The 41,714-nt window shown below is 40.2% G+C and carries 30 protein-coding genes and 1 pseudogene; 11 read left to right on the top strand and 20 right to left on the bottom strand.

What is annotated here, in order from left to right; genetic code table 11:
- A partial coding sequence (locus tag HWQ37_RS05350) for an eCIS core domain-containing protein (protein ID WP_292744661.1) occupies positions 1-1,689 on the bottom strand: 1,689 nt, incomplete at its 3' end.
- A 334-nt stretch (positions 1,690-2,023) separates the two neighbouring features.
- Between HWQ37_RS05350 and HWQ37_RS05345 the strand changes: the two are divergent.
- From HWQ37_RS05345 to HWQ37_RS05335, 3 genes and pseudogenes are all read left to right on the top strand, one after another.
- A pseudogene (locus HWQ37_RS05345) lies at positions 2,024-2,176 on the top strand (IS630 family transposase); the annotation flags it as partial.
- A 465-nt stretch (positions 2,177-2,641) separates the two neighbouring features.
- On the top strand, positions 2,642-4,366 hold the full coding sequence (locus tag HWQ37_RS05340; protein ID WP_292744660.1) for an ABC1 kinase family protein: 1,725 nt from the start codon (positions 2,642-2,644) through the stop codon (positions 4,364-4,366).
- A gap of 29 nt (positions 4,367-4,395) precedes the next feature.
- Positions 4,396-4,770: a hypothetical protein gene (locus tag HWQ37_RS05335; RefSeq protein ID WP_292744658.1), complete on the top strand. Its 375-nt coding sequence runs from the start codon at positions 4,396-4,398 to the stop codon at positions 4,768-4,770.
- Between the two features lie 225 nt (positions 4,771-4,995).
- Here HWQ37_RS05335 and HWQ37_RS05330 read toward each other — a convergent pair whose 3' ends face one another.
- The 8 genes from HWQ37_RS05330 to HWQ37_RS05295 form a co-directional block, all read right to left on the bottom strand.
- On the bottom strand, positions 4,996-6,024 hold the full coding sequence (locus tag HWQ37_RS05330) for an Npun_R2821/Npun_R2822 family protein (protein WP_292744656.1): 1,029 nt from the start codon (positions 6,022-6,024) through the stop codon (positions 4,996-4,998).
- A 16-nt stretch (positions 6,025-6,040) separates the two neighbouring features.
- The gene (locus HWQ37_RS05325; RefSeq protein ID WP_292744654.1) at positions 6,041-6,931 is read right to left on the bottom strand and encodes an Npun_R2821/Npun_R2822 family protein; all 891 of its coding nucleotides are present in this window, start codon (positions 6,929-6,931) and stop codon (positions 6,041-6,043) included.
- Positions 6,932-6,934: 3 nt separating this feature from the next.
- Positions 6,935-7,915, bottom strand: a complete 981-nt coding sequence (locus HWQ37_RS05320; protein WP_292744652.1) for an Npun_R2821/Npun_R2822 family protein — start codon at positions 7,913-7,915, stop codon at positions 6,935-6,937.
- 3 nt (positions 7,916-7,918) lie between these two features.
- Positions 7,919-8,878 (bottom strand): glycosyltransferase family 10 domain-containing protein, encoded by a 960-nt coding sequence (locus HWQ37_RS05315; protein WP_292744650.1) that lies wholly within the window; start codon positions 8,876-8,878, stop codon positions 7,919-7,921.
- Positions 8,879-8,921: 43 nt separating this feature from the next.
- A complete protein-coding gene (locus HWQ37_RS05310) occupies positions 8,922-10,139 on the bottom strand; it encodes a glycosyltransferase family 4 protein (RefSeq protein ID WP_292744648.1) in 1,218 nt (405 codons plus the stop codon).
- Between the two features lie 67 nt (positions 10,140-10,206).
- Positions 10,207-12,447: an ATP-binding cassette domain-containing protein gene (locus tag HWQ37_RS05305; protein ID WP_292744646.1), complete on the bottom strand. Its 2,241-nt coding sequence runs from the start codon at positions 12,445-12,447 to the stop codon at positions 10,207-10,209.
- A 40-nt stretch (positions 12,448-12,487) separates the two neighbouring features.
- On the bottom strand, positions 12,488-13,651 hold the full coding sequence (locus tag HWQ37_RS05300; protein ID WP_292744644.1) for a glycosyltransferase family 4 protein: 1,164 nt from the start codon (positions 13,649-13,651) through the stop codon (positions 12,488-12,490).
- A 105-nt stretch (positions 13,652-13,756) separates the two neighbouring features.
- Positions 13,757-15,121 (bottom strand): glycosyltransferase, encoded by a 1,365-nt coding sequence (locus tag HWQ37_RS05295; protein WP_292744642.1) that lies wholly within the window; start codon positions 15,119-15,121, stop codon positions 13,757-13,759.
- Between the two features lie 416 nt (positions 15,122-15,537).
- Between HWQ37_RS05295 and gloB the strand changes: the two genes are divergently transcribed.
- The 5 genes from gloB to dnaB all read left to right on the top strand — a co-directional run bounded on the left by gloB (position 15,538) and on the right by dnaB (position 20,623).
- A complete protein-coding gene (gene gloB, locus HWQ37_RS05290; RefSeq protein ID WP_292744640.1) occupies positions 15,538-16,311 on the top strand; it encodes a hydroxyacylglutathione hydrolase in 774 nt (257 codons plus the stop codon).
- A gap of 428 nt (positions 16,312-16,739) precedes the next feature.
- The gene (rplI, locus tag HWQ37_RS05285) at positions 16,740-17,198 is read left to right on the top strand and encodes a 50S ribosomal protein L9 (RefSeq protein ID WP_292744638.1); all 459 of its coding nucleotides are present in this window, start codon (positions 16,740-16,742) and stop codon (positions 17,196-17,198) included.
- 112 nt (positions 17,199-17,310) lie between these two features.
- The gene (locus HWQ37_RS05280) at positions 17,311-17,520 is read left to right on the top strand and encodes a hypothetical protein (RefSeq protein ID WP_292744636.1); all 210 of its coding nucleotides are present in this window, start codon (positions 17,311-17,313) and stop codon (positions 17,518-17,520) included.
- Positions 17,520-17,951 carry a hypothetical protein gene (locus HWQ37_RS05275; RefSeq protein ID WP_292744634.1) on the top strand — a complete coding sequence of 144 codons (432 nt, stop codon included), beginning with the start codon at positions 17,520-17,522 and terminating at the stop codon, positions 17,949-17,951. The genes HWQ37_RS05280 and HWQ37_RS05275 overlap by 1 nt, the downstream gene beginning before the upstream one ends.
- 116 nt (positions 17,952-18,067) lie before the next feature.
- Entirely contained in the window at positions 18,068-20,623 is a 2,556-nt protein-coding gene (gene dnaB / locus HWQ37_RS05270) for a replicative DNA helicase (protein ID WP_292744632.1), read from the top strand.
- Between the two features lie 364 nt (positions 20,624-20,987).
- Here dnaB and HWQ37_RS05265 read toward each other — a convergent pair whose 3' ends face one another.
- On the bottom strand, positions 20,988-21,182 hold the full coding sequence (locus HWQ37_RS05265) for a hypothetical protein (protein ID WP_292744630.1): 195 nt from the start codon (positions 21,180-21,182) through the stop codon (positions 20,988-20,990).
- Between the two features lies 1 nt (position 21,183).
- Here HWQ37_RS05265 and HWQ37_RS05260 point away from each other — a divergent pair, with 1 nt between their 5' ends.
- Positions 21,184-23,427: a C2 family cysteine protease gene (locus tag HWQ37_RS05260; RefSeq protein WP_292744628.1), complete on the top strand. Its 2,244-nt coding sequence runs from the start codon at positions 21,184-21,186 to the stop codon at positions 23,425-23,427.
- A 164-nt stretch (positions 23,428-23,591) separates the two neighbouring features.
- Here HWQ37_RS05260 and HWQ37_RS05255 read toward each other — a convergent pair whose 3' ends face one another.
- The 3 genes from HWQ37_RS05255 to HWQ37_RS05245 all read right to left on the bottom strand — a co-directional run bounded on the left by HWQ37_RS05255 (position 23,592) and on the right by HWQ37_RS05245 (position 25,212).
- Positions 23,592-24,113 carry an FKBP-type peptidyl-prolyl cis-trans isomerase gene (locus HWQ37_RS05255; protein WP_292744626.1) on the bottom strand — a complete coding sequence of 174 codons (522 nt, stop codon included), beginning with the start codon at positions 24,111-24,113 and terminating at the stop codon, positions 23,592-23,594.
- Between the two features lie 78 nt (positions 24,114-24,191).
- Positions 24,192-24,515, bottom strand: coding sequence for a phasin family protein (locus HWQ37_RS05250; protein WP_094352173.1), 324 nt, complete (start codon positions 24,513-24,515; stop codon positions 24,192-24,194).
- 286 nt (positions 24,516-24,801) lie between these two features.
- Entirely contained in the window at positions 24,802-25,212 is a 411-nt protein-coding gene (locus HWQ37_RS05245) for a 2TM domain-containing protein (protein ID WP_292744624.1), read from the bottom strand.
- 519 nt (positions 25,213-25,731) lie between these two features.
- On the opposite strand from HWQ37_RS05245, the gene HWQ37_RS05240 reads away from it, so the two are divergent.
- The gene (locus HWQ37_RS05240) at positions 25,732-26,616 is read left to right on the top strand and encodes a ParA family protein (protein ID WP_292744622.1); all 885 of its coding nucleotides are present in this window, start codon (positions 25,732-25,734) and stop codon (positions 26,614-26,616) included.
- Positions 26,617-27,151: 535 nt separating this feature from the next.
- On the top strand, positions 27,152-30,535 hold the full coding sequence (locus HWQ37_RS05235; protein ID WP_292744620.1) for an EAL domain-containing protein: 3,384 nt from the start codon (positions 27,152-27,154) through the stop codon (positions 30,533-30,535).
- A 74-nt stretch (positions 30,536-30,609) separates the two neighbouring features.
- On the opposite strand, the gene HWQ37_RS05230 is transcribed toward HWQ37_RS05235, so the two are convergent.
- From HWQ37_RS05230 to arsM, 7 genes are all read right to left on the bottom strand, one after another.
- The gene (locus HWQ37_RS05230) at positions 30,610-31,761 is read right to left on the bottom strand and encodes a histidine decarboxylase (protein WP_292744618.1); all 1,152 of its coding nucleotides are present in this window, start codon (positions 31,759-31,761) and stop codon (positions 30,610-30,612) included.
- Positions 31,762-32,202: 441 nt separating this feature from the next.
- Positions 32,203-35,085, bottom strand: coding sequence for an isoleucine--tRNA ligase (gene ileS, locus HWQ37_RS05225; protein ID WP_292744662.1), 2,883 nt, complete (start codon positions 35,083-35,085; stop codon positions 32,203-32,205).
- 233 nt (positions 35,086-35,318) lie between these two features.
- Positions 35,319-36,239: a 50S ribosomal protein L11 methyltransferase gene (prmA, locus tag HWQ37_RS05220; protein ID WP_292744616.1), complete on the bottom strand. Its 921-nt coding sequence runs from the start codon at positions 36,237-36,239 to the stop codon at positions 35,319-35,321.
- A gap of 199 nt (positions 36,240-36,438) precedes the next feature.
- Entirely contained in the window at positions 36,439-38,019 is a 1,581-nt protein-coding gene (gene serA, locus HWQ37_RS05215; RefSeq protein ID WP_292744614.1) for a phosphoglycerate dehydrogenase, read from the bottom strand.
- A gap of 566 nt (positions 38,020-38,585) precedes the next feature.
- Positions 38,586-39,575 carry an arsenosugar biosynthesis radical SAM (seleno)protein ArsS gene (gene arsS / locus HWQ37_RS05210; protein ID WP_292744612.1) on the bottom strand — a complete coding sequence of 330 codons (990 nt, stop codon included), beginning with the start codon at positions 39,573-39,575 and terminating at the stop codon, positions 38,586-38,588.
- 43 nt (positions 39,576-39,618) lie between these two features.
- Entirely contained in the window at positions 39,619-40,149 is a 531-nt protein-coding gene (locus tag HWQ37_RS05205; RefSeq protein WP_292744610.1) for an inorganic phosphate transporter, read from the bottom strand.
- Positions 40,150-40,446: 297 nt separating this feature from the next.
- Positions 40,447-41,415: an arsenosugar biosynthesis arsenite methyltransferase ArsM gene (gene arsM / locus HWQ37_RS05200; RefSeq protein ID WP_292744607.1), complete on the bottom strand. Its 969-nt coding sequence runs from the start codon at positions 41,413-41,415 to the stop codon at positions 40,447-40,449.
- Positions 41,416-41,714 lie beyond the last annotated feature (299 nt).

Here is a 41,714-nt window from a genome sequence, read left to right as displayed (position 1 = left end):
CAATCCAGAATCATTCAAAAGTTTCTCAAGTTGTGGCTGAGATTTCTTTAATAATTCTTCTAATTTCTTGAGATCATCGGAAGCAATGTTTTGAGTCTGACCTGTCTCAATCCGTCCAGTCCAACTGGATTTTTTACCCATTTTACCCATTAGAGTATCAAGCTCTGCCTGGGTTATTGATTTATTACCTTTGTTCAGTATTTTTCCAATTTTTTTTCTATATTCTAGTAGTTGCTCTTGATTCGCTTGCTGTTCTGGATTAAGTTTACCCAATCCAGAATCATTCAAAAGATCCTTAAGTTGTGGCTGAGATTTATTTAATAATTCTTCTAGTCGCTTGAACTCATCAGGAGCAATGGTTTGGATATTACCTGTCTCGATCTGTTCAGTCCACCTGTATTTTTTACCCATTAGAGCATCAAGCTCTGCTTGGGTTATTGGTTTATTATCTTTGTTCAGTGTTTTTCCAAGTTTTGTTCTATATTCTAGTAGTTGCTCTCTATTCGCTTGCTGTTCTGGATTAAGTTTACCCAATCCAGAATCATTCAAAAGTTTCTCAAGTTGTGGCTGAGATTTCTTTAATAATCCTTCTAATTGATTGAGATCATCGGGAGTAATGTTTTTAATCTGACCTGACTCAATCCGTCCAGCCCACCTGGATTTTTTACCCATTAAAGCATCAAGCTGTGCTTGGGTTATTGATTGACCACCTTTGTTCAGTGTTGTTCCAAGTTTTTTTCTATATTCTAGTAGTTTTTCTTTGTTCGCTTGCTGTTCTGGATTAAGTAACTTTGTTTTTTTTCTCGTCTGTTCATTACCAAAGCTCTGACTTCGACTTCTTTTGTGATTTGAGGATAAATCTGGTTCCTCACTATCAACATCCATTTTTTCTTCTTGTTCTTGCTTAACACGCTGTACGACTTGGGAACTGACGTTGGAAACAGACCCTTTGAGTTGTATATCTGGGTTAGATTCTCCTTGGCGAAAAAACACATCTTGTCCTGTAGTAAACGCTTTCGCCTGGATTGATTGATTCAATTGGTGAGATTGAGCATCTCCAAACCCTTGTTCTACTGATTTGCGAATATTATCTGTTAACACCTCTTCCCTACCAAGAGCTTGTTGTATAGATGCTTCTAAATCAGGTGCAGCCGTCATTCCGTTTCCACTATGTTTTCGTCGTTGAATTATCGGGTGAGGTTGCAGTTCTTGTGATGGCATTGTCTGACGGTGAATAGGCCGCCTGAGCAAATTCGTTTTTTGGGTTTGTATTTCTTGTTGATGCCCCTGCGTAGGCGTTCGCGTAGCGTCTCGTAGAGAAGCCCGTCGGATAGATCGCTGCAATGTGTTATCCTTCATGCGTTGGATTATCGAGAGCGTCTGCTCTGACATAGGTGCATTCAGACATTGCACCACTTGACGCGCTACGGTATCCGCTTCCTGCTCGTACTTATCCTCTGGTTCCCCAATTCTCAGCTTTGCCTGGATTACCTTTTTTGGGGGTGGCATCAAAGGGGTTTCTAACAAGTTCGTTTTTCTTTGAAGTCGTCTCTCAATCTGTTCCGGTTGCTGAAGGGATGTTGGTATTGAGTGTTGAATAATCGGCGCAAAGGGTCTTGATGACAAGTGAGATGTTCTCGGCATTTCGCTCTTTGTTGAAGCCGTTTTTTGTGTTATTTGGAATGTCATAATGATTTTTCCTTTTCCCCAACTCTCATCACCCACTTGCTTGACAAAACCATCGTCCTTTAATACATACTGCTATTATTAGGACTCATATCTGATTTTTGAACAAGATTTCAGATAAAACCTTGATAGAACGGGCTTTTCAGTCTCAGTATGTTTTCAGAAATCAAATCGGAGTCCCATACACTGATACTATAATTAACCCGAATTTTACCATTTCATGGCAACATTGCGATTTCATGAAAGCGTTAACAACTGCGATCGCTTCGGTGTTCACCCCAGTTTACACCAGCAGAGGATGCTGACTTTTCCCGTTAGTCTCGAAAAGCTTGCTGACTCTCCTCAACTAAATTTAATAGAAATTCTCTGGCGTTTTATGAAATATGAATGCATAGAAATAGATGTATACTCTAGTTAGTCAAATTTAGTTAACTATGTTGAAAAAGTCATTCGAGATTTTGGAGAAAAATATGTAATTAATTTTGCATAGGTACTTATCACTAGTTTCTCAGCTTTTTGAGTCCCTCAATATTGATCTTGACAAAACCTAAAAAACCTTAACTTGTCACGAATCCCAAGACAGTAATAGTACTACTGATACATGTAAATGCTAGTAAATAAAGTTACTTAACTATCGCATTTATTCAAATTTGTATACATCAGATATAAGTAAATAAATATTTATTGTTTATATAAAAATAAATTAAAGTTAAGAAAAGATAAAATCATCAAAAAGATGGATAATTAGTTGTAGTTTTATAAAGTATAATTAAGAAAAAGATAAACAAATCTAGGCAGTAACAAATGCTAAAATCACCTCGAACACTATCCGCAAAGGGTAGAGTTCTAGTTGTTTTAGATAAAAGATTACCGCAATCCTAAACTTGCAACTAACTTGTGGGTTAGGAGAAAAACAATCATTGTAAATATTTCAGTTGAAGAGGCAAAAAAAGGCGTGGGTCAGTATCAACCTGCTCAACTAAAACTCTATAATCCAGATGCGATCGCTCGCTACTATAGTTACCGTCCTTGGCTAGCTTGGGGGCGAGTGCTGAGAATTATCTCCTCCTTTGCAGGATTTATATTCAGTCTGAAGTGGGACGAATGGCAAGATAAAGTTGAGCAGAACAAGGGTAAACGAGCGATCCAGTTGCGAGAACTGCTCACCCGCCTCGGCCCGACATTTATTAAAGTTGGTCAAGCCCTCTCTACTAGGCCTGACCTAATACGCAAAGATTTCTTAGAAGAACTGATCAAATTACAAGACCAGTTACCACCTTTCGATAATGCGATCGCTTACCAGATTATCGAAACAGAACTAGGTCGTCCAATTCACGAAAGCTTTAGCGAACTATCACCTCACCCAGTCGCTGCTGCTAGTTTAGGTCAAGTATACCGGGGTCGTTTGGTTAGCGGTGAAGAAGTCGCCGTGAAGGTGCAACGCCCCAACTTACACCCGGTAATTACACGCGACCTATATCTGATGCGTTGGGCAGCAGGTTGGCTAGCTCCTTGGTTGCCTTTAAATCTCGGTCACGACCTCACTTTAATTGTGGACGAGTTTGGCACAAAGTTATTTGAAGAAATTGACTATATTAATGAAGGCCGCAACGCCGAAAAATTTGCTAGCAATTTCCGCAACGACCTACAAGTAAAAGTTCCAGGTATTTACTGGCGTTACACCAATACCCACGTTTTAACCCTGGAATGGATTGACGGCTTCAAGCTGACGGATACTCAACGCATCCGCGAAGCAGGTGTAGACCCAGAAGCGATTATCCAAATTGGCGTGACATCAGGATTGCAACAGCTTTTAGAATATGGCTTTTTCCATGCTGACCCTCATCCCGGCAATTTGTTTGCTGTACCCGATGGTCGTATGGCTTATATTGACTTCGGCATGATGGATCAGTTGGAAGAAAGCACCAAAGAAACACTGGTAGATGCACTAGTGCATTTGGTGAATAAAGATTATACCGACTTAGCCGAAGACTTTGTAAAACTAGGGTTTCTGACTCCAGACACGGATATTTGTCCGATAGTGCCAGCATTAGAAGCTGTACTAGGAAACGCTATTGGTAAAAATGTCAAGGATTTTAACTTCAAAACGATTACCGATGAGTTTTCGGAACTGATGTATGAATATCCTTTCCGAGTGCCGGCGAAGTTTGCTTTGATTATTCGTTCCTTGGTGACTCAAGAAGGTATTGCCCTAAGCCTTAACCCCGATTTCAAAATTGTGGAAGTGGGTTATCCCTATATAGCGCGGCGGTTGCTGACAGGAGAATCGCCGGAATTAAGACGACGATTATTGAATGTGCTGTTTAAAGATGGTAAATTTCAGTGGCAACGGTTAGAAAATTTAATTGCGATCGCTCGTAGTGATAACAACTTTGATGTATTGCCCACAGCCCAGATGGGGTTCCAGTACTTAATGTCCGAAGAAGGCAAGTTTCTGAGGCGACAGCTAGTACTTGCTCTCACCGAAGATGACCGCCTCCACACCGAAGATGTCCAACGCCTGTGGAACCTGGTTAAAGATGACTTAAAACCGGATCGTTTATTAAATGTAGCGATCGGTATTTTAACAGAGTTATCCAGAGAAGGCGCAGCCGCTATCCTGCCAAAAGCAACATTACTTGAGTCTTTTGCTGAGAACCAGTCAACAAATAAAAAGTAAAAAATCTTTAATAGAAATTAGGAGTTTTGATGTACTATTTTCCTGAGCAACCGCCTTACTTTCTCTTACTTGTTGGCTTTTTGATAGCATTAACATCTGGTTTGGCATTATCTGGCACTTTAAAAGTAATTGTGCAGAACTGGCCAAGCGAGCGATCAGAAAATACTAAACCACGTTCCTCACTGAAACAATTACTTGTACCATTTATCGGCATAACTGCTGGTACTTGTCTATTTTTATCTTCCGGCTTAGAGATATTTGGCTTTCCCTCATCCTTGGCTTTAGGAGTCGGTCTACCAATTAGTCTGTTTACTTGTTTACTAGTTTGGTTGCAGTTGGGAAGTATGATGACCTTTATAGAACGCGAAGGTATGCAATCTTTAGATTTAGATTCTTTTTCTTAGAAAAGAGTAGGGAATCAATAATTTAAAATTAAAGAGAGCTTTAGAGGATGTTTGAAAAGTTCTTTGCTTAGTAGCAAAACGTTTTAGATCCCCCTAAATCCCCCTTAAAAAGGGGGACTTTGATTCCGGTTCCCCCCTTTTTAAGGGGGGCTAGGGGGGATCAATAAGTGCTTCAAATCACAGTAAACTACTTTTAAAACATCCTCTCAGACTCTTCTTTTATTTCTATTGAGCAATTTTATGCTTGAAGTTGCGATACTTTAGCTTAATATTGTTAATTCTTTGCTGAATAAAACTACTAGTGGACTTTTGCAGAAGCGTTAGTTTGCTTGGACGCTTAAAGCTTTGAGGACGTTTTTCAGGTGATTTTAGATAGCGATAATATAAGAAAACATCGCGGTAAGCAATATCCACATCTTCACCCCCACAAAGCCTCGTAAAAGCTGAAGAAGATACACTCATATAGTGTAAATACGTCAACTTCTGCCCTTGGTCGTAAAGAATATTATCTACAACATCGAATTTAGAAGTCCAATGGCAACCAGTCGCTTTCGGGTGACAGGCGTAATTGTAGTAAGAAATTCCACTACGTAAAACTAAATAGTTGAGAACTGTCTGATCGGAATCTGCCCATGCTAGTGCATCAGCTTCACCTGCTTCTAAGTTTGCTAGTAAATTTGCTAAATTAGCATCATTAAAAACACCCTTTTTAGAAGCAAACCAACCAGAACAAAAGATTTGATTCCTAATATCTTTTACAGGAAAAATTTCTCCTAGCTTATCTTCTGTCCAGTTGAAAATATAATTCAAATCGGATCTATATTGAAAGTCATTCGTAATCCAATCATATTCATCCAACTTTTGATAAACATCATCGAGTGATTTCATCAACAAGGTATCTCCATCAAAGAAGATAAACTTGTCAAATGGGCCATCTAGACAGCAAAGTTTTCGATGTCTTTCTATGCGATAATTCTCTGGCAAACCATATTCTCGCCATCGCTTTAACGCCCTTGGGTGAGCTTTCCAGATACGAGAGCCAAAGTCCTCCCAGTGGGCTATGGAATCAGAATTGTCAAATAAAGTAACATTATCTCTAGATGCAATCTCTAGCTTTACTTTATCTAGTTGGTCATTATATGGAATTACACAAACAGGGATTTCTCTACCAGCATTAGCTTCTATGCTGTTGAGCAAAGCAACTAGTTGGTCATAGACAACATCATTCGCTAGGGTGTAAATACCATCAATCATTGGAATACTCCTAATATTAAGTACGGGCAGCAACAAAGGGAAATAAACGACGAGTCAGTTTGGGAATGAAGGCAAATTTACCCTCATGAAGATAGCGATAGTGTTCCCACAATTGCCAATAGGGACTACCAGTTTTCATCCGTGTACCAGCCCAGTGGAGATATTTGAGTCGTTGTCCTCGGTCATAGAGGGCATAATCTTGCTGTTGGAAATTTCGTGAACCTGCCCAACTACCAGGCCCTCCCCCAGGAATTTTGACGAGATTTCCACGTTTAGAGATTAGTTTGAGAACAAGATAATTTAGAATTGGTTGGTCTGTAACTCCTTCAGAAAAATCGAAATATTCCCGATGTGCTGCACACTCGCGTAAAGCTTCATCCATTTGTTCTTCGGTAATAATTCCTTTTCTCGAAGCCCAAAAACCACTGTTGAAAACATCTTGAAGTTGGGCATCGGAAAAAATTTGCTGTTCTTTCACAAATGGAGAAAAAATATTTCGCAGTTTTTCATTAGCATGATGGTAATCACAACAGAAGAAATCGACTTCTGAAAGTTTGTCTAAATTGTCGGCAATTTTTTCAAAAACGACAATATCCGTATCAATATAAATAAATTCATCTAAAGGCCCAAACCACGCCACCAGTTTACGCATTTTATTAGGTAAGGCGAGAAAATCTCGGTCAAAAATTTCTCCGATGCGTTTGGTAAAGGTATCAATAAGTTCTAAATCTGGGAAAATTTGGACATTGTGTAAAGTAGCAAGCTGTTCTGCTACCTTGTGGTAATTCTCATTAAAAGGTATGAGATAAATGCTAACTTCTTGGTCATAGTAACGAATGCTATTGAGGAGAGCAATAGCATTATCGATAACGCGGTCATTGGCAACTATATAAATGCCCCTAGTCATAAATTATCCTTGTTTAATTAACTTAAGTTTTTGCAAAGCTCTGGTAAGTAAATTTGGTGCTGGAGCGTCATGATAATTTCTCGGAGGAGTATTAAAAACTGGACGCTTTTCTGGTTCGTGTAAGTAACGATAATAGAGAAATAACTCTCGATAAGGAAACTCAATATTTTCTCCCGCACAGACAGCTTGATTAACATTAGGAGGAATCCCAATGTAATGGAGATAAGTTAGTCGATTACCGCGATCGTAAAGAATATGTTCTCGTTCCTCGAAGTGTTTTGAGCTAGCAGAACATCCAGTTTTTTCATTATCTGGCAGTTGGCGAGCAAAGTTATAAATAGGAAGATTAGACCTCATTACCATATAGTTAATTAATGGTTGTTCGCCAGCACCATCATACAAAATTTCTGATTCACCATTTTGTAAATATGATCTGAGCAAATCTCTTTTTTCTGAGTTAAATATTCCCGCTTTTGCGCCATAAAAGCCCGAGCAAAATATTTCCGAATCAATGCGTTTTTGCTCAAAAACTTTTAGTAATTTGGGAGAATTAACATTATATATTTTACTAACGTCTGTAAATTGGAAATCGTAGACAACAAAATCATAACTATCTAGCTTTTCAAACACTGCTGCTAGTGAGTTCATCACCAAGGTGTCTGCATCTAAATAGATAAACTTCTCAAATGGCCCATCAAAAGCGCAAAAACGACGGTGAGCGCCATAAAGACGGGATTTACTTCGATTCAATCGTTCTGGGGCTGCTGCCAGCATAAATTGATCCCAGGTGTCGATTGATTCTCGATCTTCGTAAAGAAATACATTCGGGCGTTTAGCTATTTCGTCAGCAATTCGTTGGGTGCGATCGTCGAAAGGATAGATACAAACAGGAGTTTCTGGGCCTAAGATAACATCAATACTGTTGAGCAAAGCCACCAGTTGATCGAAAACATAATCATTGCCAAGGGTACAAATACCATTCATAATTTATGAGTGTTGATCGACAAAGTTTGATAACCAGTTAAGCAAGTTTAATTTGTGTAAAATGATTTGACGAGCTTCTGCGATCGCATCTTTGGCAGCATACCAAGCATCAGGTGTAGCTGTCACTTCTTGGATGTAGGCAATGCCTTTTTCATCTAAACTGGGCAACCGTAAAAAACTACCCGGTGGCAATAATTTATCAGCAGCCGGGCCACCATAATAAATTGGTAAACACCAAGCAAGTAAACTATCCCAAAGTTTCTCACTCACATACCAATTATTATCAGCGTAGTTTTCAATTGCCAAATTGTAATAGTATGGTGCCATGCCATACCATTTGTTACCTAGTTCTCCCGAACTGTTCGCCCATTCTGGTAAGTTACGCCCATACAAATCAAATTTCATCCCACTAGATTGTAAAGATTGTAAAAAATCTAAACGTTGGCGATGATTGGCTGTGCGGCTAATTCCCGAAGTAATCCAACTACATGGGGCAACCTTTTCAGGCGGTGGCATTTCATTTAAATCTTGAAATGAATTTGAGTGATACCAAATAGCGGGCATATAGTCAGGAATGGGAGCAAAATCATCGGGGCCAGAAACATAACCGCAATACTTCTGGGCTTCTTGATAATTATGATTAGTTATTTTTACAACCTCATCTAAAGGCGGTTCTCTGAGTAAATAAATAATCCGCTCTTTATTCACACCACGCAGTAGAGATTCAAAATTTACTACTGGTGTTTGCTGCTGTTTGCGAAAACTATCTAACCAAGATTTTTGCGGCGGAGGTTGAGGAAAATCAAATTGATATAGCAACATAAAATCTGGCTTTTGTGCCATTTTCAACATTTGCATATTCTTCCAAACACCAAAGTAGTGTGGAGTTTGTTGCCATAACCAATCTTTGTTTTTAGCAAGCCCTGAATAGCTGCTAATCATGCCAACAGTTTTAAGAGTCATAAATCGTATTTATTCGGTTAGTTGTCAGTTAATTTGTCTACCGTTACCCTAAAATTGGTGGACGTTGTTCTTCTTCGACGTAGCTTAATATTTTGGTAATTCTATGCTCCCAAGAAAACTGCTGGGCAAAATCTATACTAGCTGCATAACCCTCTATTTTTCTGGGATAAGTTTCTAAAGTATGTTGAATAGATTGGGCAAGTTTATGTGGGTTATCTGGTATACACCAATTGGCAATTAAAGGTGATGTTTTGAATTCCATTAAAGGTGGAATCTCAGTTGCAACGATAGGAGTACCAGCAGCCATATACTGAAAAAACTTAACTGGATTCGTGAAATCTGCTGATTTTCCAGCGCAGTGAGGATGAACCAAAATATCAGCTGCTTGAAACAAGCTGACTAATCGTTCTCGTGGAAGTATCCAGCCTAAGAATTTAACGTTTTCGACATTTTTATCTCTGGCTATTTGTTGATATGCTTGTACTTGTGCTTCTGTTCCTCCTGTGATGATAAACTGAATTTCTGTTAATTCTTTAGCAGAATCAATTAAAAGATCGACTCCTTTAAAAGGATACAAAGCACCTGAATAGACAACTAAATGCTTACGTCCATTTATCAGCAATTCTTGCCGCCACCTTTCGGCTGATTCGGGCTGTCTGATTGAAAATGATTGATTGAATCCGTTATGTAGCCAAACTACTTTTTCCGGTGGCATTCCATTTTCTATTAGGCTTTGCCGGATGGGTTCTGATTGAGTTATGGCTATTTTAAAATAGGGACTGTGAATGATCTCCGGCTCAAATTTTCGGTCTTGAAAGTAGTGACGTTCATAAATTGTAGGAACTTTATTTTTGACTGCGGCTTTCACAAAGTTCCAATCTCGCGTATGGACAACTTTAGTATGAGGTAGGATATGAACTGGTAAATAATATTTGGTTACGACTGTACTAGAGTTAGTAAATTTACCACCGATTCGATCGATAGGCCAAGGCATTGGCAATGCCGCAATTTTAAGCTTTTCTTGCACATCGTAAAATTCGATAAATTCTCTGTCGGGTCTTTTGGGTTGATAAGGATAAATTAACGATAGTAGATTAGTAGAATAATTTTTTTTATCTTGATAAATTAAAACTGAGGAGTAGCCTAAGTTAGCTGCTGCATTGGCACAAAGAACATCATGAATTTCATGTGCTGTGTCCGGCTTTAATGATAGCTCTCCGGTGTAAAAAATATATTGATTTTTCTTTGAAGAATTTACCATTTTTTTGGGGATGATAGGTTTTTCAAGATTGTGGTATAAGTATTTTTGTTCCTAACATTAACTAAAATTAAACTTTATTTTCAAAAAGTTTTAATACATCTAATAGGTAAATAGCAGATTCATAAGATTCTGCAATTAATAGATTTTGTTTTTGGGGTTCCGATTCTAATTTATCGGCTAGCAAGCGCAGAGAGCTAATTAGAGGATAGAGACGTGTGCGAAACTCATCTGAGATATGACTATAGTTTTGATACTGGTTATTTTCATTTTGATTTTGGTCTATATCTGACGATGATTGCCAGTTAATTTTCAGGTTAACTACATCGCTGAATAGATCGATGGCGTTGAGAACTCTTAAGGCTGAGTTGTATGATTGGTCAATTAATTCCTGGCGCTCTTGGGAATTGTCTACTAAATCGTCAACTAATAGTCCGAGGAAACCAATCATTGAGTTAAGCCTTGTACGCAGTTCGTGAGAAATGCGGTTAAAGCTAGGATTAGTTTTGGTAGAAGTTTCAGTCTGAGCGGCAAATTGCATTGAGTAGAGGCGTGAGTAGTAACCACCTTTTTTTAAAAGTGTTTCATGGGTTCCCACTTCCACCACCTGTCCTTGATCTAATACGGCAATTTGATCGGCTTTTTGGACTGTGGAAAGGCGGTGAGCAATTACCAGGGTGGTGCGATCGCGGCTCAGATCGTCGAGTGCAGCTTGTACTAAACGCTCGGAAACGGTATCTAAAGCGCTGGTGGCTTCATCTAAAATCAAAATTTCAGGATTTTGCAGCAGGGCGCGAGCGATCGCTAATCTTTGCCTTTGTCCACCAGATAACATAACGCCGCGATCGCCAATTTGACTGTCGAATCCTTGAGGTAATTTATCAATAAATTCATAAGCATTGGCTCGTTTGGCTGCTGAGATAATTTCATCTTCTGTAGCTTCCGGCCTTCCATAAGCAATGTTATTTCGCACCGAGTCATTAAAGAGAAATGTATCTTGACTGACAATTCCCATGTGTGTTCTGAGAGATTTGATATCAAAATCACGCAGGTCTGTGCCATCGATGGAGATAGTTCCAGATGTCGGATCGTAAAATCTGGGTAAGAGGTCAGCTAAGGTGGACTTACCAGCACCAGAACCGCCTACCAAGGCAAGAGTTGTAGCCCGGGGTAAAAATAAACTTACATCTTTTAGGACTAACTTTTCATGACTGGGGTAGGCAAAGGAAAGTGAATTAAAACGTATTCCTTCTTTTAATTGTGTGTAGATAATATTACCGTTTTTCATGAACGGCTTGCGATCGCGACTTAAAAACTCAGTCACTATTTCTACGCTAGTAGCACTATTGGCAAAGCTACTACGAAGACTATTTAACTGAGAGACTAAAGGCAACAGTCGCAGTAAAACTAATAAATATGTCAGTAGTACTGTAGAAATGAAAGAAACCTGGTTGGCAAAGAAAGTTTTACTTAAGAATACAATCATCAGTAAGGCAATAACTCCCATCACCTCACTTATCGGCCCGATCGCTTGCGAGTTTACCTGAGATTCAAAATCTGCTTTCTCGCGATCGCGGATTAATTTGGTAATCTTTTGATATTCTGTGTCTTCATTGGCAGTTGACTTTACCAAACGAATTCCGTTCAATGTTTCTAAAACACTGATGGAATAAGATGTAGACATTTCTGAGAGTTGTTGACCAAATTTTTTCGCTCTACTAATTGTGTATTGATTGATTAATGTGATAAAACCCAACAAAATTGTTGCTGCGATCGTTAGCTGCCAAGAAATTGCTAATAATAAGCCAACGAAAACTAAAATTGTAATTATTAAAATAATTAAATTGATGATAGTCCCGATAGCGCTAGAAGTACGGGCAGTTTCCGAACCAAGGCGATTAATAATATCGCCTACTTTCATTTTGGAATAATAATCTATATCAATATCTAGTAATAACTGTAAACTAGCTTCTCGAATATCCGCGTTTAATCTCCGAGTAAAAATACTCGATGCCAAAATACTACAATAACTAGATAAGTTTTTTAAGAAAATTATAAATATAATTGTTCCAGCCATTCCCAGATTTCGATAATTTTCGGGAAGATTATCAAATGGAAACATTACAGCTTTGAGAATCGGAGGAAAACCAGTTAAATCTACTGGTTGTCCGACAATTCTCAAAATTACTGGCACAATCAAAGTCACACCGACACCATTAAATAAAGCACCAGAAAATCCCAACAGCATCGTTAGGAAAATTAAACCTGGATAGGGTTTGGCGAATCTTAGTATTAGTTTTCTGGTAGACATTGGGTATTCTATGCCAATTTAATTTAATTATTAATATTATTCACAACTGAGCAATTACTGACTTGAGCGTAGAAGCCATAGCCTCTATACTATAGTGTTCCACACATCTTTCTCTTGCCTTGATAGCTTTCTGATTTGCTGAATCTAAATTCTGAAAAATCACTTGAATTTGTTCAGCAATTTGTTCAGGACAACCAGGCTCGACTAAATAACCAGTATCACCTAAAATTTGGGGAATATCTCCAACGCGCGTTGATAATACAGGTTTAGCCATTGCCATCCCATCTGTCAACTTCAAGGGAAATTGAGCGCGAGTTTCTGGAGTATCTCGTTGGGGAACAACTACAATGTGAGCAGCTGCAACCAAATCAGGCATAATGTCGGCTGGATACTTGGGTAATTTGATAATCCAACGCCCCCATTTTTGTTGAAGTTGTTTATCATAATCATCATAAGGACTACCACCGACAATTACTAGTCTCAAGTCTGGTTGATCGAGTTTATCGAGCGCGATGAGAACATCTTCTAAACCTTTATAAGGTCTTGGCGCACCGGGAAACATTAAAATTCGATATTCAGATAAACCATAACGATCTCTACTGGACTCAGGATCGTATTGAGTGGGATCGAATAAGGAAATATCTTTACCATTCGGAACAAATGTACCACCAAAACGCTGCTGTAAAAATTTAGTATGCACTGTCACAGCATCAGCGTGACTTACCAAACCTTCCATCCATTTCACATATAAAGTATGATGAGGATTTTTGAGTGCGCCCTGTGGTTTCAACAAGTCCCTAACTAATTCTTTGGGTGTAGGATGATAATGCCAGTTATCACCGCCATGCCAGCTGAGTTCCCAATCATCTATGTCTAAAATTAATGGCTTTCTAGTGAATATTTTCTTTAATAGTCCAACTCCAAAACTTGCTATTTGTGGTTTTATAGCATAAATTATATCGCCACTTATTTTTGGTAAAAATTTTTGGATTTCTCCAAAAAACTCTGGAAAGTCTTTGCCTGGTAAGTTATAAACGTTGAATTCGGATGGTAAATTTAAATAGAAGTTATTTCCAAATAAAAAACCCATAATTTCAACTTCATACCCTAACTGATTGAGAGCTTTTGCTATCAAGTATGCACGCAGAATTGCTGCACTTGATAAATCTGAAACCAACAAGGATACTTTAGAAAATTTTTTCATTTTATACTGATTCCCAAGATTTGTCAGATATTGCTAAATCTGAAAATATTAATTTAATTTGTTTTGTCTGAGTTGGAGCAACTAAAGAAATTAGGTGTTAATCCATCAAGAAACAAAATTTTTCTGAGGAATTTTTAGTATTTCATGGTAAAGTGTCACCATCTCTGAGGCAACAGTATCCATTGTACGTACTGGCTGGATACCTTGACGTAATTTAGCGAGTAAATCGGGGTCTTTGGCTAAAGTTGCGATCGCATCAGCCCATGCTTGGACATCTTTGGCTGGAACTAACCAACCATCGATGCCGTGACGGACTAACTCAGCAATTCCTCCTAAATTTGAACCTAGTACGGGAATGCCCATAGCTTGCGCTTCTAAGGCAACTATCGGCCCAGTTTCTAACCACTGCGATGGTATTGCTAGGATATCGAAACCGGCTAATGCCTCTGGTACTGCTTCGCGTGAAAGTGGTTCAGCAATCCGAATCCGACTATCGCAAGCAGCGATCGCCATGACTTTTTCACGATTGGCAGCACCGTATTTTCCCGGATGAGTAGCGTGAAGAATTAACTCCACAGCTACATCATTCGGGAGACTATGTACGGCTTCTACTAAAACTTGTACCCCTTTAGTTTCTTGCCAGCGACCTAAAAAGCCGATTTTTAATGTAGAGTTTTGTAATTTGTTTGGTGTTATTTCACGTTTGAAAGTGTTAGCAACACCTTGCCGAGAGACAGTAAGTTTTTCGGGAGGAACGTTGTTTGCAACAAAAGCATTGTATTGCCAATTACTCGTTACAACAATGCGATCGGCTAGTTTTGCTAGTTGCATCAAATTGCGTCGATGTTGAGACACTAAGGTAGGAATACCAAGAGTTTTACCAAGTAGACGCAGCTTGAAACTTTTAGAGGTAAGTAATTTTGTTTCTGCTGCTATGCCAACATCCAAAGGAACTTTACCTAAAGCCTTGAGTATCCAAGGTGATACTTGTTTTGCTACTCCCAAACATTGACTACAATTAACAGAGTCAATCAGCCCATTGCAAGGTTCTTCACCCCAGCGCATCATCGTACCACGCAGACATATAGGCTCAGGTATGTGGACGGTGACTACAGTAGCCATCCCTAATTGGCGGGCAAGAGCAAGATGATGTAAACCGCAGTCAAATCGCCATGAATGTTGATGGTATACATCGGCTCGATTGTTTTCTAGCCAATTAGCAAAAGTTTTAAAGCCGCCGTGGGGTAACTGTTTGTGTACCTCTATCTTACTGGGGTTAGGAAAAACAGGATAACGATAAACTGAGATGCCATTGTATTCGTAGGTATCTTCTTCTGTACCTTGTTTAGGAGCAGCAACAATACCTTCAAGTCCATGAACTTGTAAGCCATGCAGTAGTGAATCTAAGTATACTTCAGCACCGGCTGATGTATCTGGAAAATACCAACTAGTTGTATGGATTAGCTTCATTTATGAACCTGCAAATAAAAAATGGGAAAGCTCATCTTTTTTTACCATGATTGCTCTATTTATCGTGATTAACATCTATCATTTATAAATGACCCAAAGTGAATCTATAAGATTCCGTATTAAGAGTTAGTATTTACAAATAAAAATTTTTCGATTACTGATTTTGGGTTTTTGAGTAAAGAAGACAATTTAGGACAAAAAGAACAGAATAAATCTAACTTAGCTTTTACACTTCTTCCCAGAGAAATTTTACTGATATGACCAGATATAATTTATAGTTACTTAGTATATTTTTAAGTATTATTACGGTTGTATACTATCATAGTATTCATGGGCTTTCTCAACTTTTTCTCATTGAGATATTTAAGATTGCTGATATATTCCAAAGTATTTACTTGAAACGGAGCTATTAAGTAATGCAAGTAATCAGGCTTGAGGCACTCTCGGATAACTACATATTTTTGTTGGTGGATCGCCAAAAACAAATTGCTGCCGTTGTCGATCCAGCAGAGGCTGAACCAGTACTAAAGCAACTTGCACAGTTAAAAGCTGAGTTGGTAGCGATTTTCAACACACACCACCACAACGACCATGTAGGTGGTAATCAGCAATTAATCGAACACTTCCCGCAACTAACAGTCTACGGTGGCGTAGAAGATCGCGGGCGAATTCCCGGACAGCAAGTATTTTTGCAACAAGGCGATCGCGTCCAGTTTGCAGATCGCATCGCTGAAGTTATTTTTGTTCCCGGACATACCCGCGCTCACATCGCTTACTATTTTCCCCCTGAAAAAGCTGGTGAGACAGGCGATTTATTCTGTGGCGATACCTTATTTTCTGGCGGTTGCGGTCGTTTGTTTGAAGGAACACCAACTCAAATGGTGGATTCTTTAACCAAACTGCGCTCTTTACCAGATGATACACGTATCTGGTGTGCCCACGAATACACTTTAGGAAATCTGCAATTTGCCCTAACTGTAGATGGCGACAATGCCGACTTACAAAAACGCTTCAATGAAGTGAAAACTTACCGTAGTCGAGGAGAAGCTACTATACCATCGCTGCTGGGAATGGAGAAGCGAACCAATCCCTTTTTACGTTGGGATCAGCCATCATTACAATCAACCGTTAAGGGTAGCGATGGAGTGCAAACTTTTGCACGGATACGGGAAATGAAAAATAATTTTTAGTCATTAGTCATTAGTCATTAGTCATTAGTCATTGGGCATGGAGCATGAGGCATGGGGCATTGATTATTCTCCCCTGCTCTAGGCTGTTGACTTTGTGCATTTTTCGGGAATTTTTGGGAAAATTATTCGTGTTATTTTTGTTTGACCTAAAGTGCCTGCTTCAGGCACTTTAGGTCAAAAACAGGCAACACATTTTTTGCATGAAGTCTTATGGGCTAAAGGGTACAGAGTCAACACCCTACCCCTGCTCCCCTGCTCCCCAATCCCCATTCCTCAACTTTCTAGCGCTAATAGTTGCGATCGCACCCTTCCTTTCGCTAGGATCTGTAAGCTTTAGGGTATGAGGCCAAAAAGCTTGGAATACAGCAATGACATTGTGAGCTACCCAAACCCAAATTAATCATATTTTACCGGAAAAACGAAAAACGATGGCGAAACGTGTGCAGTTAGTTTTAAATCAGGATATCAGCAAGCTGGGAAAATCTGGCGACTTAGTGGAAGTAGCTCCTGGCTACGCTCGTAATTATCTGATTCCCCAGAAATTGGCAACCAATGCTACTCCTGGTATTCTCAAGCAAGTAGAACGCCGTCGTGAGCAAGAGCGTCAACGGCAATTAGAACTCAGACAACAAGCTCTTGAGCAAAAAGAATCTTTAGAAAAAATTGGCAGCTTGACGATTGCCAAGCCAGTTGGTGAAAACGAAGCAATTTTCGGTACTATCACCACCCAAGATGTTGTAGATGCAATTAAAGCAGCCACCGGTCAAGAAATCGATCGGCGTGGCATTACCATCCCCGATATTAACCACCTTGGTACTTATCAAGCTGAAATCAAGCTGCATTCGGAAGTAGCGGCGCAAGTTGATATTCAAGTAGTCGCTAGTTAAGTTATGCGGGAGGAGATGAGGGGATGGGGAGAATTACTCCTAACTCCTCACCGGAGGCGGAGCGTCTTCGGCTCCGCTCAACACTCCTAACTCCCAACTAGCAATTATCAGTATGCCAAAACCCAGGTACGACGAAGACGAAAACAAGTCACGTCATGCAGCAGCCGACGAAGATTGCTGTGAAGAAATGGCTGAAAAATATAGCTGGCAATTGGTTGATGTCGAAAAGACGGGAGACCCCATTCTTGAGGTCGATTGTGTATTTGAAGGCAAAACCGAGTTTCCAAAATCCTATTACGACACTCAAAAGGAGCAAGACTAATGCGTAAATGGATCGTCTTTCGTGCTGAAAAGCGTCAACCAGGTTGGGAAGATCGGAAGTATGCTCACACCGGTTCTCTCACAAAAACCCTGTTTGAACACTACGATTGCTCAGATAAAGCACTACCTGAACCTGGTTATCGTCCACCTGAATTTATTCGAGTCGATCAGTTTGCCGATCCCAACTATCCAGAGTCAAAAACTCATTATCGTCAGAGCGATTGGGAAGTGGTGAGAGTTGAAGCCTATACGCCTGAAGTTCCTATTGGTATGGGCTTCGATATGATTGTAATTTGCTACTGCAAGTACAACCCAATCAACGCACCCCTTAAGCCAATGCCAGAACGTCAAGTCTCTGTCGATTCATTTGGTGGAGATCAACAAGCCTACGAGCAATGGCTAGAGTCTCAAAAGCAGACTGCTAAGGTGTAACAAACCAGCTCGATAAAAATATAAGCAATAAGTGAAGCCCCGATCGCCAATCCAAAAGACGCTCGTGACGCTCGTAGACTCACTAACGCTACGTTATCGCAAATATAAAATCGTTTATGGCTGAAGAACTAAGTTTTCAAGGCGATGGCAGCAATCGCCTCCCACCCCAAAATATTGAGGCGGAAGAAGCGATTTTGGGGGGTATTTTGCTAGATCCAGAAGCGATTAGTCGAGTTAGCGATCGCCTCCTTCCCGAAGCTTTTTATATTAGCGCTCACAAAGATATTTATCAAGCAGCTGTCAGGCTCCACACCCAAGGTAAACCCACAGACTTACTCTCAGTCACAAGTTGGCTGACTGACAATGATTTGCTTGCCCGTATAGGTGGTAGAAATAAATTAGCAACTCTGGTAGACCGCACAGTTTCAGCCGTTAACATCGACGGTTTAGCAGGGTTAGTTATGGACAAATACCTGCGGCGACAGTTAATCAAAGCTGGCAATGAAATTGTACATCTTGGTTACGAGACAGAAACCGAATTACCACAAGTTTTAGATCAAGCAGAACAGAAAGTATTTGCTGTTACTCAAGAGCGTCCCCAATCGGGTTTAGTTCACATAAGTGACACTCTAATTAATAATTTCCAGGATATTGAAGATAGAAATCAAGGGATTGCCTTACCTGGGATTCCCTGCGGATTTTACGATTTAGATGCCATGACTAGCGGCTTTCAACGTTCTGATTTGATTATTGTCGCGGGCCGCCCATCAATGGGGAAATGCCTAAGCTTTGATTCAGAAATTGTCCTTGGAGATGGACAGATTGCCACAATTGAAGAATTGTATAACCAACGTCATGGCTCATTATTGACGTTAAATAACGACTGGAAATTTATTCTTACCCAACCATCTGCATTTGTAGATGATGGTATCAAACCAGTTTTTCGTGTCACTACTCGCTTGGGTCGTTCGATTGAAACCACAATTACTCATCCCTATTTAACTATTAGAGGCTGGCAAAGATTAGAACATTTGAAAGTGGGTGATAAAATTGCTGTCCCACGAAAAATAGATGTATTTGGTACAAAAACTATCCGTGAGTGCGAAGTTAAGTTATTAGCTTATTTAATTGGTGATGGCGGATTAACTAACTGCAATCCCCGATTTACAAATGGTAATCCATTACTGCAAGCCGACTTTTCGCAAGCAGTTGCGGATTTTGGTGGTTTAATAGGGCGTTGGGAAACTTATAATGGAAAACGCACACCATCAATTTGGTTAGAAGAATTAGGTTTGTTGGGCAAAAATGCTCATGGTAAGACTATCCCAGCAATTGTTTTTCAATTAGAGCGATCGCAAATAGCGTTATTCCTTAACCGTCTCTTTGCTACTGATGGATGGGCTACACTACTTACTAGCGGTCAATCACAGTTAGGCTATGCAACAGTCAGCGAAAAACTAGCAAGACAAATTCAACATCTTTTACTAAGATTTGGCATTATTGCATCACTCAAAAAACGGTCTGTCAAGTATAACAACACCCGCAGGCCAGCGTGGCAATTAGATATTACTGATGCCTTATCTATCAAAACTTTTATTGCAGAAATAGGTATCTTTAGTAAAGAAGAAGCAATAGCAAAAGTTGCAGCAGCAATATCTCAAAAGAGATATCAAACTAATCGAGACTTGATACCTGTAGAGATTTGGGAACAAATAGCAGCAGCTAAAGGTAATGAAACTTGGAGTAGTTTAGCTAGACGTGCAGGGATTCAAGGTTATACAAATATGCACGTTGGTAAACGTGTCTTAAAGCGGGAAAGACTTTGGATACTAGCCACAGCTTTAGATAATTTACCACTTCAACAGTTAGCAACCAGTGATGTTTATTGGGATGAAATAGTTGCGATTGAGCCGATGGGTAACAAGCAAGTTTATGACTTAACAATTCCAGGAACACACAATTTTGTTGCCAATGATATTTGTGTTCACAATACAGCATTTTGCTTAAACCTTGCTCACAATATTGCCGCTTCTTATAAATTACCAGTTGCTTTTTTCAGCTTGGAAATGTCCAAGGAGCAATTGACGCAACGTCTATTAGCTAGCGAAGCCCAAATTGAAAGTAGTTATTTGCGAACTGGTCGCCTCAGTCAAACTCAGTGGGAACCTTTAAGCCGTGCTATTGGTGTTCTCTCTGAAATGCCAATTTATATTGACGATACGCCCAATATTACAGTTACACAAATGCGTAGTCAGTCAAGAAGACTGCAAGCCGAAATAGGAACAGAATTAGGATTAATTGTAATAGATTACTTGCAATTGATGGAAGGAGCAGGTGATAATCGCGTACAAGAATTATCAAAAATTACGCGACAACTTAAAGGTTTAGCGCGGGAATTATCTGTACCAGTTATTGCGTTATCTCAGTTAAGTCGAGGAGTGGAAGCGCGTACTAACAAACGTCCGATGTTATCTGATTTGAGAGAATCCGGTTCGATCGAACAAGATGCGGATTTAGTAATCATGTTGTACCGCGATGAATATTACTCTCCCGATACTCCCGATCGCGGCATAGCAGAAGTAATTATAGCTAAACATCGCAACGGGCCTACAGGTACTGCAAAACTTTTGTTCAATCCACAATTTACAAAATTTCAAAACTTAAAAATTTAAGTTATTCAGTATTTGTTGTACCGAATTATTAGTTAAACATCAAAACTAAGCTTAAAAATAAAAATCAAAAACCCAAATCACTGCCAAAGCAGTAAAATATTAGTAAATAATTAATATTTATTTGTATTGCATAGTAAGGGTTTCATGGCTTTTATCAAGTAAACTTACTATATAGCGGTTATCGATTGTATGAGAACACCAAAGTCCTTGCTGCCAAATCATTTCAGCAAAGTTTTTGTATCTAACTGAACTGCACACCGCTACAATATTTAATCAAGAGCCAGCTTATATTGTACTAATTTGGATCATGATGAAGACAACGCTTCTGTTGACGAAGGGCTTCACAGACAGCTAATCTACGAACTTAAAGGTTGTATTCTGCTACAGGTGCTTGCTGAATATGTGCAAGTAACTGTTTTTCGCTTTCGGCTATGAATAGAACTTGATATTGACCTTGCATCAGGCAATTTGGCAGTTGATTGACATCCCCTAATTCCGCTTTGATGGTAATGCAAATGGCTAAATAAGAATGAAGTTTAGGAAAACGAAGAATAATCAATATGACATTCCAAAAAATTCAAAAATCGCAGATCACAAATGCCCAAATACCACAGATAAAATCCCAGTTAGCATCAAGACCCTTTGCACTGATTACTAAACAGACGACATCAATACCAACCGTGCAGACGGAAATAGCTGCATCAACTCCCCATCAGCCCCAGAAACTTCAAAGAAAGACTAACTTGTTAGAAATTCCTAGTTTAATGGCAATGCCAAAAAAAACAAAACTACCAAAACTGATCCAGGCAAAGCTGACAATTGCGGAACTAGGGGATAACACCGTAGCGCGTCAAGTAGTGCAACGTCCTCACGCACTCATGCAAAGGCAGACGCTGGGCATCAGCCAGCCTCCGAGTGAGTTTGTCGAACTTACGAAAGGCAAGCTATTGCAGCAACACCGGAGACATCAACAACCAGAAATACAAACCCAGAAAATGAATTTGCTCAAACGGCCAGCAGTAGGTATTCAGCGTCAAACGATGCTATCAGAAGAACTGCAAATGAAAGCGAGGTTGAAACCTCGCTCTAGTGAAAATAGAATGGTGACACCAGATTTAGAAGCGCTATTGCACAGAACATCTGAAACTGTTATCCAGCGAAGGAATCAAGAACCAGAAGATGAACCTATTTTCTTTGGTATGGATGACTTGGATATTTCTGATACTGAAGATCCAACAATCGCCGATCCAAGTATTTTGAACATAGACAAAGAGAAAAGTAGAGTAATTCCGTTCGCTAAAATCTTTTTTGAACTAGATCCTAGTGATTCGATTAATAAGGAAGTATCTATATACTGTGACTACCCAATTATCGTAAAACGTGATCTCGTAAATCCAAGTACTAATAAAAAAGGTTATGTTTTCAACGACGACATTAGCGGTATCAGCCAAGATTACTGGGTAGAAGACACGAATACTGAACCAGTTGCAAAAGAACCCGAATTTGAGAAAACAAATGAGCCGCTTTTCCCCGTCGATATCACTGGAAAGCAAATACTGCCATCGGTGGACGATGTGAAACAAGCCAGCATTGGCGATTGTTATTTGGAAGCAGCTATTGCGAGCATAGCAAAAACTAATCCTCAATACATCATTTCAATGTTTGATGACTATGGCGATACGGTCAGGGTGCGTTTATATGATGTAAATACATCAAGTACCGCAAGCTCCACCACATTTACACCGAGTACACCGAGATATATAAAAGTAGAGAAATCAGTTGTCAAGAGCCGTACAGGTGAGTTACTCTACAACAAAGGGTCGCTTTGGGTACATATACTGCAAAAAGCCTATGCTGCCGCTGGCTTTGGGGGTAATGCCTCGAAAACAGCCGATCAAAATATACCTGCCTCTTATGATAAAATTGAGGGAGGCAATAGTGCGTATGCTCTTTGCGTACTGCTAGGTAGAGCCACTGAGTCAGAGAATCAATATTTTAGCAGTGGAGAAGCGCAGGACTCGGTACAATTCCAGCAGTCTGCACCAGGGAAACTCGGACTGTCTGTTATCCGAGAACTACCGTGGAGCAAGCAAGAATGGCAAGAGTACTTTACTGCTCTCAATGCCTCTAAATTAAAAGGGCAACCCGAAAATTTTGATCAGCTAGTTAGTTACAAGATATTCAACGATGTACAAAAAGTACATCATTGGATGAAATGGTTGTGTAGCGACGGCTTCCTAACGATATTGGATCTTTACGATAACAAAAAATCTTCAGCACGCTATCAAGAAGAAATTCGGCTAGAAGATTTAGAATTAATGTTTAAGAATGAATCGAAATCCTACCCAGAGCTTAAACAGCTAACTCCCAATCTCATCAATTATTTGAAACATTATTTCCCAGGGAAGAGGGGAACCGGTAAGTATACAGAGAAGCAGTTAGATTTTTACGACAAGATTGAGGATAAGTTGAAGAAGGGTCATTTTGTAACTATCAGTAGCAAGGAGCAAGTAGGACGTAGCTCGACGGGTAGCGGACACAGTGCAGGTGAGCCAATGTCTAAGGGACTAGTAGGAAATCATACCTACACAGTAATGGGCTATGAATATGACTCAACAACAATAAATAGTCTACGTTACATAAAGCTTCGTAACGCCTGGGGGGAGTATGGTCGAGACTACGAGATGAAGGCAACCAAGTCATCAGGTGGTCAGGCGAGGGAAAATAAACAAAGTCATACTGAATTTAAGGTGGAACTGAGTGATTTGACAAAGCGGTTTGATTGGTTAAATAGCACCTTATAACTGTAGGTTTGCTTATTTTTGATATTAAATTATTTAAATGGTGATTTCTTTCATAGGGCATTAAAGAGTAGAGACTAAGGATTGGGAAGAATTCGGTCCCCAGTCCCCAGTCTGCATTACCCTTAATTCCCGGAGAGCGGTGCGTGTTCCCCAATCGCTACTGCCTATTTAACTCCCAACAATTCCACTTCAAAAATTAGAGTTGCATTGGGTGGAATCACGCCACCAGCACCACGAGCGCCATAGCCTAATTCAGATGGGATGATTAACTTACGCAGACCGCCTACTTTCATGGTGCTAAGTCCTTCATCCCAACCTTTGATTACCTGTCCAGCACCGATTTTAAAGCTGAAGGGTTGACCGCGATCGCGTGAACTATCAAACTGAGTACCATCTTCTAGAGTGCCGACATAGTGAACTTCAACCGTTTGGCCAGGTTTAGGAGTCGCCCCAGTCCCCTCTTTTAACTCGACATACTTTAACCCAGAGGGAGTAGTTACAGCATTAGCATCAGACATAGTATTACTCGCAATTAAGATATTGTTTTCAGTTACAGCTGTGGATGCTGGCGGCCTTTGGGTTAATTCGGCAGCAATGGCAGTATTTTGTTTACTGCTTACTTGCCCCGCAATCAAAAGCACGACACACACCAGCATGAACGCCACGCTGAGGAAAATTGGTTTCAAAATCAGTTCTCCTTACTTAAGTATCCTGGCAAAAAGATTACCAACAGGACACATTTAGTTTAAATCAGAAAGGCCATTTTAACGCCAAAGCTTATTTTCTAAATCGCGCAATTGACGCTCTAAACGGTCAATTCTCCCCCTTAGTTCGTCCACTTCTGACTGACGAGCCACGCCCAAATCCTGCATCATATTTCGCATTTGCCGTTGCATTTGCACATCGAAGTTTCCCTGTTCCGACTTTAACTGCTGGGCAATATCATCTATTACGGCCTTGGCTTGCTCAGGATTGAGCTTACCATCTTTAACTAAATCATCGCTGACTTGCCGCAGTTTTTCTGCGACTATAGACGTTGTACCAAGACCGACCATCATTAGCTGTTGCAACCAGTTGTTGTTGTCCATGCTCCCTTCCTCTTACTTATTAACCAGCCGACCCTTGCTCCTGAGTGTAGGCAATCAAGCTTCTTAAAGCGTAGTTATTCTAGCCTACAGCTCTATTTTGGCAAATTGGCAAGCACAAAGATTAAAGGATGTGCTTATATAACTCCTCAAGTTTAAGGTTGCCCAAATTTACCTATTTTTGCGATGTCAGAGGCAATTACCCCTAAATTACAAAGCTCACACTCACCCTTTGCGGTGAATGCGAGCAGTTCATGGGAAGATTTTATCTAGATAGCGAAAGGGGAAGTTAAATTTGTGTACGCCATTTCTGAAAAGCGATCTCGTAATCCTCTGATTTAGTCTGATAAACACTCCACCAATGAAAAAATAGTCCTAATACCCATCCTAATACTGGAAAAATAGCCCAAAAAGAACTAGGACTAGTGATTAAATTTAAAAGAATGAGGAATAAATTCACCGCCAGAAAAGAAACAAAATGTGTCCAAAAGGCTCTGCGTCGGAAAGTATTAAATGTGTGTCGTAAACGTTCCTCTTCTTGTTGAGCCAACCATTTTTGTTCAGTTGTTTCCAAAATATTAGAAGAAATACCTAACTCAGATGCCATTTCTAAAAGCTGTTCTCGTGAAAATTCACCTTTGTCTTTACGAGTGAGTGCTTTTTGCAGGATTTGTTGGACATCTTCTGAATCGTAAGTCATTTTAATTACCTTATAAGTTTGTGTGTAAATGCGCCTTTGATTTCACGAAATTATCGATCGGCTTCGTTCAATTCAATTAGCAAATGTATCCACATTTTGCACCCAATACTTAGTGATATTCACAACACTATTATTTTCTCACAATTGATTAAAGGCTACTGTATTTGTCAATACCTCTATAATTGCTTTGATGAGAGCGATCGCTGTTACGGCATTAAACTAAACTTTATGGATTATGGGGTAAGGAGGCTGGTAAACTGACTCCAGTTAAAGATCCAACTATATATTGTTGCCTCAATCGAGTAAACATTGCTAAAATCGTTCTTTTGAATTTACGAAAATATTAAATTTAATGGAAGATTTAAGATATCAGCAGGGGTGTACGCTACCTAGTAGTCTGTCAAGAAATAATTGACGAATAAATTTTCTGTAGAGACGGCGATTTATCGCGTCTCTCCAACCGTCAAAATGGATTTGACAGACCAGCAGATGGGAATGCGTCAATAGAGGATTCAATCAATGGGATATGTAATTGCTACTGCCAATATGAAAGGTGGCGTTGGTAAAACCACCCTCACGGTTAACTTAGCTACCTGTTTAGCTAAAAATCATGGCAAGCGGGTGCTTGTCCTGGATTTAGACAGCCAAATTAGCGCCACGCTTAGTTTGATGTCGCCTTTAGATTTTGCCAAGCGTCGTAAACAAAGTAAAACATTTAGGTATCTGATAGACGAAGTTATCAATCCAGATCCTCAAGCAAAACTCACAATTCAGGATATCATTCAATCCCAGGTTTGTAATCTTCCCGGATTAGATTTACTGCCGGGAGATATCGATTTATATGATGAATTTGTGGTTTCAGAAATGCTGCATAAACAAGCAACTGCTCTGGGCGAACAGGACTTTGAAACTATTTGGAATCGCTTTGAAAGGGTCTTGATTAACAACATCTTAAAACCAGTACGTCAAGAATATGATTTTATTTTGCTCGATTGCGCCCCTGGCTATAATCTATTGACTCGTAGTGCTTTAGCCGCCAGCGATTTCTACATACTTCCTGCGAAACCAGAACCATTATCTGTAGTGGGTATTCAACTCCTAGAAAGACGGATTGCCCAATTAAAAGATAGTCACGGACATGAAACCAAGATAGATATAAAAATGTTGGGAATTGTATTTAGTATGTCCAGCGCTAACCTGCTCACTGGCAGATACTATAAACAAGTAATGCACCGCGTTGTAGAAGATTTCGGTGTCGAAAAAATTTGTAAGGTACAAATACCAGTTGATGTCAACGTTGCTAAGGCTGTTGATAGTTTTATGCCAGCTGTTTTAATTTCTCCCCAATCAGCAGGTTCAAAAGCGTTCTTTCAATTAACTCAGGAGTTGTTGCAAAAGCTATAGCCCTAGTATTTGATTTGTGAAATATATGTAGTGGTCTGTGTCATTAAATATGATGGGTTATAAAAGTTTGTAGTAAGCACTTCAGTGCTTAAAATTGAGCGATAAATCGCTCACTACAAACCTTGCAAAATTAATGACACAGAACACTAGTGGTTCATGTCATTAATTTTGACGAGTAGATAAATTCTTCAATTTCTCTTCTTTCTTGTTCCTTTGCGCTCTTTGCGTCCTTTGCGGTTCGTTCTCTTATCTCTCAAAATTAATGACACAGACCACTAGTGGTCTGTCAAATCCATTTTGACGGTTGGAGAGACGTGATAAATCGCCGTCTCTACAGAAAATTTATTCGTCAATTATTTCTTGAAAGACCACTAGGTATTTACGAAAATTAGGCCTGGGGTTAATCTAAAATCTAAAATCCACAATTCAGTAACAAATAAGTTATCCTTTATTAAAGTTCAGCAGTTATACGGAAGCTATAATCGGTGAGATTTAGCTATTGAGTGAAAAGGTCAGTAAATCTCACTAAGAAACAATGGTTAGTAACGATTCTGCACGGGCGGACAACAATCAGCACTTGCTAATGCGCCTACCACGGACTCTAAGTTATCTCGAAACCTGGGGCTTTGGATTAACTGGTCATGTTGGATGGATTGGTACTGCGCCCATCATTCATGCAGCGTTAGGGCCGAAAGCTATCTTAGTGTGGTTTTTTGGCACGATTATTTCCTTTTTGCTCAACTTGCAGGTACAAAGTCTAGGTAGGTATTGGTCAGATGTCGCCGGAGGAACACCAAACTATACCACAAGGCTATTAAAAAACTTTCCTGGCTTAGGTCGTTACGTAGCATTAGGATACTTTTTTAGCTGGGCAGCAGCACCAGCACTGTATGCGATTATTCTCACCAATTTAATTAAAGTCAATTTTGAAACATTACATATTTCTTGTCCAGAAACTTTCTTAAAAGTCTTATTTACAGCGATTCCTTTTATTTTAGCGTTCAGTGGCACTCGTGCTTTAGCGCTGCTGCATTTATTTTTTGTATTCCCAGCGATTTTATTACTGTTATTGTTTTGTGTTCAAGGAGTATTATGGTTAGCCTTCTCATCTGCTAATTTTAATTTTCTCCCAACTAGCGCACATAACCTGAGCTTTCAAGAATGGGCAAAGTGGTTTTTTCTAGCTAGCTATTCAATTTATGCTTGTGAAACTACTTCTTCTTTTGTTGCTGATAGTCGCCACCCATATAAAACTTTAAAGTTTTTAACTGTAGCTGCTTGGTTAATTCCTCCGGTGTTTCTAGGTGGTTCTTGGGTATTAATGTGTTCTGCTCCAAGTTCAACACTCAATAACGATGCGTTCTTAAATCTGGTAGCGGCTTCTAAACCTTTTTGGGGTGAATCTGCCCCCTTTTTAGTAACACTTCTGATTACTATCTCTTGCCTTCTTAGTTCTGCTACAGCAGTTTCTAACTCTCCTCGGATATTGTACCAGCTTGCCTTAGACAAACAGCTTTCTCCGATATTTGGATTAGTTTCTCGTCAAGGTGTCCTTGGTCCTGCTATTTTAGTCACCTTTCTACTCAGTTTGCTTTGTCTCAATTTGGGAAATATATCTCAACTTATCACAGTGGCAGGTACTTGTTATCTCATGTCCATTATGGGACTACATTTGGGATTATGGCTGTGTCGGGGCAAACCGCAGGTGTTATGGCCTTGGTGGTCACTTGGTTTTTTCTTGGTAGAAGCAGTAGTTCTAATAGTGGGAGGTTTAGCTTGGAATTGGAGAGATTTCTTAATGGGATTACTATTACCTATTATTCTGATAATCGGAGATATAGGGCTACGTCGCTTAAGCTTTGCGCCATTACATCCAAATTGGTGGACACAGCGTTATGATACTAAACCTAGTAGAAACAATCCCGACTTTGTAGTGCTACAAGTGGTTGTTTTAGTATCATTAATTTGTATTACTGCCATAATCAGTTGGGTTATTCGTGATTTTTTAGATAGACTTTCTGATAAACCTCAAAATTCTTTGCTAGCAATTTTATTAGTGACGCTTTCTTTTACAGGAGTTGCGATCGCTTGCTGGACAACCTTACCACAAATTATTGCTATTGATGAAGCACGCAAACAAGCAAGGAACCTATTTATCACTACTCTCGATACCGTTCCAGATACTGTTTTAGTATTAGATGAAGATGGTAAAATTTCTCAGACAAATGCTGCGGCTGAAGAATTATTTCAAACAAGTATTCAGCAGTTGCTTGGGCAAAATTTGAATCAACTTTTAATGTGCTATCGTGGCAAACCACAGGAATGGTCTATTAGAAGTGAGCAAAGCTTGAGAATTAACCAAGGTTTAAGAATCGTTGAATCGACTATTTCCCAACCATTTAATTCCCAGCTACAGGAGTACATTGTTATTGTTCGTGACATCACTGAGCGTAAGCTAGCCGAGGAAGAATTAGTCCAGTATCGTTATCAGCTTGAGCAGTTGGTGTTAGAACGGACTATTGAACTTATTAGAGTGAATAAACAACTTGAGCAAGACATTATTAAACGTGAAGAAGCCCAAGAGCAATTACTGCACAATAGTCTTCATGATGGGCTAACGGGATTACCTAACCAACGATTATTTATGGAGCGGGTGCAGCAAGCAATAGAACAGACTAAACAGCAAAATAATTATTTATTTGCCGTACTCTTTTTAGACCTAGACCGCTTTAAAGTTGTTAATGATAGCCTGGGACATCTACTAGGAAATCAACTTTTGATTGCAATTTCTCATCGGCTAAAATCAGTTCTGCGAGGCAGAGATATAGTTGCCCGTTTTGGCGGCGATGAGTTCACAATCTTAATTGAGGAAATCGAGGATATCAACACTGCAATACAGGTCGCCGAGCGAATTAAAAAGGTGCTAGCTTTGCCATTTCAATTAAATGAGCATCGGGTGTTTACTAATGTTAGTATTGGCATCGCTTTGAGTAGAGTAGATTATGAGCAAGCAGCGCAGATTCTACGTGATGCTGATGTGGCAATGTATTGTGCTAAATCACTTGGTAAAGCACGTTATGAGGTTTTTGACCCAAAAATGCACGAGGGTGCAGCTTTGCTTTTAGAGTTAGAAACTGCGCTGCGAAATGCGCTGCTAAAACAAGAAGAGTTTCGCCTTAATTACCAGCCAATTGTTTCGCTGACAACTGGCAAAATTATTGGATTTGAGGCGCTGATACGTTGGTATCATCCAGAACGAGGACTTATTTCTCCTCAAGATTTTATTCCTTTGGCTGAAGAAACTGGAATGATTGTTAGTATCGGGCAATGGGTGCTTTATGAAGCCTGTCACCAAATGCACAAATGGCATAAACAATTTCCTACCTCACTACCTCTGACAATTAGCGTCAATTTTTCTGGTAAACAAATTACGCAACCTGATGTGTTTAAACAGGTTAAACATATTTTGCAGCAAACTGGATTGGAGCCATGCTGTTTGAAATTGGAGATTACTGAAAGCTTGTTGATGGATAATTTTGAATTAGCTACCACTGTACTTTCTCAGTTAACAGCGCTGAATGTCGAGATGCACATGGATGATTTTGGGACTGGTTATTCATCTTTGAGTTATTTGCATCGCCTACCAATCAAAACCATTAAGATTGACCGCTCTTTTGTCACGAGTATAGGTAGTCAAGGAGAAAATTTAGAAATTATTCGAGCGATTGTGACATTAGCCCATAATTTAAATATGTCTGTCACAGCAGAAGGTATAGAAACTATAGACCAATTAGCCCAATTGAAGACTTTAGAATGTGATTATGGGCAAGGCTATTTTTTCTTACCACCTATGGAACGGGACGAAGTAGAAATACTACTTGCTGCTAACTTGTGCGGAAAAAACTTTTTAAAAAGATAAAATCTTGGAAGCAAATTCTGTTTTGAGAAACACCTTCTCAAACTAGGCGATTAATTTCACTTGACAATCTATTTTTAGTGTAGTGCTGACTGTAGTTGGAAATTATCGACGTTATCAAGTAACCCTTCTTCTAACAAAAGTTCGTTAACAAAAGTATCTATTTTGTGCCGGTCGATATTTTGCATGACTACGATATGTACCCAATTTTCATAAATCGCTAACTGCCACTTTTTAATTAACCTTTGAGAAGGTTTTTGAAACACTACGGTATTAGAAAATTTATTGAGCATACATGGATATTCTCTGATTTTAAGTTGTTGGAAAAGATATTGAGCATTATCTATACAGGTTTTTGCTTCTTTCGCTAATCCCTCATAACCTCTTGTTTGCATTGCATACCAGAGAATCAGAGGGGTATGACCGTTTCTAGAACCGAGAATTGTTGTATCTGATGAACCAATATATTCAATTGCTGTTTCAACTTTTTCTACCCATTTTTTCTTGGTTAAAACTACACCGCATGGCAAGGGAGAACCAATGAATTTAGCAGAAATTGCTATACTATCTATGGGTTTTTGAAAGTTAACTTGGGGAGCGCCATCTAGAAAGGGTAAGATTAATCCCGAAAGTGCAGCGTCACAATGAATGTAGTAATCTTTAATTTGATTGCGTTCTAAAATTTCGATAACTTTGTCTAAGTTATCAATTGCGCCTTTGACGGTAGTGCCAATATTTAAATTGACGATCGCAGGATAATTACGATTTTCGCTAATCAGTTTTTCAAAATGTTCATAATTCATCTCTCCATTACTTTGTGAGTTAACAACATTGTGTTGGATGCGAAATAATTTTGCTGCTTTTGGTATGGAGTAATGAGAGTCTTCTGATGAGTAAAGAATGCCATTAGGGTAGATTTCTCTTGCTAAGAATATCCCATATAAATTACCTTCAGTTCCGCCAGCAGTCACATAACCCCAAAACTCATTCTCTGGAATTTTATAGAGTTGGGCAAAAAAAGATAATACTTCTTGCTCAAATTTACGAGAATGGAGACCAAAATCTGGTTCAATATATGGATCTCCAGCATTATTTAATAGAAGATTGAAAAATTTAGCGATCGCACTATAATCACAACTTAAATTATATGGATAGCCTGTATGAAACTGCGATCGCTGTTCAATTTGCAGCAAAAAATCTGCCAATTCCTTAGCAACTTTATTTGACATATCTTTGTATCTCTTAAATTTTGATTGAGTTAATTGATGTTTTAAGCCAAATTATGCGTATTAATCCATACCTTTAGAATTTCTTAATAATGCACTGGCTTGGCTCTATTATTGAAGATATTACAGTAATAATACTGATAAACATTCAGTAATAGTACCCAATTCTTTTATAAAAAATTATATTATACTTAGGGCTTACGCACTGTACGAAATAAGCATAATGTGTCCTACGCAAAATATCAATTTCAGCCACCTGATTTAATCGCATATTTAACGTTGTACAGTTGCGTAATTTCTCTAACTGACTCGGCTATCCAAAAACAGTCCGCTTATGCGGACTTCATCAAGTTAAAAAGACCAAGACAACTTTCAGAAATTAAATATGCGTTATGGAGAACTTGTAGAGACTTAGCAGTGCTTGTCTCTACATTTTTTTTACTTTTAGAACTTTCCTGCTAAGGCTGCAACACACCGTTCGCAAATTAGCGGATGTTCTGCTGATTCTCCCACATGAGTAGAGTAGTTCCAACAGCGATCGCATTTTTCCCCGTCTGCTTTCACTACAGCAATTGTCCAATCTTCCGTCTGCGCTGTATATTCTAATCCTTGCAACCCTTCAGCAGAATCTAATAATTCCACTTGGGATGTCAGCAGTAAATATCGCAGTTCGTCAATCCCGTTACCCTTAACCGGGTTAAAGGCTTTGATAGCATCACCTAATTCTTTGTGAGGTATATGAATCAAAGCTTTCGCTTCCAGGGAAGAACCAATGAGTTTTTCTATCCTGGCTTGTTCCAATACCTTATTAACATCGGTACGGAGTTGTCGCAGCGTTTCCCAAAATTCCGCTAAATCTGGATTACGCCATTTTTCCTCAACCTGTATCCAACCGGCTTCAAACACCGATTTGTAAGGCGTTTTGTAAGGGAGATATTGCCAAATATCTTCGGCGGTGTGGGATAATACTGGTGCGATCGCACGTGCTAAATTATCTAAAGCTATCTTCAACACCGTTTGACAACTACGACGGCGAAAAGCATCTTTTGCACTGATGTACAATCTATCTTTGGCCACATCTAAATAAAAGTTGGATAAATCCACCACGCAGAAATTCTGCACTGTTTGGAAGAAGCGGAAGAATTGGAAACTCTCAAAAGCTTCGGTTACTTCCTCAAATACTTCGGTGATGCGGTGCAGCATATAACGGTCAAGTTCTGGCAATTCCTCGAAGGGAACTGTATTTTTTTCTGGGTCAAAATCATCCAAGCTACCCAACAAAAACCGCGCTGTATTGCGAATTTTGCCTCTAACATCATTCATTTGCTTGATGATGTTTTTCCCAATGCGGACATCGCCGGAGTAATCAACGGATGATACCCACAATCTCAATACGTCTGCACCATAAGCCGGTTCTACTTTCTGATTTTTCCCGCCTTCAATGATTGTATTGGGGTCAACCACATTTCCTTCTGACTTACTCATCTTTCGCCCTTGTTCGTCCAAAGCGAAGCCGTGAGTTAGCACAGTTTTGTAAGGTGCAATGTCATTTACTGCTACACTTGTGAGCAGACTTGATTGGAACCAACCGCGATGTTGGTCAGAACCTTCCAAATATATATCAGCAGGGTAGCGTAACTCTGGACGTTGTTGGACAACAGCCGCCCAAGATGAGCCAGAATCAAACCATACATCCATTGTGTCTGTACCTCTGCGGTAAGACTTGCCATTATGACGATAAGATTCGGGTAATAATTCTTCAACTGATAATTCCCACCAAGCATCGGAACCTTTTTCAGCGATGATTCCTTGGACGTGGTTGATAGTTTCTTCATTGAGAAGTGCTTCCCCCGTGGCTTCATCGTAGAAGACGGGAATCGGTACACCCCAAGCGCGTTGACGGGAGATACACCAATCGGAACGTTCCGCCACCATTGGGGTGATGCGATTTTCACCTTGGGCTGGAATCCATTTTACCGTAGCGATCGCCTTTAACGCTTCTTCTCTAAATCCTTCCACCGAAGCAAACCATTGTTCAGTGGCGCGGAAAATCGTTGGCTTCTTCGTCCGCCAATCATAAGGATACTTGTGCGGATATGCTTCTTCTTTCAACAAAGAACCAGCCGCAGCCAGTGCATCAATTACCGCTTGATTCCCATCACCCAGCACATTCAACCCCGCAAATTGTCCCGCTTCTTCGGTAAAATTGCCATTGTCATCCACTGGTGCAAGGATGGGCAAACCGTAGCGTTGACCGACAATGTAATCTTCTTGACCATGACCGGGGGCAGTATGTACCAACCCCGTACCCGATTCAGTAGTAATGTAATCACCGCCGACAACAATCGGACTTTCACGGTCATATAGAGAATGACGATAAGTAGTATGTTCTAAATCATTCCCTTTGAACGTGGCTTTTACAGTTAACTCAAGTCCCAAGGTTGAAGATAAACGTTCGACTAAATCAGCAGCAACGATGAGATATTTGAAATTACTCTGCGCCTTTGCTTCTGAAGGTGAAACTTCCACCACTGCATAATTCAAATCTGCATTCACCGCCACCGCCAAATTTCCCGGAATTGTCCAAGGTGTAGTTGTCCAGATAGCCACACCCAAATCTGACAGATATTCCGCCAACAGTGGTTTTACAGCTTCCGCCAAACTTGTGATTGCAAAAGCTGCATAGATACTGCGGGAAACGTGACCTTCAGGATATTCCAACTCAGCTTCAGCCAAAGCGGTTTTAGAACTGGGACTCCAGTGAACCGGCTTTAAACCGCGATAGATGTAACCTTTTAAGAACATCTGACCAAACACGCCAATTTGAGCCGCTTCATATTCCGGCTTCAGAGTTAGATAAGGATTGTCCCAATCACCCCAAACACCGTAGCGTTTAAAATTATTGCGTTGGTCGTTTACCGTAGCTAGTCCAAATTCTTTCGCTTTCTGCCGCAGTTGTAAAGACGTTAAATTTTGCCGTTCTGCTGACTTCATGTTCTGCAAAACTTTTAACTCAATCGGCAATCCGTGACAATCCCAGCCAGGGACGTAGCGAACTTTACGCCCTTGTAACATTTGGTAGCGGTTAATAATATCTTTGAGAATTTTATTTAAGGCATGACCAATATGGAGTGAGCCATTAGCGTAGGGAGGCCCATCGTGCAGTATAAATAATTCGCCGGGGTTATTTGCAAAGAGGCGATCGTAGATTTTATTATCTTCCCAAAATTTCTGGATTTCTGGCTCACGCTTGATGGCGTTTGCCCGCATATCAAAGCTAGTCTTGGGTAGGTTAACAGTATCTTTGTAACTTCCTGATTCGGTCACAGTCTCATGCCTAGAATTAGGTGTGTAGGTTTTATTAATTATAGAAGATGGCATGAAAACCGAAATTTGCTTTTTGAGGGCGAGTTTGATAAACCCTAATTTCCAGTATTCCCAAACCGATGTGCTGTCTAACTAGTTACTAAGGTATTTACGTAGGGACAAATGTAGGAATAAGTACTTTAATTCAGACGATCGCACCTTTGAAAGTTTTAGGCTCTAAAAAGTACAATAATTTAAGAACGCCGTACATTCAAGCAACACCATTCTTTGCGTTTCCACAAGGTAGCGACAACCCAACCATTTTGTTCTAAAGCGTCAGCAACAGCTTTAGATTGTTCCAATAAAATACCACTGAAGATTGCCCAAGTTTCAGGTTTAGCGATCGCACTCATTTCTGGAATCAATTCAATAATTACATGAGCCAAAATATTGCAGACAATACCATCCACTGGGCTTTGAACTAGTTTTGTCAAAACGTCTACACTTCCCAGTGCAGGTAGTAAACGTTCTGGGCTAATGTCGTTCAGCGCACCATTGCTGATAGTTGATTGCACCGCCAAAGGGTCAGTATCTACTGCATAGACTTTCTCGGCTCCCAGTAGCAGCGCCCCAATGGAAAGGATACCAGAACCACAGCCAATATCTGCAATTACCAGATGTTCATGTTTACCACTATCACCTACAAACGACTGAGAAACACCACTTAGCCGCATTTCCAAAGATTCCAAACATAACTGAGTCGTGGCATGATTGCCAGTACCAAATGCTACACCAGGATCGAGACGAATCACTAACCGTTCCGTTGTTTCTGGTAATGGTAGCCAAGCTGGGTTAATTAGGAAGCGATCGCCTATTTCTTGCGGATGCCAATATTGTTTCCAGCTAGTCGCCCAATCTTCCTCATCAATCAATTGCCATTGTAGGGAGGGAGATGAAACTCCTACACAGAGGGCATCTTGACGCAGCCACAACGACAGCGCTGCCAAATCTAGTAGCTGTGTTTGAATTGTTGGTAAGTAAGCCCTTACTAAAGATGAATTTCCTTTGTTTTCGCTAGCAGTACCACGACAGCCAAAATCCTCCAGTCGCCAAAAGATCGATTCTTCTAGGTCTGGCTCACATAAAATATTCAGTTCCCACCAGGTATTTGCCATTTTTGAGTGCTGTTAGCGGATAGCTAAGGTTTAGCCCGTGCTGAGTGCTGAGTTTGAGGGAGTTAGGAGTTAGGAGTTAGGAGTTAGGAGTTAGGAGTTAGGAGTTAGGAGTTTTTAACTATTCACTCTTAACTATTCACTTTTAACTATTCACTCCTAACTTTTCTTGACTCAGCACTCAGCACTCAGCACTCAGCACTCATAGTGTTACTGTATATGCGTCCCGAATACCAGGGACTTTAATAATCTCATTCAAAATGCCCTCTGGTAAAGGGTCATCTATGCTCAGAGCCATTACCGCATCACCACGGACGATTTTACGACCTACTTGCATACTGGCAATATTCACATTAAAACTGCCGAGTAGGGAACCAAGTTTGCCGATAATCCCCGGCATATCGCGGTGCAGGGTAAACAGCATATATTTGCTGGGTGGGACGTTAATCGGGAAACCGTCAACGTCGGTGAGGTGGATTTCCCGCTCACCTAGCAAAGCACCTGTTACCGAATGAGTACCTAAAGTACCCGTGGCTTCTAGATGCAGTGTACCGGCATAGTCTCGAATGGAAGCATCGCGGGTTTCAATTACCCGAATTCCGCGTTCTTTGGCTTCTATGCTGGCATTTACGTAATTTACCCGTTCTCGCAAAGCTTGGTAAAGTAGTCCTTTGAGGGCAGCGACGATTAAAGGCTGACTTTTGTTGGTTGCGAGTTCCCCTTGTAGTCGAATATTCAGTACTTCCACCCGTCCGCCAGCTAGCTGTCCCACCAGATTACCGAGAGTTTCTGCTAGTTGCATATAGGGTTTGAGTTCTTCCAACACATCGGGGCCGAGTCCGGGAATGTTGACGGCTGAACGTGCTGGTAGTCCTAAAAGTACATCCCGAATTTGTTCGGCAACATCAATGGCCACATTCACTTGAGCTTCTGTGGTAGAGGCTCCCAAATGGGGGGTGAGGATGATTTCTTTGCCTAGCGATCGCAATTCCGATTCACCCAATGGTTCTGACTCGAACACATCCAAGGCTGCACCACCAATTTTACCCGCTTTCAGAGCTGCTGCTAAAGCTATTTCATCAATGATGCCACCACGAGCGCAGTTGATAATCCGGGCTGTGGGTTTCATCTTTGCCAGAGTTGTAGCATTGATTAAGTGGGTGGTTTCTGGGGTTTTCGGGATGTGTAGGGTGATATAGTCTGCTTGCTGGAAGAGTAAATCTAGTTCCACCAACTGACAGCCTAATTGTTCTGCTCGTTCTGTAGAAATAAAAGGGTCGTAAGCTAGTAATTTCATCCCCATTGTTCTAGCTACAGCCGCAACATGGGAGCCAATTTTACCCAAACCGACAACGCCGAGAGTTTTTTTGTAGACTTCCGCACCGACAAAACTACTGCGATCCCACGCACCGCGTTTCACCGAAGCGTTAGCATCGGGGATGTGGCGAGATAAAGCCAAAATCATCGCTAGCGCGTGTTCAGCCGCAGCAATTGTATTTCCTTCTGGAGAATTGACTACCACAATTCCCCGGCGGGTGGCGGCGGGAACATCCACATTATCGACACCCACACCAGCACGACCGATGATTTTTAGTTGAGTGCCGGCATCAATAATTTCTTGAGTAACGCGCGTACCAGAGCGAATCATCAGCGCGTCATACTCACCAATAATTGCGATCAGTTCGGCTGGTTTTAGACCTAATTTGACATCAACGGTAGCAACTTGCGAAAGAATGTCAATTCCAGCTTGGTCAATAGAATCGGAGACAAGAACCTTAGACATGATTATTTCATTTAAAGCTACAGGTTTTGCTGCACAAGACTTTTTAGTTTAGTCTTTATCTGTCGCAATTCAGCAAAAATTATTCGTTTGAATATCGACTTAACCTTAACTTACACTATATAGTGATGGTATCAAAGCATGAGTTCCTTAGGGTTTGCGGTGTGGATTCTCAATCGCTGGTAGACGGCTCATCGGCAACAACATAACTACACTCGATTTAGCCTATAATCTGGCTCAAGCCAGATTCACTTCTCTTTAGATTTTCTTTACGAATCAGCTCTTATCCTCTGTCTTTTCGCCAATCAGAATTGTGGGTGCATTGGTGTTTAGCGTGATGATAGTTGACATAATTGATGCATGTAGAACACGCAACCCAATAAAGCCCCGAAAATGTTGGGTTACCCTGCGGGGATCTTGCTACGTTCCTCAAACGCCACGTGCTTCTCCCCCTGGGAGACGCTGACGCGAACAAGTCGGGGAACCACAAGGGCGCAGTGGCTCCCCAACCTACACATTTCTATTTTTTATGCAAAACCTACGCAGTATTGATCTGCCTCCTGCCCCCTTCACAGCAAAGCCCCACCACAACTAGAACCACACCCAGCAGTACAACCATAGCAATAAGCAGCAGTTTGTACGTCATTAATCAGGTCTAAACTGTTAGTTTCTAACAATTTGCTAACTGTCAAAGTTTCACCATTGGGAGTTTTTGCAGGCAAATTCATCATTTGGTTAAAGTCACAATCATATACATTGCCCAGATAGTCAATTGAAAGTTCATTGCGACACATTAAGTGTTCAACTGTGCTGGGATTAAAATGTAATTCTAAAAACTGCAAATAGCTAGCGTACAGTTTTCTCCGTTCTAAATGCATTTTGGTTCGACCAACTGGTAGGTTGGTAAAGGTGAAGAGGTTGTTAAACACAATATTAAAATGTTCTTGTAAGAACATTTTGTAATCTCGTTCTAGGTTGGTCTGTTCGGGAGCTAAAGAAAATTTTTCATCGGTGGGTAGCTGGGGATTAAAAACTAAGTCCAAAATTAAATTTTGGTCTTTACCATAGCCAAGTTGGTTAAGCCACTGCAAAGCTTTGACCGAAGTATCAAAAACGCCAGCGCCGCGCATTTTATCAACATTATCTGCTAAATAACAGGGTAAAGAAGCGACAATTCTTACTTGGTGTTTGGCAAAGTATTCTGGTAAATCAGCAAATCCATCTTCAAAATAAATAGTCAAATTAGACCGGACAATCACTTGTTTACCAGTTGCTTTGGCTGCTTCTAGGAGTGGCTTAAACCCATAATTCATTTCCGGTGCGCCACCAGTCAAATCCACAATTTTAATTTCGGGAAATTTATGGATTAGTGAAATCAATTGTTCGCAAATTTCAGGAGAAAGTTCTTCTAGACGTTTTGGCCCAGCTTCGACATGACAGTGGGTACAGGCAAGATTACACCGCTTACCTAGATTAATTTGTAAAACAGTGATGCCTTTTTTTGTCAAAGGTGAACTGAGTTTGTTTTTAAAGGCTGTGACTTTTGTTTGCGTTTGCATTAGTTACTACTCCTAAAAAATTACACAACTATATTCAATCTTTTTAACCTTGCAATAATCTGTAGGTTATTGCACTAATGATTGCAGCAGTTGGTAAGGTTAAAATCCACGATAGTAGAATTTGATAAAAAACACGAGTATTAGATTTAGATTTTTTGCTAATTAATCCTACACCAAAAATAGAACCAACTGAAACGTGAGTGGTAGAAACTGGAAGCCCAAACCGAGTAGCTGCAATCACCAGAACTCCAGTTACTATATTTGCTGATAAGCCTTGAGTAGGATTCATTGAGGTAATTTTTTCACTCATGGTTATTGCCACTTTTTGAGAGTTGAGTAAACCGCCAAGTGCCATTGCGATCGCAATCGCAATCGCTCCCCCCTGAATCGAGAAATACTCAATAATTAGGAGGAGTGAAACAATCTTAGGAGTATCATTTAATCCTCTAGCAAAACTGACGATTCCAGCGCTGATAAAATGGCAAGTATCAATTATTTTTTGATTGACTGGTAGATGCCATTTTGAATTAATATAGCCAGATAAGCTGTAGATTCCTTTGTAAAAGTTGCCCACAAAATTGCTGTTTGATAGCTGCTAGTTCGACTACCAAACAGCGTCGCTACACCTTTAAAATTATCATTTGCTCCATTTGAATATGCTAAAAAAAGCGTAGCTAAAAACAGACTAATTAACAACATTTTGGGGTTTATAAAGAAGAAGTCATAAGTCAGAATTCAGAATGTAATTAGTGAAATATTAAAATTGTGCATTCATTACCTAGTGGTGTTCAGATCCCCGACTTCTTCAAGAAGTCGGGGATCTAGCAGCCGAACAGAATTATTCTGACCCCTGAATTCTTTCTTAGATAAATTAACAGCAACCACCACCACTATAATGCCAGGTTGAATCGGTAACAATTATTTCTAATGGCTTGCTAGCAGCAAGTTTAGCAGCAGTCTTATCACACACCGCAGCCGGAATCCCTAACTGAAGTAGATGACCTGCCAAATCGTCAAAGAAGGGTTCTGAACCAGCATAAATTGCCGTTTTTCCAGTGAAAATGCAAGCACCATCTTCTGGAATTACAACTTTAAAAGAGACAGAATCGAGACTTTCTAAAAGTAGGTTATCTTCTAAATTATAAGTCTGGGAATCTAATAGGCGATAAGGACGACGGTCACGAATTTCAACTTGACCAAAACCAGCATTTATAATCAGTTCAATATACTCTTGATATGTGAGCGCACCCGATAAACACATGGCTCTCAGTCGCTCATCTTGTTGAAGATGTGCTGGAATTGGACGAGTAGCAATTGGATCGCTCATCTGCAAGCGTCCACCTGGTTTTAATACCCGATATGCTTCTTTTAAAGCACGAGTTAAATCTTCTGGTTCAAAGATATTGAAAAGGCAATTTTGTGCCACGATATCAACGCTATCATCAGCAACAGGTAAGTTAAAAGCATCACCTTCGCGGATTTCGACAAAGCTGGTGTTAAACCAGGGATTTTCTTGAGCAGCAATTTTCAGATTGCGTGCAGCAGCTTCCCGCATAGCTTCAACCGGTTCAACAGCAATTACAGCACTTGCATAGCGGGAAAAATAAGCGAATTGCAACGCTTCTAAGCCGCCACCAACGCCAACGTACAGTACAGTAGGTTGGTTTCCTAGTTCGGTGGGGTGAACAGTAGTGCCACAACCATAATTCATTTCCTGCATTGGCAAAGGAATTTTCAACCCTGGTAGTTGCAAGGGCGTACTTTGTACACAACAAAGTCCAACTTGCGGGGTTTGGGCAACTTCGCGGTAGAATTGCGCTGCTGTTTCTAGATAGGTCATGCCATTTTGAGTTTTGGATTTTGGATGATTACAGCTTTCTGCATCCTAATTTGACACTCTCAGTACTAAAGTGACTGAGATTCTTGGTTCAACGAGACCACTTAAACTAGATGCCTTGCGTTATCTAGCCCAGAGGTAGGACTCTCCCCAAGCGCTAACTTTCCGAGTGCCCCTCGGTAGTTGCATTGCTGCAAGTTCTGTTTTATTTGAAACGATTTGTTTCTTACATTCTGAGTCGTCTAGCTCCTATGAATCTTTTACCTACTGCTAGGAGGAAACTAGAACAATGCAGTAGAACC

Source organism: Nostoc sp. NMS4 (assembly GCF_017115095.1).
Taxonomy (GTDB): Bacteria; Cyanobacteriota; Cyanobacteriia; order Cyanobacteriales; family Nostocaceae; genus Nostoc.
The sequence above is the reverse complement of the archived record's forward strand: the minus strand, read 5'-3'. Positions and strand labels throughout refer to the sequence as shown.

What these genes read in the sequence shown, in the direction of transcription:
- rplI (WP_292744638.1), top strand. Translation starts at nt 16,740, where the DNA reads ATGGCGAAACGTGTGCAGTTAGTTTTAAATCAGGATATCAGCAAGCTG.
- HWQ37_RS05275 (WP_292744634.1), top strand. Translation starts at nt 17,520, where the DNA reads ATGCGTAAATGGATCGTCTTTCGTGCTGAAAAGCGTCAACCAGGTTGG.
- HWQ37_RS05330 (WP_292744656.1), bottom strand. Translation starts at nt 6,024, where the DNA reads ATGATTGATGGTATTTACACCCTAGCGAATGATGTTGTCTATGACCAA.
- HWQ37_RS05320 (WP_292744652.1), bottom strand. Translation starts at nt 7,915, where the DNA reads ATGAATGGTATTTGTACCCTTGGCAATGATTATGTTTTCGATCAACTG.
- HWQ37_RS05305 (WP_292744646.1), bottom strand. Translation starts at nt 12,447, where the DNA reads ATGTCTACCAGAAAACTAATACTAAGATTCGCCAAACCCTATCCAGGT.
- HWQ37_RS05245 (WP_292744624.1), bottom strand. Translation starts at nt 25,212, where the DNA reads ATGACTTACGATTCAGAAGATGTCCAACAAATCCTGCAAAAAGCACTC.
- arsS (WP_292744612.1), bottom strand. Translation starts at nt 39,575, where the DNA reads ATGCAAACGCAAACAAAAGTCACAGCCTTTAAAAACAAACTCAGTTCA.
- HWQ37_RS05235 (WP_292744620.1), top strand. Translation starts at nt 27,152, where the DNA reads ATGGTTAGTAACGATTCTGCACGGGCGGACAACAATCAGCACTTGCTA.
- HWQ37_RS05300 (WP_292744644.1), bottom strand. Translation starts at nt 13,651, where the DNA reads ATGAAAAAATTTTCTAAAGTATCCTTGTTGGTTTCAGATTTATCAAGT.
- dnaB (WP_292744632.1), top strand. Translation starts at nt 18,068, where the DNA reads ATGGCTGAAGAACTAAGTTTTCAAGGCGATGGCAGCAATCGCCTCCCA.
- HWQ37_RS05230 (WP_292744618.1), bottom strand. Translation starts at nt 31,761, where the DNA reads ATGTCAAATAAAGTTGCTAAGGAATTGGCAGATTTTTTGCTGCAAATT.
- HWQ37_RS05335 (WP_292744658.1), top strand. Translation starts at nt 4,396, where the DNA reads ATGTACTATTTTCCTGAGCAACCGCCTTACTTTCTCTTACTTGTTGGC.
- arsM (WP_292744607.1), bottom strand. Translation starts at nt 41,415, where the DNA reads ATGACCTATCTAGAAACAGCAGCGCAATTCTACCGCGAAGTTGCCCAA.
- HWQ37_RS05315 (WP_292744650.1), bottom strand. Translation starts at nt 8,878, where the DNA reads ATGACTCTTAAAACTGTTGGCATGATTAGCAGCTATTCAGGGCTTGCT.
- HWQ37_RS05295 (WP_292744642.1), bottom strand. Translation starts at nt 15,121, where the DNA reads ATGAAGCTAATCCATACAACTAGTTGGTATTTTCCAGATACATCAGCC.
- serA (WP_292744614.1), bottom strand. Translation starts at nt 38,019, where the DNA reads ATGTCTAAGGTTCTTGTCTCCGATTCTATTGACCAAGCTGGAATTGAC.
- HWQ37_RS05260 (WP_292744628.1), top strand. Translation starts at nt 21,184, where the DNA reads ATGACATTCCAAAAAATTCAAAAATCGCAGATCACAAATGCCCAAATA.
- HWQ37_RS05310 (WP_292744648.1), bottom strand. Translation starts at nt 10,139, where the DNA reads ATGGTAAATTCTTCAAAGAAAAATCAATATATTTTTTACACCGGAGAG.
- HWQ37_RS05250 (WP_094352173.1), bottom strand. Translation starts at nt 24,515, where the DNA reads ATGGACAACAACAACTGGTTGCAACAGCTAATGATGGTCGGTCTTGGT.
- prmA (WP_292744616.1), bottom strand. Translation starts at nt 36,239, where the DNA reads ATGGCAAATACCTGGTGGGAACTGAATATTTTATGTGAGCCAGACCTA.
- gloB (WP_292744640.1), top strand. Translation starts at nt 15,538, where the DNA reads ATGCAAGTAATCAGGCTTGAGGCACTCTCGGATAACTACATATTTTTG.
- HWQ37_RS05240 (WP_292744622.1), top strand. Translation starts at nt 25,732, where the DNA reads ATGGGATATGTAATTGCTACTGCCAATATGAAAGGTGGCGTTGGTAAA.
- HWQ37_RS05280 (WP_292744636.1), top strand. Translation starts at nt 17,311, where the DNA reads ATGCCAAAACCCAGGTACGACGAAGACGAAAACAAGTCACGTCATGCA.
- HWQ37_RS05325 (WP_292744654.1), bottom strand. Translation starts at nt 6,931, where the DNA reads ATGACTAGGGGCATTTATATAGTTGCCAATGACCGCGTTATCGATAAT.